The following is a 49,857-nucleotide window of genomic DNA, read 5'->3' as shown; positions in this document are numbered from 1 at the left end:
TCCTGAGCCAGGATCAAACTCTCCATAAAAGAAATTTGATTAGCTCAAATTGTTTTGCTGGCATCATGTTTGATGTCCAAAATTTTGTTTCGTTCACCAACTCAAGGTTAGTTACTAAAAACTTTATTGATTACGTTTTGCTTGTTCAGTTTTCAAGGTTCATTTTTACCGTCGACCAGCGACAGGACTTTATTCTATCAAAATATCATTGTGTTTGTCAACAACTATTTTGAAATGTCTTTTCACTGTCAATGTGACAGGACTTTATTCTATCAAAATATCAATATATTTGTCAAACCTATTTTGAAATATTTTTTACTGTCGTAGTGACAGGAATAACAATATATCACGATTACTTCTCACTTGTCAACATGTTCAATCAATTTAGTTTTTTTCAATATAGTAGATTTTACGACAGCTAAATAAAACTATCGAATAGAGCTTTTATGGATATAGTAGATCAAAATAAAAAAACGATTCCTTTCATTTAAAGGGACACATCGTAAGGTTACTATATTTATGTCTAAATAAATAATTACCTATTAGACGGAAACGAATATTTTTCAGCATATTTGTTTCCGTTCTGTGTATGTTGATTTGTACAAGATTGGATTCTGCCACATCCATAGGAGAAATGCGATTTAAAGGTTTTCTCAGAAACATCCTTTATTATCAATTATACCTCGGCATAATTGCGTCCGGAGCTTTAACTTCTTTCAACGAGTGTTTGGATACTCGCTGAAAGAAGTTAAAAGCCGCTGATATGTACATTAGCGGATCCCCTTTGTTATTCACTACATAAATGCTCCATAAGTGTTGCGTAATCCAAATTGCCGTATTGTATCACTTGCCCATTCTTTTCTACTACCGGAATCAATAACATATATTTTTCATGTATGCTCTCATCTTCTTCAATATCAATGATTTCAATATCGAAATGTATATCCTCCTGTACAAGCTTTAATGTATGCAGTCCCTCTACACAAAGCCCACAGTTAGCTCTACTAAAAAATTTCACGTTCAAATTACAGCACCTCCATAAAGTAATTATAAAACGAAATAGCTATCTGGAAGCAAGATTCTGTCATCACCCTTTCACCTTATCGTTTAATTCAACAGATTCTTTTTTAACAACAGTGGTATTCTTGCCAATGATTACGGATGCCACAACAATGATGGCTATTACAATAGTAACTAAAGTAATTGGTTCATTGAGAAATAATGCTGCAAAAATAATCATTAAAAATGGCTGTAAATATTGAATTTGACTTACTCTTGAAATGCCTCCCATAGCCATTCCACCATACCAGGCTACATATGCTAAAAATTGACTAACAATAGCAAGATACAGAAAGCTAATCCAAGCTTTTAAAGGAGCCTGCAACATCTCAGCTGATACATTTAGTAACACTGGAATAATAAGTAAAGGAGTAGCAATTATGATTGCCCACGCGATTACTTGCCAGCTTCCTAATTCTCGTGCTAGCACGCCTCCTTCTGCATAACTAAGTCCGAGTATGATAACAGCAGCCAATAAGGCTAAATCTGCAACATGTAACTGGCCCAGTCCAAGATACGTAGCGTAAATCACTACTGCCAACGCGCCAACTATACTTGATATCCAAAATTTAATGGACGGAATTTCTCCTCCCCTTATCATGGCAAACCCCGCTGTTGCTAAAGGTAAAAGGGCTAATTCCACAGCTCCATGAGAAACTGGCAAACTTGTCATAGCCCAAGAGGTGAGTAAGGGGAATCCTAAAACTGCGCCTAAAGAGACAATAATTAAACTCTTGAATTGACGAGCAGTGGGCAGTTTTTCTTTTTTCATAATCAATACAAGAGCAACTAAAATCGAAGCTACTACTGCTCTTCCTAAGCCAACAATTGTAGTCCCAAAATATTCTACCGCTACACTTGTTGCAGGTAATGTTAAGCTGAAACAGATGACGCCCACTAAGCCTAATAATAATCCCATTTTTTCCTTCTTATTGTCCTGCACCATTATCAACCCCTTATATTTTTATACAAATCTGTACCATTTGTGCTGGTACAATAAATATTAAGAGGAGCTACCGTAAAAATAAACAGAATTTTCAACCATCTGTCCTGGTACAGAATAAGGAGGGCTTTATATTGTATATAAAATATAATGAGATTATTGATGAAATTAAAGATCAGCTAACACAGGGATTACTTATAGCAGGTAGTAAACTTCCTTCAGTACGACAACTTTCCGAAAAATTCTCCTGCAGTAAAAACACCGTTATTAAAGCGTATGATGAGCTAGAAAAAGAGCACTTAATTTTTTCTGTCCCGAAAAGCGGCTATTATGTTGTCAATGAATTTCAAAATCCAGACAGCAAAAATGATATTATTGACTTTTTGTCTGCTGGTCCTGATAAAGACATCATGCCCTACATTGATTTTCAGCACTGTATCAATCAGGCCATTGATACTTATAAAGAAGAATTATTTACTTACACCGATCAACAAGGTCTCTACTCATTACGACTTCAATTGGTGAAGTATTTACAAAGCTTACAAGTATTTACCCAACCCGATAGATTATTTGTTGTATCAGGTTCTCAGCAAGCTCTAAATTTATTAGTTTCCATGCCATTTCCGAATGGGAAAAACAATATTTTAATTGAACAACCTACTTATTTTGGTTTTATAGAGTCTGCTAATTTGCAACAAGCGACTACGTTTGGAATTGATTTATCTATGGAGGGGATTGATTTTGATCGTCTAGAATATATTTTTCGAAATAACGATATTAAGTTTTTCTATATTGTTCCGAGGTTTCATAATCCACTTGGACATAGCTATACGAATAAAGAGAAAAAAAGAATTGTTGAATTAGCAGAAAAATACGATGTATATATAGTTGAGGATGACTTTTTAGGGGATTTGGATCCAAATACTAAATCAGATCCATTATTCGCGTACAATCCTTCTGGCAGAGTTATTTATATTAAAAGTTTTTCTAAAGTTTTTCTACCTGGTTTAAGAGTTGCGTCTTTAGTTCTTCCAAAATTAATGAGTAACAATTTTTTACGCTATAAATTTACTGCTGATTTTAATAGTTCTGTTCTTTCTCAAGGAGCATTAGAGATTTATTTAAAAAATGGAATGATGAATAGCCATGTTAAAAAAATAAAAGAGCTGTATTATAGGAAAATGAAACGTCTGCAGGAAGCTTGTGAGTTATTGCTACCAAATAATACGCTTTATACGAAGCCCTCTTCCGGATTCTATCTTACAATCGCTCTCCCTGAGAAAGTGACTACAAAGCAGACTGTCAATTTGTTAAAAGAACAAAATATTCTTGTAGATGATGCAACTAGAATGTTCCTACCCGAATATAAAAAAGAAAACCTGATTCGATTAAGCATTTCTCAAGTTAAGGAAAATCAAATTCATACTGGAGTAGAAAAACTTGCTCAATGTATCACATTTATTGATAGTAAGAAAAATGATATATATCGAAATAGTTTTCAGCTCTTATAATAGCTAAGTCCTGACTACACATTCGGAAGCGGCATAAACAATTTTTAGTATCAATCCTTTAATTAGAGCATCAAAACTAGAAAAAGACTGTGCAAGAAACTTACCTCCTACACAGTCTTCTTTCATATTATTTTTTTAGATGGCTATCTAAGAATTTTAGCATTGCATTGTAGAATTCGATTTTGTTTTCTTCCTTTTGAAAACCACGGCCTTTATTATCCTTCACCATGTATTCTACATCGACGTTCTACTTGACTGCTAGTTTCATTGGCAGCGCGTACTTTTCTGGTGAAAATCCCTTTTAAACCAGAAAAAAAGTGAACTACAATGAGTTCACTTTTGAATATAATATATTAAAATTTCCGACTTGCTCCACCACCAGCAGATGAACCTCCTCCGAATCCGCCAAAACCACCGCCTCTAGATCCGCCACTGCCAAAGCCGCCACCAAAACCACCTGGATAACCGCCACGTCGACCTGAACGAGGTCCTCCCCCTCTACCATTGGAAATAAATGTATAAATAACAAGTGCTATGATAACGATTAAAATAATCATCCACGTTGGCATTTCTTCATTGTCAGCTGTATTTTCAGGCATCTCTCCATCCCAATTGTACTCTTGCGCGACATTTTGAAATACTTCCGCGTACGTTGCTTTAAATGCCTTATCCATATCTCCAGCACTTGCATTTGGATAAAACGCCGAATCTAAAATGCGACCCAACTTGCCATCAGGTAATGCCCCTTCGAGACCTTGACCTACAGCAATAACAACATCATTATTGCCTTCCCCCTGCCCAAACGTTGCTAAAATTAACACACCATTATTTTTCTTGGCATCGCCAATACCCCAAGAGCGAATCATTTTTGTAGCATACATTTTTGGTTCTTGGCCACTAATATTATCTACTGTTACGACCATAATTTCAGCACCTGTACCTTTATCTAGCTGCTCTGAATAATGATTAAGCTCTTCCTTCACGGAGGCAGATAAAACATTGGCAAAATCATGAATATACGTATTTTTCATTGGCGCGGGCATTGCGGCATCTGCCGTTCTAATAAATAAGATAAATATGAAACCAACAATAGCAAGTTGGATCATCAACCGTTTCATCATTGTTTACCTGAACCGCTAAAATCTATAGACGGTGCCTTTTCAGAACCCGCAGCTGCTTTAAAGTATTCCTTCTGTTCGAAACCAAACATCCCCGCAATTAAATTGCCTGGAAAACGTTTGACTGTTTTATTAAAAGTCTGCACTTCATTGTTGTAGTCTTCCCGGGCAACAGCTAAACGGTTTTCTGTCCCCGCTAATTCATCCATTAATTGACGGAAATTTGCATCTGCCTTTAAATTTGGATAATTTTCTACGACTACTAGCAATCGACTAAGTGCTCCGTTTAATGCATCATTGGCAACCGCTTGCTCCTTTGGACTTTGTGCACTTCCCATTTGTGCGCGTGCCTCTGTAATGCTAGCGATAACTTCTTTTTCATGATTGGCATATCCTTTTACAGATTCTACTAGGGTCGGAATCAAATCGTAGCGACGTTGCAGCTGATTTTCAACCTGAGCCCATTTCGAATCAACGCTTTCCTCGGCCGTTACAAGACTATTGTATTTTGGAATAAATAGTAAGGCCAATACAACTAAAATAATAACGATAATCCCGATAGGTCCAAATAATCTTTTCAATTTAAAACCACCTTCGCCTTCTTTTAGCTATCACTTAAAATCAGAAATACTATTTATTTTGGTGATGAGCCTTTCTTTTCCTTACCACTAATGTGCAACAAAAAAACATCTCTATTCTACATATATGCAAATGCATTAATACCGTATGAAATTTATCTAACGTGCCATACTTAATACTGTAACAAACTATGATATTTAGGAGGCGCTTTTCTTGACACAATCGTTTCATAACGAATCATCAAGCCAAACATCAACCAACCAACAACAAAGCCTAAATCATGGTGGACATGAACAAATGGACTTGCATGAAACAATCGGTGCAATCATTGCTGGTATGAATCAATCCATTGTTTTACGTCCACATGTTAAGGACACAGAGTTGCTTAGCATTTTGGATAGCCAATATAATTTCACATTAGGTATGTATAACACTATTGTGGAATCTTATAACACAGGTCATGATCCGTCTGTTCCTACAGGTCGCTATCAAATGCAGACAGGAAATAATTTCAAATACGGAATAAACCCTGGCCAACCTAAAAAGCCTATGCAAAATGCAAGTGAACTCAACGATGAAGCTATTTCTGGCTTCTTACTTGGGGCTCAAAAAGGTGTAGCAAAAGGTATGACTGCAGCAGCAACAGAAACTACAAACCCAGTTGTCAGACGTGTTATTGCAGATAGTATTCCCAACTGTATTGAAATGGCATACGAATTATCTATTTACCAAAATATGCATGGCTACTATCAAGTACCTCAGTTTTCTCAACAAGATATGCATACAATGCTTAATGCATACGGCACTACAACAAACCCCCTTCATTAATTATAAAAAAACAAAAGCAGTCCCCTTTGTGGTGCATTATCACAGAGGGGCTGCTTTTGTTTAATGAGCTATAAAGCTTTTCGGGTTTTGCGGATTACCAAAGATATCTCTCGGCGGTCCTTCTTCGACCATATACCACCATCCACGAAAGACAACACGATCTACAACTTCACAGGCAAAGCCCATTTCATGTGTTACCACGATCATGGTTATACCTTCGTCTTCAAAAAACAGACTAAATAAATGAAAATATCACCAAACATTCATGTTTGATGCAAAAAAAAAAGAATCCCCTCAGATAGGATTCTTTCTTTCGACTAGTATAACTAGTCTTCACGTACAGTATGTTCACTAAAAAATAATTTGGAGTTGTTGCTTTTTTGAAGGTTTGAAAGGAACAAATGCGGGAATAATGCCTATTAGGCAACATTCCCATTATTTACCCTCTCTTTTCCCCACTAAGCAGGCTGCTAAACTACTTATTAGGAGAATTTGGGTTATAAAAGTATATCAAAATCAGTAAAATGGCGCCCTCGGAGGGAATCGAACCCCCAGTGCAAGAACCGGAATCTTACGTGTTATCCATTACACCACGAGGGCAATTGAACACAAAAAAAAGTACCCACTAGGCTTTACGAAAAGCAAGATGTAGATAATCCTCATTGGAAGCATACCTGACAAAATAGTGTACTGTACTTTAACTTATGACCTTATCAATTATACAAACGTATTGCTCATAATTCAACTATAGAATGTAAAACATTTAAACTTTTTTTATTTTCATTCAGTTAGTGTCAAAATACCTATTAATTGAAAATACAGCCTACAGCGTATGTCACGCATTAGAAAGGAATTTTTGTGCGGGCACAATTCAAAATCTTGACGCATTGTTTACCTGCGCGAAAGCGAAGCGACAGCAACAAATGTTTTCTGTGCGAAAGCGAAGCGACAGTAACAATTAAGCCAAGGCGAATTTTTTTAATTTATTTCACTTTAACAGGGTTAATATTTGACCTTCCCTGACTATAATGTGTATGATAAGTATACAGCTGAAATACAATGGAAGTTTTCAGCAAAAGTATTCGAATTTAGTTTTTTAAGGAGGATTTAACATGAATTTAATTCCTACAGTTATTGAACAAACAAGTCGTGGCGAACGTGCGTATGACATCTATTCACGACTACTAAAAGACCGTATTATCCTTTTAGGAAGTGCAATTGACGACAACGTTGCTAACTCAATTGTTGCTCAACTTCTATTCCTACAAGCAGAAGATCCAGATAAAGATATCTTTCTTTATATTAACTCACCAGGCGGATCAATCACTGCTGGTATGGCAATTTATGACACAATGCAAATTATCAAGCCACAAGTACAAACAATTTGTATTGGTATGGCAGCATCTATGGGCGCTTTCCTACTTGCTGCTGGTGAACCTGGTAAACGTTTCGCATTACCGAATGCTGAAGTAATGATTCACCAACCTCTTGGCGGTGCACAAGGTCAGGCAACTGAAATCGAAATCGCTGCAAAACGTATTTTATTCTTACGTGAAAAATTAAACGGTATTTTATCGGAGCGCACAGGTCAACCACTTGAAGTCATTGCAAGAGATACAGACCGCGATAACTTCATGACTGCAGAGCGTGCAAAAGAATACGGCTTAATCGACCAAATCATGGAACGTAAATAATAAATTAAAGGCATCCCAGATTTATTTCTGAGATGTCTTTTTTTGTTTGCTTTGATGGGCCTATCCACCATTTCAACTCTTCTATCCACAACTTTGACCTTTCTTTCCGTCGCTTCGACTTTTCTTTCCGTCGCTTCGACTTTTCTTTCCGTCACCTCGGCTTGTCTTTCCGTCGCTTCGGCTCTTCTTTCCGTCGCTTTGACTTTTCTTTCCGTCACGGCACTTTCTTTCCGTCGCTTCGGCTTTTCTTTCCGTCGCGGCACTTTCTTTCCGTCGCTTTGCCCTTTCTTTCCGTCGCTTCGGCTCTTCTTTCCGTCGCGGCACTTTCTTTCCGTCGCTTTGCCCTTTCTTTCCGTCGTTGCGGCTCTTCTTTCCGTCGCTTTGGCTCTTCTTTCCGTCACCTCGGCTTTTCTTTCCGTCGCTTTGACTCTTCTTTCCGTCGCTTTGCCCTTTCTTTCCGTCGCTTCGGCTTTTCTTTCCGTCGCTTTGCCCTTTCTTTCCGTCGTTGCGGCTCTTCTTTCCGTCGCTTCAGCCCTTCTGCTCCGCCCAGGCCTTCTCTTTCCATCACTTCAATCTTTCTATCATCCATCACCTCGACGATCGAAGTGCCATGGCATTGACCTTCATTTTAGATTGTACAAATATCCATCAAATGTGAGAGGACCTGTTTTTTCAATGCAAAAACAAAAAAACTGCCCAAGATGGAAGATTTCCCTCTTGGACAGTCTTTACGTTATACGTTTTTTAATCTTCTTTTTCGATTAGTGTTGCTAATGCTGTAACCGCTTGCTCAGCATCGTTACCTTCACCACTAAGGACAACCTCTGTTCCTTTTGCAATGGCTAAGCTCATAACACCCATAATGGATTTAGCATTTACTTTTTTCTCGTCTTTCTCAAGAAAGATATCTGCGCTAAAACGATTTGCTTCTTGTACAAATAGCGCTGCTTGTCTAGCTTGTAGTCCTAATTTTAATTTTACATGGACTCTTCTCTCGGTCATTCTCAAAACTCCCCTTTACTACCGTTCATCTTATTATTTTTATCTTACCTTACTTACGAGCAAAAGAACAATACGTACCTGAAAAGTATGAAAATTTAGCCACCAATTTTTTCGCCACTTCTTAATGCATCGGCAATTTCATCAATTTTCCGTAATCGATGATTAACACCTGATTTACTAACCGTTCCACTTGATACCATTTCACCAAGTTCTTTCAGCGTTACATCTTGATATTCTACTCGTAATCGCGCTATTTCACGAAGTTTTTCTGGTAATTGATCGAGACCTATTGAATTTTCAATAAATCGGATATTCTCTACCTGACGTAATGCGGCACCTATTGTTTTATTTAAGTTCGCTGTTTCACAGTTAACTATGCGATTAACACTATTTCTCATGTCTCGCAATATACGAACGTCTTCGAACTTCATCATGGCTTGATGAGCTCCAACAATATTAAGGAAATCAGAAATTTTTTCCGCTTCTTTTAAATAAGTAACAAAGCCTTTTTTTCGTTCAATTGTTTTTGCATTTAGCTCAAATTCATTCATCAAATCCATTAAAGCCTCGCCATGCTCTTTATATAATGAATAAATTTCTAAATGGTAGGCTGATGTTTCCGGATTGTTGACAGAGCCCCCAGCTAAAAATGCTCCTCGTAAATACGCTCTTTTTTGGCCACTCTTTTTAATGAGCTCCCGAGAAATAGTATGATTAAATTGAAAGTCGTCTGAGATGATTTCTAAGTCTATTAGTAGCTCTCGCGCACCTTCTCTTACACGGCAAATATATACGTTATTTTTTTTCAAACGCATTTTTTTTCTAACAAGTAACTCTACATTATATGGATACAGCTTTTTCATAATCGTATAAAGTCTTCTTGCGATTGCAGCGTTTTCAGTTTGTACGTCTAAGCTTAACTGTTTATTAGCAAAGGATAATGAACCATTCATACGAATTAGGGCAGATACTTCTGCTTTCATACAATGATTGTCCGCTTCTATTTGAGTTAATTCCTTTTTCGTTTCAGAAGCAAAAGACATATCACGCCCTCCTTTCAACCTTTTGTTCTATGTATATGTCCATCTTATCATATACAGTAAGTGCTTTATAATTCACGAATCTCTTGCTCATAGATATTTGCATAATCTACAAGCCAGTTTGCAACGTTTGCCGCATTATGACGAACCGTCCCATCTGGGCGAATCGTGGCAATATCTCGTTTAATAACTTCTAATCCCATACTTTCGAGCTTGGCAACGTCGAATGTTACTGGCTCAGCACATTCTTCCTTATAGAGCTCCTTTACAGGATGAGGAAGTTTTACATCATTTACTAAAATCGAATCAATGAAGGAGTCTCCAACATGCTCATATATAGCTTTAACGTGATCACCGGCTGTATAGGAAATGGTTTCACCTTTTTGAGTCATTAAATTACAAACATAAATTTTTCTTCCTTTAGCCTTTACAACAGCATCTCCTATTCCTTTTACAAGGAGGTTTGGAATAATGCTTGTATATAAACTTCCTGGACCAATTAAAATATAGTCAGCACGATGAATTGCTCGAATAGCCTCTGGTAACGGTTTCACGTTTTCTGGCACTAAAAAAACTCGACTAATTCGTTTTTTAGCCTTTGGAATTTTAGATTCACCTTCAATGATTGAACCATCCTCAAGCTCTGCATGTAAATTTATCTTTTTATTGGCTGCTGGTATGACGCGACCATGCACCTTTAAAACCTTTCCCATTTCACTAATAGCATGGTTAAAGTCACCAGTAATATCTGTTAAAGCCGTCAGCATTAAATTACCTAATGAATGACCACGTAAATCTTCCGATGCTAAAAATCGATATTGAAACATTTGCTCTACAAGCGGCTCAACATCCGATAACGCTGCGATAACATTACGGACATCCCCAGGTGGTGGAATATCATAGTCATCTCGTAAGCGTCCTGAAGAACCACCATCATCTGCTACTGTCACAATTGCTGTAATATCAAATGGGTGGTGCTTGAGCCCTCGTACTAAGGTAGAAAGCCCTGTACCACCACCTATTACAACAAGCTTTGTTCGCTTCTTTCCCATTCACTCAATCCTTTCTACGATTGATGTCGCGATGCGTAATAACGGTATTTTCCTTCCCAGCTAAATATGCCCCGAAATATTCCGCTAATGTTACCGAACGATGCTGTCCTCCAGTACATCCAAAAGCAATGACAAGTTGCGATTTGCCCTCTTGTCTATAGAGAGGAATCATAAATTCAAACAAATCCGTAAGTTTTTGAATGAGTGTTTGCGTATCCTCAAGTGCCAGCACATAAGAAGATACCTCGGTTTGTAAACCTGTTTTATGACGTAGCTCCTCTACATAATATGGATTTTTTAAAAAACGAACATCAAACACTAAGTCGGCATCAATCGGCATACCATGCTTAAATCCAAAAGACATGATATTTACTGAGAAAATATTATTAGCATCATTTGCAAATTCTTTTGCGATTTTTTCACGTAGCTCTTTAGGCTTCATATTAGATGTATTATAGACAAATTTAGCGCGACCCTTTACTTCCGATAAAAGCTTGCGTTCTTGTTTAATGCCATTTAATAGCAACCCATTTACAGCCAATGGATGGGCACGTCTTGTTTCCTTATAACGTCTAACTAAAGCCGCATCATCTGCATCTAAAAATAAAATTCGTGCAACTATATCGCCTTCTTTAAGTATATGGTCGAGGGCGCCAATAAGAGAATCAAAAAAGTCGCCGCCACGCATATCCATGACAGCTGCTATACGTGTAATATTTTTACCCGAATCCCTTAGTAGGGTTAAAAATGTTGTGAGTAACGCTGGTGGTAAATTATCAATACAGTAATACCCTAAATCTTCAAAGCTTTGAATAGCTACTGTTTTCCCAGCTCCAGACATTCCTGTAATAATAACCAATTCATGTGTACCTTTTGGGCCTTCAACCACCACTGTCATGCAGCTCCTTTATTGTTCTATTGATATTTGTATTTTCTCATGAAGTAATTCAAAATCAGTCGTATATTCAAATGTACCGTACTGAATGCCTGATTGTGAGATAGCAAATTGTAAGTTTGTTCGATCACCTTCAGCCATTGGCAAATGCTTCAAATCCTCTACTGGGTGCCATGCGAGTTTGCCTTCTCTAGTTTCTTTAAACGGTACGCCTTCTATATCCTTTGCAACAAATGTATAAAGCATCCATTCGTCCACTACCTTATTATTTTCTTTAATAATCATCGTATAAACACCCTTTAAATGAGCATTTATCGGTGTGACATTTGTTTCTTCTTTAAACTCACGTACAGCAGCCTCATAAATGGACTCACCGCTCTCCATTTTACCGCCGGGAGCTACGTACCAGCCACGTCTAGGCTTCTGAAGTAATAATGCTTGACCGTCTTTTACAGCTATTAAATTTGCAATTCTTTGCATAGGCACACCTCTAATCTCTTTTGCATTCTTCCTTTTATTATAGCAAGACCAAACAAGGTTTGTCCTCAATTCTAAACTTTAGGTGCATTGCAATTTTAACTTAACCGATACATGTGGGGAAACCTGTTATTAACCTCTACTCAAGCATATGAAACTCCGCCACAAAAAAATTCAAAATTTCCGTTTACAACAAAAATAGGTTGCTCCACCTTATTTGGCGGAAACAACCTACTAAACAAAATAAAAGGGGGATTGCTAATTACACTTTTTATATTACACCTTTTATATGTCATTCAAGTTACAACTATATTAAGACCGTATTAAAATTGTATTTTTTTCCTTAAAAACTAATCAAAGAGAATCATCACCATAATGTGGGGTTGATTTCCATTCCGGCTGGGCGCTTTCCTGGGGGCGTCCGATGAGCCGCTTCACTCGCGTTGCTCGCTCCAGGGTCTCATCTGTGACGCTAATCCCCGAGGAGTCGCCCAGTCTCCACTCCAATCAACTTATATAAATGACATACATTTCAATAAAATGTCATCCACAACTCTGGTGATGAGACTGCCCTTATCAATTATCCATTTTAAGCATTAATTTTTTCTAATAATTCTTCCACATAGTGCTGTACTGCTTGTGCTGCAATACTTCCGTCACCTGTTGCTGTAACGATTTGACGAAGTGATTTCTCACGTACATCTCCAGCTGCGAAGATACCTGGTACTGTTGTTTCCATATTATCATTTGTCAAAATATAACCAGCATCATTTAAAATACCTAGAGACTCAAATGGTTTTGTTAATGGTAGCATTCCAATGTAAATAAATACGCCATTAGTAGCAAAATCAGATTCTGTACCATCTACAGTTGATTGTAATGTTACACTTCCAACTTTACCATCAGCCTCATTAATTTCTTTGACTGTTGCATTCCAAACGAAATCAATTTTTTCGTTAGCAAAGGCACGATCTTGGAGAATTTTTTGTGCACGTAATTTATCACGACGGTGCACAATTGTTACTTTATCAGCAAAGCGAGTTAAATAAACACCTTCTTCAACAGCAGAATCCCCGCCACCTACGACAACAAGATTTTTTTGCTTGAAGAATGCACCATCACATACTGCACAATAGCTGACACCACGGCCACCAAGTTCTTTTTCGCCAGGCACGCCCATTTTTTTATACTCCGCACCTGTAGAAAGAATAATTGCTCGTGTTTTATATTCTTTAGTACCTGATTTTATTGTTTTATATTCTTCACCATCAATAATTTCAGTGACATCGCCATATGCATACTCTGCACCAAATTTCTTAGCATGATCGAACATTTTTGTAGACAGCTCAGGCCCCAAAATTGTATCAAATCCTGGATAGTTTTCTACTTCTTCTGTATTTGCCATTTGTCCGCCAGGGATCCCACGTTCAATCATTAAAGTTGAAAGGTTGGCACGTGATGTATAAACAGCCGCAGTCATACCAGCCGGACCTGCACCAATTATTACAACATCATAAATTTTTTCTTCTGACATAAATACTTCCCCCTAAACAAATACTTTTCTATCTTCATTCAGTAGGTGCCCAAACACCTGCTGAATGAAGATAATGCCTCGGACATAGCCAAGGCGAAATTGATAATAACTTTAGTATGTTCATCGTATGTGAAAGTAAAAAGTTATTCAACTATGTTGCTCACGGTCTAATTATGAGTGTCTGGTAAAAACTTTAAAATTTCATCAATATACTTCGATAAAGTTGACACGGATACTCCGTATTGCTGAGCTATCTCTTTTTTTGTCACCTTGAGCATCCGAGAAGAACGGAATAAATAGTCATTTGCTCCTGCAATAGCCGCTGGATTTGTGAATCGATAATTGTTTATCAATGCTTGCTCACAAAGCACAAACCACATTTGGAACATTGGTGCAATTAGTGTCGTAAGCTTCCCATACTGTTCAAGTAAAATTTCTGGCACACTTACTGCTCGTATAAAGCTAGCCTCTACTTTGTTTTTCATATCAAATTGATGTCCTAGTGCATAAGCTAGGAATAGCTTTTCATACGCATTACATTGTTCAACATCTATCCATTTGGGATGTGCGATGATTTCCTGTTTATGAGCTGTACAACTTAGTAAAAATAAACCAAATATGCGTTCACTTGTATAATCGCTCTCTAGCTTCTCCACAATATAATCACGGTCATGTTCTAATGCATCCAGTGAATACATGTTTTCTTCTTGACGCCAAGGTTCAAAGCCTTCTTTTTCAGGATCTAGCTCAAGTAGCTGCTCCCATGCACTCTTTGATATTTCTTCATGTCCTGAGAAATACGCTGCATGTGATAGCCAAAAGTAAAAGCCAGCATCACCTACATAGCCTCTTTTTTGCATGCTACGCAACCATTTAAATGCTAATTCATATTGTCCAACGAGCGCTAATGTTGCACCCAACTTATAACGATGTTCCCATAAGTATGGCTGAATTTTCACAAGTACTTCTAAAAGATCCTTTAAATCTTCTTCATTTTTTTCATAGTACGCAATAACCGTTAAATTACATAGTGCATGTAGATTCCCCTTATTATCGCGTAATACAGTATTTAGAAGCGCCTTCGCCTGTTCTGCTTCACCAACATAAAAATAAGCAAGGGCTAAGTTGTTATAAGCTGACCAAAAATCCGGTCTATCTTCAATTAACTCTTCTAGCATATTAATAGCTTCAGGGAAATCTCCCTTTTCCATACAACGCCTTGCTTGCTCCTGACGATATAAATCTTCAGTAGAACCTTCAAGCTCTTCAAAATCATCCTGCTCAAAATCAACAAAGTCTAATATTTCAGCAGCTTCATCAGCATAAGCACCCTCTGGATCGATTTGTAAATATTGCTCTGCAAAGCGTTTAGCATCATGTATAATACCGATACATCCGGAAACCTCTGCCATGTAAAAAATAATTTCTGGATTGTCTTTATCTATCTGATAGGCACGATGAAGAAGATCATACGCTTCCTCGAAACGTTGACCCTCTAACTCTACTATCGCTAATTGCAATAAAATCATTGGATCATCAGGACTTAAATCAACTGCTCGCTGTAAATATTTATAGGCTTTATTCATTTGTCCGCTATTCATTGCTTGAATTGATTTTTTATAATAATAGTCGCCTGTTGGAATGAACGACACTATATTCGTTTGATTCTCTTTTTGACGTTTCTTTTCCAATATATTTCCTCCGAAACAAGAAATAAGGAACGTATCATACGTTCCTTTACACAGTAACTTCTATTATACCATACAATAAGCAATATGCCGTTATTTCTCCTCGTGACGTTTTTCTAACACATGTAACACGTCATAAACACTTACTTTTTGCTCTTGTAGTAACACTAGTAGATGATACATTAAATCGGCAGCCTCCCATTTCACTTCTTCTGCATCCCGATTTTTTGCACCTATGACTACCTCAGTTGCTTCTTCTCCAACTTTTTTACAGATTTTGTCGATTCCTTTATCGAATAAATATGTAGTATACGCCCCTTCTGGCATTTCTTGCTCACGCTTCGCAATGATATTGACAAGTTTAGAAATTATCTCAACAGATCCAACCTTGGCATTTTGCTGAATAATCTCTGTAAAGCAAGAAGTTGTTCCATTATGACAAGCTGGGCCAGCAGGAATTACTTCTACGACTAATGCGTCACTGTCACAGTCCGCTTTGATTGACACAACTTTTTGTGTATGGCCGCTTGTTGCCCCTTTGTGCCAGAGCTCTTGGCGTGAACGAGAGAAGAACCATGTTTCTCCCGATTCAAGTGTTTTTTCTAGAGATTCTTTATTCATATACGCTACAGTTAGGACTTCTTTTGTATTCGCATCTTGTACAACCGCAGTGACAAGACCTTTTTCATCAAATTTAATGCTATCCATCATCTTACAGCCACTCCTTTTTCACGTAAGTACTCTTTTACTTGTGCTACGCTCGTTTCTTTGTAATGGAAGATAGATGCGGCAAGTGCTGCATCTGCATCGACATCTTCAGCTAATACCTCGTAAAAATGTTCGGCATCCCCTGCACCGCCACTTGCAATAACAGGAACTGTCACAGCCTCTCTCACAGCTTTTGTTAAGGCTAAATCAAAACCGGATTTCTCACCGTCCTGATTCATACTCGTTAATAAAATTTCACCAGCACCTAAACGAACCGCTTCCTTTGCCCACTCAGTTGCCTGCCATGTTGTTTTGTTTCGGCCTCCATGCGTATAAACCATCCATGTGGCATCTTCCTCACTAAAGCGGGCATCAATAGCTACAACAATACATTGTGCGCCAAAGAAGTCAGAACCTTCTTTAACCAGCTCCGGTCGCTCTATAGCAGAAGTATTTACCGACACTTTATCGGCACCCGCACGTAAAATGCGTTTCATATCATCTAATGTACGAATTCCACCACCTACCGTGAATGGAATCGCTAATGTAGCTGCAGTTTGCCGGACAACATCCACCATTGTTTCACGTCCCTCATGTGATGCCGAGATATCTAGAAACACAAGCTCGTCTGCCCCTTGCTCATCATAAAACTTAGCAAGCTCTACTGGGTCACCCGCATCACGTAATGACACAAACTGTACACCTTTTACAACACGTCCCTCTTTCACATCAAGACATGGAATAATGCGCTTTGTTAACATGATGCCACCCCCTTCAACCACTGCTCTAATAAATACACACCTAACTCACCTGACTTTTCGGGATGGAACTGCATGCCCGTAATAGAGCCATTTGCCACAATGCCAGGAACCTTAATACCATGGTACTCTGCATAAGCGACAAGCTCTGTTTCATCGATATCAGTTGCATAAAATGAGTGCACAAAATAAACATGCTTTGCCGTTACTTCACCATTTAACCAAGAAGGACGCTTTGTCACTGCGAGCTCATTCCATCCCATATGTGGCACTCGATACTTCTGCCCTGCATTGTCACCAGTAAATCGTTTAATGCTTCCTTTAAAAAAGCCCAAACCCTTCGTAGTGGTCACTTCTTCACTTTGCTCAAATAATAATTGCATTCCTAAACAAATTCCGAGAAGTGGTCGATTTTCAGCTTTCACCTTGTGTAAATATCGATCCAAATTCGTTTCAGCTAAACGTTTGATGGCATCCGGAAAGGCCCCAACACCAGGAAGTAACAGTGCATCTGTTGCATCTAGCACTTTTTCGTTAGACGTGACAACAACCTCACAGCCAAGTCGTTTTAAAGCTTGTTCAACACTAAATAAATTCCCCATTCCATAATCAATAACACCTATTTTCACGTTAACAGCCCCTTAGTCGATGGTACACCTTTAACACGTGGATCAATTTCCACTGCTGCGTCAATGGCACGTGCTAACGCTTTAAAAATAGCTTCGATAATATGATGTGTATTCTGTCCATAAGGTACAATGACATGTACATTCATCCGTGCCTCAAGTGCAAACTTCCACAAAAATTCATGTACTAATTCAGTATCGAAACTACCAACCTTTTCCTTTAACTGTGGCACACGATATTCTAAGTGCGGACGATTCGAGCAATCCACAACGACTTGTGCAAGCGCATCATCCATTGGCACGAATGCTGTCCCGTAACGCTTTATTCCTTTTTTATCACCGAGCGCTTCACGAATAGCTTGGCCTAATACAATTCCGAGGTCTTCTGTTGTATGATGATCGTCTATATATGTATCACCATTTGCTTCTATCGTCCCATCAAAAAGCCCATGTTTAATAAATAGGTCAAGCATGTGATCCATAAAGCCAACACCCGTTTTAATATTTGCCTTCCCTTCACCATCTAAATCGATGGCTACCGAAATTTGTGTTTCGTTTGTCGTACGTTCAACTTTTGCAAATCGTTTTTTTTCAGTCATAGTACTACTCCTTTTCCCATCCACGCGATTCGACTGCACGAGCATGGCCCTCTAAGCCTTCCATACGTGCTAGACGTGCAATTTTCGGTGCATTTTCTGCCCAAGTTTTTTCACTATAAAAGACGACGCTCGATTTTTTCACAAAATCATCAACGTTTAAGCCACTCGCAAAGCGTGCAGTGCTATTCGTTGGCAGCACATGGTTTGTCCCTGCAAAGTAATCACCAACTGGTTCAGAGCTATAACGACCGATGAAAATACCACCTGCATGTCGTACTTGTTCAGCTACAGCCTCAGCATTTTTTGTGACAATTTCTAAATGCTCAGGTGCAAGCGAATTAATAGCATCTATGGCATCCGCCATCGTTTCAGCCACATAAATGGCACCAAAGTTTTCTATCGATGCACGCGCTACCTCTTCACGCGGTAAAGTCGTTAATTGCTTCTCCACCTCATCAGCCACTTTTTTAGCCAATTGCTCAGAAGTCGTTACTAAAATGGCACAAGCCAATTTATCATGCTCAGCCTGTGATAAAAGATCGGCCGCGATTTCATCAGCAAATGCTGTGTCATCTGCTAACACGGCAATTTCACTTGGGCCTGCAATCATATCAATTGCTACCTCACCAAATACTTCACGTTTTGCTAATGCTACAAAAATATTTCCTGGACCTGTAATTTTATCAACTGGAGAAATGGTCTCTGTGCCATATGCAAGAGCCGCAATCGCCTGAGCTCCACCGATTTTATAGATTTCTTCTACCCCTAAAATATGCGCTGCAGCAAGTACACCTGGAGGTAATTTTCCATCGCGACCTGCTGGAGATGTCATAACAATGCGCTTGACACCAGCAACTTGTGCAGGAATAACGTTCATCAAGACCGAAGATGGATATGCTGCAGTACCACCAGGAACATACAGACCTACCGCATCGAGCGCAGTAATTCGCTGTCCAAGCCATGAACCATCTGTAAGCTCCAAGCGATAACCTGAACGCTTTTGCTGCTCGTGATAAAGGCGAATATTTTGAGCGGCTTCTGTTAAATCAGCATAAAGCTGTTGATCAATCGAATTTACGCCCTCTTCGATTTCTTCCTTCGTTACGCGTAAATGATCAGGGGCAAAGCCATCCCATTTTTCTGTATAAACACGTATGGCTGCGTCACCTTGTGCACGAACGTTTGCTAATACTTGACGCACAACCTTTAACTGCTCTTCATTTCCACCTTCAAGTGGTCTCTTTAAAGAAATACCTTTTTCAAGCTTTGTTATTTTCATAGGATTAATCTCCTTTAAATCATGGAATATGCCTCTTCCAGACAGTAGAAATTTTTATTTAACGCATTTTTTCAAACGTTTCACAAGATCGATAATACGATCGCTCTTCATGCGATAGCTTACGGGATTGGCAATTAATCGTGATGATACGTCTGTAATAAATTCATACTCCACTAAGCCATTTTCTTTCAGCGTCCGGCCTGTTGAAACAATATCGACAATTCGATCTGCTAAGTCAATCATGGGCGCCAATTCAATCGATCCATTTAGCTCAATAATTTCAACCTGCTCTCCAATACCCTTGTAATATTTCATTGCAATATTGGGGTATTTTGTCGCTATTCTCGGTGCAATTTCATTCATCGTCGTATTAGGTAAGCCTGCTGATGCGATATAACAAGTACTTATTTTTAAGTCCAGTAATTCATGCACTTCTCGTTGCTGTTCTAACAAAACATCTTTACCTGCAATACCAATATCCGCTACACCGTGCTCAACATAAACAGGAACATCCATTGGCTTTGCTAATATAAAACGAATTTTCTCTTCTGGAATTTCAAGCATTAATTTACGGGACATTTCAACTTCTTCTGGTAAATTAAAGCCAGCTTCTAAAAGCATCTGATATGCCTCGTCAAAAATGCGTCCCTTTGGCATAGCAATCGTTAATTCATTCACCGTCAACGTCCTCCTGTCCCACAACAACTACTTCTGTAAAGTGTGCTAAAAATGCTTCTTCTTCAACAAGGCTACTCCTTAACTGCAAGGTAGCCTGTTTACCAGCTGCCCGGAGCGTCTGTACCTTTGCAATCGCATCTTCAAATTGCGCTTCCTCAAACAACACGACTGTAGCTTCTTGTCGATCATCAGATTGCTCATCCAGTGTTTCTAATAAGCGATCAACGCGAATACTAAATCCTGTAGCGCCTACTTTTGAGCCAAATACCTCCAGCAATCCGTCATAACGTCCCCCATTGCCTAATGGAAAGCCACTGCCGGTAGCAAACACTTCGAATAACATGCCTGTGTAATAGCTCATATGACTAGAAAGTGTAAAATCAAAGGCTACATAATCCGCTAAGCCTGCAATTTCAAGTAGTTTAGCGAGCTGCTGCATATATTCTAATGCGTCATTTTTCCGTACATATTTTTCAATATCTTGAATTTCTTTTACATTCATAGCTTCTTCAATAAACTGCAGTAATGCATCGGATTTTGTTTTAGGTAAATCAAATGATTCTACTGCTTCTTCAAATCCTACATAATTGCGTTGCACGAGGAGTGCCCGCAGTATATTTTGTTGTTCAACGCTTTCTGTATAATCTTGTAAAATACAATTTAGTATACCTGCATGACCGATCGTCACTTTAAATTTTGTTAAGCCATATTGCTTTAATAACTCCATTGCCGTTACAATAACCTCAGCATCAGCAAATACAGAATTGTCTCCAATTAACTCGATCCCCATCTGATCGAATTCTGCTGGACGCCCACCTTCCGCTTCCTGTGCGCGAAAGACGCTAGCAAAATAAGCGAGACGTATTGGGATCATCTCTTTTAATAATTTTGACGTCGCTACACGTGCAATTGGTGTTGTCATATCAGGTCGTAATACTAACGTGTTGCCCTGGCTATCTACTAATTTAAATAAATGCGCATCGGCTATTGCAGATGCTTTACCGACTGTATCAAAATACTCTACTGCAGGCGTTTTAATAAATTCATAGCCTCTTCTGCATAAAAAATCTCGTCCGGTATTTCTAACAGTCTCTACCTTTTCAAATATTTGCGGAAATGTATCGCGCATTCCAAGTGGTTTCTCAAACATTTTAATCGACGACATTTTGACACTTCCTCACGTTTCACTTTAACTCACTAGAGTATTAGAGAATTAGATTATGAAAGAATTCTAACTTATTTCTTCTTGCTAGTCAATGCGATCTCCTCTAAATTATTGAACAATTTCAATACTTATTATTCTGTTAATTATACTTAAAAATAAAATAATTTAAACTTTATTCAACAGAGTAAGCTTTTTCCTCCTTAAACTAGTAAATCTTAGACAAAAACTGTGTGAATCTTTTTTACTCTTTGGAAGGTGGATGTCGATAAAATTCAGAAGTTAGGTGATAAATCGTGAAAGTTAGTAGATAAACTTCAGAAGTTGGGTGATAAATCGTGAAAGTTAGTAGATAAACTTCAGAAGTTGGGTGATAAATCGTGAAAGTTAGTAGATAAAACTAAAAAGTTGGATGACATTTTGTTAAAACGTATGTCATGTCAACCCCTCGTTTTGCCGGAGAGTCATACTTTAATTTTTTACAATTGTTATCAACAAAAAAACACTGTGCACAGTAAAGCATGCACAGTGTAGGTATTATTATTTTTTCGGCGTGCACCATTCCACTACTTCATTGCGTTTGCGCTCTGCCATTTGTTCAGCTGTATAAATAATTTGCATAGGATTACCGCCTGCTAAACAGCCAGCTGGCACATCCTTATGTACAAGGGTTGCAGCTGACACAATCGCACCGTCACCTATTGTTACACCTGGAAGTATCGTTGAATTAGCACCAACCATTACTTCATTGCCAATATGAACATCCCCCAGACGATATTCCTCTATTAAATATTCATGCGCCAAAATAGTCGTACTAAAGCCTATCACGGTATTGTCACCGATGTGAATACGTTCTGGAAACATTGTATCTGGCATGACCATTAAAGCTATGGAAGTTTGTTCACCAATCTCCATTTTTAAAAAAGTTCTATACAACCAGTTTTTCACACGTAAAAATGGTGTGAAGCGTCCAATTTGAATGACAATGAAACACTTCATCACCTTCCAAAAGGACACCGTATCATAAATATTCCAAAGCGAGTTTGCTCCTTCGACACGGTAGCGTTCTGTTTTACGTGCCATTTACTTACCCCACTTTCACAATTTCAAATAAATCCGTCATATGATGCAACATATATTCCGGTTTGAATTGTTGTAAGTATTCCTCACCTTTAAATGCCCATGCGACACCGGCCGCTCTAACTCCAGCGTTGTGCCCTGCCTCAATATCGTGGGAATTGTCACCAATCATAATAGCCTCTTCCTTGTTTACTCCAAGGCGTTCAAGCGCAAGCAAAACAGGCTCTGGATCAGGCTTTACATTTTTCACATCATCCGTGCCAATACGGGTATCAAATAAATGACTTGCTCCTAGTACAGATAGGCCACGGTCAATCATCCCATTACGCTTTGTAGACACAATCGCTAATTTAATACCCATATCCTTTAATTGCTCTAAAGTTGATACCACATCAGGATATTGACTGACAAGTTCATCGTGGTGCACTTCATTATATTCACGATATTTTGCAATCATCGCTTCCTCTTCACCAGGAGCAATGTCACTAAATGTCTGTTTTAAGGACGGTCCAAGGAATTTCAAGCAATCTTTTGGCGAATATTGCCCGGGAAATTGCTCATTTAAAACATGCATAAATGTTTGAATGATTAAATCATTTGTATTGAGTAATGTACCATCAAAATCAAATAGTAATGCCTTTATAGCCACTTTCCGAACCCCCTATTTGCTATCTAAATATTTCACTGCGGGTTTTACTTTTATGCGTCGGAAAATAATCGCACCAAGACCCACTACAATGCCTATTATTGAAACAACCTGAGCCGAGCGCAAATCCCCTACTAAATACAGGCTATCTGTACGCATGCCTTCTATATAGAAGCGACCGATTGAATACCAAACTAAATAGCTGAAGAATATTTCTCCACGATTTAAATTTACTTTGCGTAATACTAGTAAAATAATTAGCCCAATAAAGTTCCAGACGGATTCATATAAAAAAGTAGGATGTACATATGTTCCTAATTCTTCAATATACATTTGATTAATAATCCAATCTGGTAGCATTAGATTTTCTAAAAATTCATGTGATACTGGACCACCATAAGCCTCCTGGTTCATAAAATTTCCCCAACGTCCAATGATTTGTCCAATTAATATACTCGGTGCCGCAATATCTGCTACTTGTAAAAAGCTTATATTTCTTCTACGAGTAAATATGTAACCTGTCAAAAATGCCCCAATAAGTGCACCGTGAATAGCGATACCACCATTCCAAATTTCAATCATCTTCCCCGGGTTTTCACTATAATAATCCCAACGCATCGTTACATAGTAAATACGTGCGCATATGATGGATATAGGAACAGCCCATAGTAATAGATCCGCAAGAAAATCCTCCGGTAGGCCTCTCTTAACTGCTTCTCTTTGTCCTACAATATAAGCTAATATAATACCCGATACAATCAGTAGCCCATACCAACGAACAGGGATAGGTCCTAAATGGAAAGCAATCGGATTAATCTCTAGTAATAATAAATCCATCTTAAACTCCTCTCATCTTTTATATAGGCTATTGTATCCTATTAATGAACAATTAATCATCTAATTCATCCGCTGATGAGATGACCTCGTCTAATCGTCTAGAAAACTCTTCGGCTGCATTAACACCCATCTTTTTCAAACGATAATTCATTGCCGCTACTTCAATAATTACTGACACATTTCGTCCAGGTCTAACAGGAATCGTTAACTTCGTTAATTCCGTATCTATGATTTTCATTTTCTCTTCCTCTAAACCTAGACGATCATATACTTTTTCTGGATCCCATATTTCCAATTCGATAACTAATGTAATACGTTTATATGGACGTACCGCACTTGCTCCAAAGAGGGTCATAATATCGATAATACCAATGCCTCGAATTTCGAGTAAATGTTCTAAAAGTGGTGGTGGACTTCCAATTAAAAAATTCTCTGACTCCTGACGGATCTCTACACAATCATCAGCCACTAAACGGTGCCCCTTCTTGACAAGCTCAAGGGCTGTTTCACTTTTACCTACACCACTTTTTCCGATAATGAGTACACCGATGCCGTATATATCAACTAAAACTCCATGTGCAGCAGTCATCGGTGCTAAGCGACCTTCTAAATAGTTTGTTAGTCTACTCGAAAATTTCGTTGTTGTCATGTGTGTTTTAAATACAGGTACATGTTTTTCATTGGACGCCTGTATAAGTTCCCTCGGCACCTCTAAATCCCGGGAAATAATAATAGCTGGAGTATCTTGCGAACATAGTAGACGCATGCGCTCCAGTTTCACATTTGCAGGTAGCATTTCAAAAAATGAAAGTTCTGTTTTTCCAAGCAATTGTACTCGATTTGCAGGATAATGCGTAAAATAGCCCGCCATCTCGAGCCCAGGTCTTGAAATATCACTAGTAACAATCGTTCTTCCTATTCCTTCCTCACCAGCTAATAGTTCTAACTTAAATTTCTCCATAACGTCTCTTGTTAATACTACGACCAATGTTTAATAGCCTCCATTCAAAGGAATTGAATATGTTTATCCGCGTTAACAGTCAGTAAAATTCCCACTAGTCGTGACATTTAACTGGCTGTAAACACCCGATTGGTTCAACTAGCAATCAGTTTTACTGATTGCAGTTTCACTTTATTTTAGCATGTCTAAGTATAAAAGAAATATATTTACACTCTGTCTATCTGACTAAAAAATTCTGCAAAATATAAAAAACTAGCGGTTCTCCAGCCCGCTAGTTTCATGATCGTTTTATTTTTGAGTTGCCAACCATTTAGCAACGGCTTCTGCATCTGCGCCTTTAACAACATTTGGAGGCATTCCATTTTTACCATTTTTAATAACATCTAAAATTTCCGCCTCTGTTAAACGAGAGCCTATATCACTAATTTTTGGTGCATTTCCTTGGCCTTGTAGCTCACCGCCATGGCAAGAAATACAAGATTTCATAGCAATTGTTTCGCCATTTGGAGTAGTTGTTTTTGTACCTTCATTTGTTGCCGTTTTACCTCCACCACAAGCAGCTAAGAAAATTGCTGAACCAATCGCTAATGTTAACATTGCCTTTTTCATTAGGGCCCCTCCTCAAAGTAAATAAGTATCTTTCCCCGACATTATACCAAAATTATGCACGTTTGAAACCTTCTCCTAACACCTCATACGCATTAGAAACGATCACAAACGCTGATGGGTCAACGTTTTTAATGAGTTGTTTCAGCTTTGTGAATTCTGTTTGGTAAACAACAACCATCAGAACTGGTCGCTCTTCCCCTGTATAGCCACCTATTGCAGGCAACTTTGTTACGCCTCGATTGATCTCGGCATAAATGGCATCACGTACCTCATCTTGTTTCATCGTAATAATGTAAACCATTTTAGACTGACTAAAGCCGAGCTGAATAATATCAATCGTTTTCGTCGTGACATAAAGTCCAATCAGGGCATACAAACCTTTCTCTAAGTCAAAAACAATTGCTGCACTAATGGCGATAATCCCATCAATTAAAAGTACACTTGTACCAAGCGTTATTCCGGTATACTTCGTAATAATTTGCGCTAGTAAATCAGTGCCACCAGTAGAAGCATTCCCCTTAAAAACTAGTCCTATTCCTGAACCAACCACAATCCCCCCAAATAGTGCACCGAGTAAAGGATTATCTGTCCAAGGCCCCCAACTGTTCGTTCGTAATACAATGAACGGTAATGTCACTGTTCCAATAAACGATTTTATTCCAAACTTTTTTCCAAGTAATAATATACCTGCTATAAATAATGGAATATTAAATGCATATTGTATAAAACCAGGATTCCATCCAAATAAACCGTGTAAAATTGTACTAATCCCACTTACTCCGCCAGAAGCTACTTGATTTGGCAGTAAAAATACATTAAAGCCAATGGCAATAATTGCCGCTCCAACTATGACGTACACATATTCCACAATGCTTTCCCTTACATCATGAATTTGATTCATTTCCCCCACGCCCGCTTCAACTATCAGAATTTTTTAAATACGGAATGATTATAGCAAATAGTTTTCGCATTGAGAACTTCGTCTTGATGAAGGGAATATGTATTTTTATAATTTAGTTCATCACCATAGCGTGTGGTTGATCTCCGTTCCGACTGGGCGCTTTGTTGTTGCTGACGCTTCGCTTTCGCACTGAGCAAAGCTTCCTGGGGGCGTCGGGCTAACACGATGTTAGTCACGAAGGCGTTATCACAGGACGTGATGCTTTTAGCCTTCGTTCCTCTATTGCTGATCCCCTAGGAGTCGCCCAGTCTCCACTCCAATCAACTATATTAATGGCAAGCTTATTAATTTAATAAAAAAATAAGCTACCTTAAAAAGAATTTTAAGATAACTTATTTTCGACTTTTCACTAAAATATATACTTAACTGCAAATTCCACTACAGGACCTTTTTTTACAAGAACAGATTTTCGAATTAATCTTTGTTTTTATAAAGATTTTTCTGCCCACTCCATGGCTTCATTGTATAAAAGATCAATATTGGCTAAATCAATATTGAGCTGAGGAGCTAATTTTTCTAACGTAGACCAATCTAACTTGCCTAACGCAATACTGAATTCCAGATAAGGTGTCATTTCAGTTCGATTACCTAAAAGCGTTGCTATAATGTCTTCTGAAAAAGGTAGCTGCTGTAAAATAACATTCAGCGGTCTTTGCAACATAGTGTCTATTAATGAAAACATTCCAACTAAAAAATATTCAGAGAAGTTTTTCTTATAGGAAAGCTTGGCTAATTTCTCACAAACTTTTGCTCTAAATAAAGATGTACGCATGACTTCTTTAAAAATATCATTATCAGCATTCCTATCAATTTCTCGCATCGCCAATAAATAAATCCACTTTCGTAAATTTGGAACTCCGAGTAATATAATCGCTTGTTTTATCGAACGAACCTTGGATTTAGAACGCATCTCTGAATTATTCACCATATGCAATAATTTATACGTTAATGAAATATCACGCTCAATATTATCTGCTAATAACTGTATATTAGGTTCCTCTTCTTTTAACAGCGTAATAATATATAAATATTGAATCGCATTAGCAGGTATATCGGTTGCTGAAATTATTTGAGGTTGTTCAAAAAAATAGCCTTGAAACAATTCATAGCCAGAATTCTTCGCCACTTCAAATTGATTACGTGTCTCAACCTTCTCAGCAAGCAATTTTATGTGAGGGAAATTTTCTTTCACTTTATTTTCAATTTCCATTCGCTCAAGTAATGGTGACAATAAAAAGTCAACTTTTATATAATCGATATTAGGAAATAACTCATCATAAACTTGTACCTTATCATCTAAAATAAAATCATCTAATGCCATTTTAAATCCATATGATTTCAGCTCAATGACTTTCTCGACTAACTGAGGTGTGATAGGGACATCCTCTAAAATCTCAATAACAACTTGCGATGGATTTATGTATTCATTTAAAGGACTCATTAGCAAGTTTTCTGTAAAATTAACAAAACTAGGTTTTCCTTTTGCTACCTCTTCAATGCCAATTAAAAGAAATGAGTTTACTAGTACATCAATTGTGGCAGCATCTGAATCGACCATCGGAAAAGCATTCACGTTTTTGCTGCGATATAATAATTCATATGCAACGATTTGTTCCTGAAGGTTAAAAATTGGCTGTCTGCCGATAAATACTTCCATTTCGCTGTCCCCCATTTCTCCATTTTTTAGTAACATTATTATAGCATTTTTCAGTACTATCTGCTTATCATTCAAGTAACTGTCTAAAATTCGACTAACAATAATTAACATTATTACAATAAAGGAAATCTCCACATAGCGTGGTGGATTTTCGTTCCAGCTGAATATGTCCGATGAGCCAAAATGACGCTATCCCCAAGAAGTCGCCTTGTCTTACTCCAATCAACTTATCATCATTATATGTCATCCCCAACTTCGACGATGAGCTCCAAAAAATCGTTACCAAAACTCCAAATTACTCATATAAAATATTATTCCTTTTTTCCGGCATATCTTTTTCAAACTCACTTATTCCTTTCTCCAATATTCCCTTAGCATTTTTGTAAGATATTCTCTTTTAATATTGACATTTACCAATTTTCGATTTATAGTACATTACAACACTAACGCACTATGTTACATAGGAATGAGAGGGGGTTTTTCGATGCACGTTCATCTAGATGGTACAGCACCGATTTATATTCAAATTGCTGAATGGCTACAGCACGAGATCATTGCCGATCGATTACAGACAGACGAGAAGGTCTATTCACAATATCAGTTAGCTGAATTATTCAATATAAATCCTGCTACAGCCGGTAAAGGGTTGACAATTTTACTTGAAGAGCAACTTTTATATAAAAAACGGGGGTTAGGTATGTTTGTCGCTACGGATGCAAAAGAACGAATTTTGATGAAACGTCGAAACGAAACATTAACGAAAATGGCACAAGAGATCGTATTAGAGGCAAAACGTTTACATGTATCTGATGAAGAATTGCTAGTGCTTATAAGAAAAACACAGGAGGGATTGGAATGAATATTATTCAATGTGAGGAGTTATCTAAAAGCTTTGGACGTCATCATGCACTACAGCGCGTAACCTGCGCTATTGATGCAGAGAAAATTATCGGTATTATTGGTCGTAACGGTGCTGGTAAGTCGACATTACTTAATATTTTTGCAGGCTATATAAAGCCTACAACTGGATCATGCAAAGTGTTTAATGAAAATCCCTTTAATAATATTCGAACTGCTGCCAATATGATTTTTATCGATGATCGTTTAAGTTTCTCTGATTACTTATCGCTCGAAGATATTCTGAAGATGGGGGCTGATTTTTATCCTAATTGGCAAAATGAGTTAGCTTATCGCATGCTCGATTATGCAGGGATAGATCTCACAGCAAAGCATCAACAACTATCTAAGGGTCAATTAGCAACCTTTAACCTTGTTTACGGATTAGTAAGTCGCTGTGCAATTACCATTTTAGATGAACCGATGAATGGCATGGACGAAGTGATTCGAACAGATTTTTACAGAGCGATTTTAAAGGAATACCTTGCCTTTCCACGGACATTTTTAATTACTAGTCACCATTTGCAAGAGATGGAATCTATTTTAGAAGAAATTTTATTAATAGATGATGGTTCTGTCATTGCCCACGCGCCAATGGATGAATTTAAAGAACAGCTTATATCACTTAGCGGGCCAAGTGATGCACTTGCGGATCTGCTCTCTGAAACGGAAGTTTACGCTCAAAAGATTGTGGCAGGGATGACCTCAGCAATAGTAGATGCTAGTAAACTATTCGTCTCAGAAGAAATACTTCGGACAAAAGGCATCACGGTATCATCCCTTACCGCAAGTGAAGTGTGTAAATATTTAACAAGTGGAAAAGGAAGTGATATTGATGCAATCTTTGACTAATATTTCATTAAAAACAATTGTAAAAAAACAGGTGAAATGGAAAGCAAAATTATATATTTCTGCCCTTAGTTCCTTATTTATTGTACAAATCATTATTGGAATTTTAACATCTAGCTCAGGGAGTGGGTCTTCTGGTCACGGAGGAGGAAACTTAAATGTTCAGTTCTCTATTTACTCACTCGATATCTTTCTTATTGTTACAGCAATTTGGGCATTTATTGTAGCACATCTCTTTACGACAAAAGCGTATCGTATTGATGACTTATCCGTTATTTCTAGTCGAACATCTAGTGCCATTGCCAATATATTTGTCATGATTATTTACAGTTTTATTGCGGTCATCATTATGATTTCGACTTACTATTTACAAGTATTCGGAGTTTTATTAGTGGAAAAAAAATCTTTTGTAATAGAAAATCTATTTATTTCACCATCAATATTACTACTATGTTTCAGTAGCCTCTGTTTATTTGGCGCAATCGGCTTACTATTAGGTACCAGCTTCAAGGGGCCAGCAGTGTTCAAAATATTTGTATCTACTTTTATGCTGCTTGGCTTTATATTATTTTTTATGTCACCAGAGTCTATAAATCTTAGGTCATTAATAATGTTATCCAATCTTATGATTAGTGTTCTTAATTTGCTTATGGCTCTACTATGCTTTAGCCTCACTATTTGGATTGCTGATAAATCGGAGGTGACTCGCAAATGACGGCGACTACACTATTCTTTTTTACTACAATACTACTTGTAATTGCTATTTTTCTACTACTGAGTAAATTAATGAAAAAAGCTAAAAATATTTGGACCCCTAAGCGTATTATAATTGGCATTACTAGCTATACCGTACTTGGACTTACTGCCTTCATTTATATTAGCTTTTTTTCAGAATCAAAAATACCAATACTTTCTCCTTCTGAAATTAAACAACTTGAGAAAAAATTAGATCAAATACAAAAGTACGATCAAGAAGACGATTCTTCTTATTTATCAGAGGAGTACAAAAAGAAAACGTGGGAGCTAAGATATGAAGGAGATACATTACCTGTTGTTATAAATGAAGGTGACAGTGGTTCAAACATTAATATTCGAGTGCGTTATAATGACAATATCGAATCTGGAAAAGCTCTTGTTACCTATTATCAATTCCCTGTCATTATAGAAGGTATTGATCTTGATGACGAAGTACCGTTACCTAACGTATACGTGGCGGAAAACCAATTATTTATTGAATCTCTTTCTAGACAACAAGTAAGTTATTTTCGTATAAATGCAACATTAGGTATTTTAGATATGAATCGTGAGATAGAACGTGAACAACACGCAATGAACTATTCCTATTCAAATGTCATCGTTATCGACATTCCAAGAAGTACAGTTTTGGAAGATTCCCAAGGTCTTTTTTAGATAGCAAAAAAACAAGGACAGTCCTCAGTGATTTTTTATCACTTTTAGACTGTCCTTTTTTATTTTCTACTTGTTTTTGATTTAATAGCACCAATAACAGCCGGTACAACTGAAATCAAGATAATTAATATAAGAACCGTTGAGAAGTTATTTTTAATAATTGGAATATTACCAAAGAAATAACCTAGGAATGTACAGCTGAGTACCCATAACACCGCACCTACAACATTATACATAATGAAATAGCTATACTTCATCTTACTAGCCCCTGCAACAAAGGGTATGAATGTACGGATGAAAGGCATAAAACGTGCGATGACAATCGTTTTTCCACCGTGTTTATTAAAGAACTTTTCTGCTGCTTCCATACGTTCTTTTTTAACGACTCTACCAAGGAAGCTCTTTGGTGGAATGGATGTCCCTACTTTATGACCAATATGATAGTTCATCGTATCCCCTAAAATTGCAGCTGCTAAAAACACAGGAATTAATATCCACATGTTAAACGCGCCCATTGCTGCTGCCAATGTACCACTTGCAAAAAGCAATGAATCGCCTGGTAGGAATGGGAAAATTACGACACCTGTTTCAACAAAAACAATTGCAAATAGAACGAAATAACTCAAATTACCAAACTCACGAATGATCTCCTCTAAATGCACATCAATATGCATAATAAAACTAATTAACTCCTTGATGAGTTCTATCATTTTTCCGTATGCTCTCTTTCAATTTAATTTTCTAAAGGCTTTGACGAAGCTAGTCTAAAAAGGGTTCCATTCTTGTTTACTGTCTATAGTGTTACTTCTCCCTCACTATATGACAAGCCTTTAAAAAGTATGTAGATTTCACAAGTTTGATTTTATCACTTACAGACATACACACTCAACTATTTAAATAAGTGGCCATACTTTTTTACATTGCTGTAATATTGAATCATCACCAAAACGTGTGGTTGATTTCCGTTCCGACTGGGCGCTTTGTTGTTGCTGTCGCTACGCTTTCGCACAGATAAAACAATTGTCGCTGACGCTTCGCTTTCGCGCAGATAAAACATTTGTTGCTGACGCTTCGCTTTCGCACAGAGCAGAGCTTCCTGGGGGCGTCCGATGAGCCGCTTGGGGCAACAGGATGTTGGTCACGAAGGCGTTATCACAGGATGTGATGGTTTTAGCCTTCGTTCCTCTATTGCTAATCCCCAAGGAGTCGCCCAGTCGTAACGAAGTTCAACTTATTTACATAGTAGACGTTTTAACAAAAGTCATCCACTTGGTGATGAACTGTAATATTGACCTAAAGTGAAAATTCAATCCGTAGGTGTTCATCGTCCCTCACTAAAGGAACACAAGCAAAAATCTCACATTCTATGAAAACGTTTGGCCTAACACCCTGTCGCTTCGCTTCCACATAGAAAACAGTTGTTGCCTCGAACCAACCGAGCTTTTACTGGCAGTGGATCTCCAACTAATATTCATTGCTTCTCTTAAATCTTGAAATGTGAATCTACTGTTCATTTATGCGGGATAAAAAAAGCTACTATTTTCAATAGTAGCTTTTTGGCTTATACTTTTTCTTTTAATGAACGACGCAAAATTTTCCCTGTCGTATTTTTCGGTAATTCATCCAGAATCTCAATTACTTTAGGAACCTTGTATTTCACCATATGTTCTGCACAGTATGCGAGAAGATCTTCTGTTGAAGTTGCATCTGCATCTTTTAAGACAACATATGCATGAACTGCCTCACCTAAGTTAGGGTCTGGGAAACCTACAACTGCCGCTTCAACGATATTATTATGTGCAAACAGTACTTCTTCAACCTCTCTTGGGTATACATTAAATCCGCCTACAATAATCATATCTTTTTTACGGTCAACGATGTAGAAGTACCCTTCTTCGTCAACTTTAGCTAAATCCCCTGTGTATAACCAGCCATCACGTATAGCCATCGCTGTTTCTTCAGGTAATTTATAATAGCCCTTCATAACGTTAGGCCCTCGTACAATTAGCTCCCCTACTTCGCCAACCGGCACTTCTTGACCATTAACATCCACCACCTTATTTTCAACATTGGAAATGGATGTCCCAATAGAACCTGCCTTACGCTCACGATCCAATGGGTTAAAGCACGTTACTGGTGATGCTTCTGATAAGCCAAAGCCCTCTGAAACACGCACATTAAATTTCTTCTCGAAATTATGTAATAGTGCTACAGGTAAAGACGCGCCACCTGAAATCGCTAAACGTATTGTTGAGAAATCTTCAGGATTGCTTTCAGGTAATTGATACAAGAAGTTATACATAGTTGGCACACCCGCGAAGACTGTTGCCTTTTGTTCCTTCGTTAATTTAAAGATTTCAGTTGGACTAAAACGTGGTACAAGCAAAACCGTTGCTCCACTCAATAAAGGCGCATTGGCTACGACAGTTAACGCAAATACATGGAAAACTGGTAACGTAGCAATAATACGATCATCTGCTTTATAGCCTAAATAATGTGCTACATCTCGTGCATTTGAATAGATATTTTTATGAGTCAGCATTGCACCCTTTGGAGTACCTGTCGTTCCTGAAGTATATAAAATAATTGCATTATCATCGTCAGCTACTTCTACTGGTTGGCAAGAGTCCGATGCACTAGCAATTACTTGTGAAAATAAATGAATTTTCGCCTTTGCCTCATCGGATAAAGTCGTTACTTTTTCAGCAACATCCTCTGTTGTTTCACAAACAACAAATGTTTTTACTTTTGGAAATGCATGTACACCCATTTCTACTAACGGAAAAAGTGCATCAAGTGCAATAACAGCTTTTACATCACCATTATGCAAAATATACGAAATTTCATCCGGTGTATAGATTGGATTAATCGGAATTGCCGTTGCCCCTAAACGCATTGTTGCATATAACGCAATTAAATAATGTGGTGTATTGCCGAGTAAAAACGCCACATGGTCCCCTTTTTCTACCCCTAAATCTTGTAACCCCTTTGCAAAGCGACCAACTGTGTGTTCAAACTCACCGTACGTTGTATCTTTCCCCATAAAATGATACGCAATTTTTTCCGGTTGCTCTAATGCTTGTTGACGAACACTTGAAACTAAATTCAATTACACCATCCCCTTTATCGTATAAAATGAATCATTATTCAGTAATATTATATAAGAAATATATCTAAAAGACAACGAGACTTTTTATTTCATGTCGTAAATTACGTCAAATAATTCATTTTTTTCTCTCTCGTACGTCTTGTTTACGAACGAATATGCGAGATGTATCGCCAACGAATCAAGTAAAAATAGACTACTTGTATTAAAACAAAAAAGCTAAAAGATAAGACAACTTCTTTTACAATGGAAATATTAGCAATATCCTTTAAAATACCTTGAACCATCAGAAAAGCAAAGAGGCTATGCATCATTGCAACACCCCATGGCAAGAAAAATTGTGGGAATAAATGACGATTCACAAGCTTTTTGAGCTCCGTATCTGTTAAGCCCATTCGCTTTAAGACATCAAATTTACGCTTTTCTCTTTCAAGAGAAGTATGCAGTTTAAAGTAAACGAAGCTACCTGCTGCTAATAAAAAGACTGTTGCTACTAAGACCCCTACTAATGTGAATAAAGAATAAGTAGCTAATATATAAGAATAATTTAATCCTGCATTTTCAAAGAAAAATGGGCTAAATCTATTCTTCTTATAAAAATATTGAGATGCTTTTAACTCTTCTATGTCCTTGCCGATATCTTTCGTTTCCATCCACTGAGGGATATAGAAGGTAAATAAATGATAGATTGGCTGCTCAACGTTTTTATCGGTAATCGGCTTTATGAGCTTTACAAAATCCTCATCGCTAATCACTATAGAATTTACACTAACGATTGACCCTGGGAATACTATTTTAGGATATACGCTATCAATGGTGATCGGGATAGAATTTTCCTCTAATACTGTATGAACAACTTTATTTTTTAGTTTTTTTAGGGACTCTTCCGAATATGGAATAAACACTGCCTCTCCTGAAGCCATATCAAGTAATGGGTAACTATAGGAAGAAAGCAATACATTCATGTCTGATTCCCTAAAAACCTCAACCTCATTGTGCGTATATGAAGAGGTTTGCTTGATCACAACAAAGCGAGATAAATGATAGGACAAGCCCTTTTCCTCTAATTCCATTCGTAAAGAGGCGATATGATTTCTCTCATATGGATTGTCGACGTCTCCCTTATAGACAAGCCCTAGTGGATTTAAACGATCATATTGTATTGTATATGATGACATCGTTGCTAAAACACCGACCGATAAAAAGGCCATTGTTGACACCATCGTGACTACAAAAAACATTTTCACATTGTCCATCATAATATGACTTTGCTCAGCTAACGACAGAAGGCGATAGCGTTGCCAATGAAATTTTCGTTTCCCCCGTGCTTTATCTAAAAAGCAAGGTAAAGAATCACTGAAAAAATAATACGTTCCAAAGGTCGCTAAAAACGGAATTAATAATGTTAAACCAATGAAAGATGTTTTCGGTACGATAAATGCTAGTAAGTATGCTGATAAAATAGAGGCAATACCAAATACTGCGCGGGTTTTAGAATAGGTTGAAACACTATTTAAATACTCACTTCCCATAAGGAGATCACGCAATTTTCTTTCACGTGTAAAATACACACTAATAAAAGAAATAACCACAAAGGCACTTGTAAAGACACCAATTGTCAGTAAAAATGGCTGCCATGAAACATATAAGGGTAAATTATCTAAATGTAAAATTTCTCGGACTATCATGAAAAAGAATTTCGAAAATGAGAAACCAAATATAATCCCAACCATAATAGAGCCAGATCCAATAATCATTGTCTCCAAAAAGACAAGCTTATTCATCTGGCGTTTTTCCATTCCTAAATGTAATAAAATAGCAAACTCATGTGATCTAGCCTCTAAAAAGGCACTCATCGAATAATATAAAAAGAATAATGTGAAAAGGACGAGTACGATTTCTGCACCAACCATCCCAATTAACGATGCCTCTCCTAAAATCCCTTGTTCAATATCCGGATGAAACATGAGCATTGAATAGATAAAAAACACAGCCACAGAAAAAAAACTTGCCATGAAAAAGGCACCGTATATACGGCTATTCCGTACGACATTACGGTAAGCGAATTGTCGAAAGGTCACCTACTTGTCCTCCTCCTAGTAAGCTCAACACATTTAATATTCGCTGGAAAAACATTTGACGACGGTCATCTTTGTAAATTTCATTGAAAAATTCTCCATCTTTAATAAATAACACACGATCACAGTAGCTAGCTGCAATTGGATCATGTGTTACCATGACAATCGTTGTTCGTCTTTCCTGATTGATATTTGTTAAAAGTTCAAGTACATCACGCGAAGAATTCGAATCCAAATTTCCGGTCGGCTCATCTGCTAAAATGAGACTTGGATTATGGATAAGTGCCCGACCAATGGCTGTTCTTTGTGCTTGTCCACCTGATATTTCATTTGGGCGTTTATGCAAGAATGACGTTAAATCGAGCTTTTCCACAATGCTTGCAAGACGCTCCTCCATCACTTCTAATGGCTGCTGGTCTAATGTCAATGGCAGCACAATATTCTCTTCCACTGTTAACATATGCAAAAGATTAAAATCCTGAAAAATAAAACCAAGCTGTCTTCTTCTAAAGTAGGCTAACTCAGTTGCTTTCAGCATATGAGGGTTCATGCCATCTAAAATGATTTCTCCACTCGTAGGTTCATCAATCGTAGAAATAATATTTAATAATGTTGTTTTTCCACTTCCTGATGGACCCATGACTGCTAAAAACTCGCCTTCCTCCACCTCAAAGCTTAGTTGATTTAACGCACGATGGGTTACTTTTCCTTCATAGACCTTCGTCACGTCTTTTATTTGCAAAATAGGCATATCTTGTTCACCTTATTTCTTCATTAATTCCATAGATTCTGGTAAAAGCCACTGCAATACTACTTCAAAGCCAATTTGAAAATGCGGCCCCGTTAAAAATTCAGCTGACTCATTACCATCCTCCTCCACTAGACTAAAGCAATGCGAACCAACAATTGTATCCCAGGCATCCATTTCACCTTCAATTACTTCTCCACAAATCGTATAATGTCCACTGTACATCACTTGTTCCCCTTCTACAGGAAAAGCATTAAGTAAAGTTGGTTTATATAAGTCTAGCCCAAGCTTATTCGAAAAATGCATTACTTCTTCATTAAGAAAAAGACTAGCCTTACGGAAATTTTTGCAGGATAAACACTCACAAACTTCGTTATGTGATTCGTATAATGCCTCTGTTTTCTCAGTCTCTACATTTAAAATCCACTCTGCTAAACATACCTCTATCATTTCCGATCCCCCTAATTCGTAAATGTCACTGTAACAATTGTTCCTTTCTCTACCTCTGATGTAATGTTTAATTCGTGACCGAGTTTTCCACAGATTTCTTTCGCTAAATATAAGCCCATCCCTGTGGATTCCCCAGTTTTACGCCCATTCTCACCAGTAAAGAAGGCTTTAGTGACACGAGAAAGATCAGAAGTAGGAATACCAATACCTTCATCACAAATGGCTAATTGTACGTGGTCATCTTTTTTAATGGCAGATATCACTATTTTTTTATTTGCCTCAAACGTATATTTAACCGCATTAGTAACGAATTGTCCGATAATAAAGTGAAGCCATTTTGAATCACTTGCTACGATAATATCATCCTCTATATGAATTTCTGGGAAGACACGCTTCGTAATAAATAAACGTTTATTTTCATTTACAGTTGCCGTAACGATCGTTTTTAAAGCAACCTGTTCTACTTGCATATCATCTTCAAAATTTTCTAATCGGGCATTCACCAACACCATATCTAAGCCTCTACGCAAGCGATCAATTTCCTCCTGTACATTCTTTTTATCGAGAGGACGCTCATCCTGTAATAAAAGCTCAATAACAGCAATTGGTGTTTTCATCTGATGCACCCATTGATTCATAAACTGATCATGTCGTTTTTGGCCTGCATATAACGATTGAAGTTCATGCTTATATAGTCGATATAGTTCATGCATATATTTTTCAGCCTGTATCGCCTCAGGTGTTTTAGCATTTTTTTGTAACACATCCTCCATTGTTTTAGGAAGCTGCGATATTTTTATCAAATAACGTTGACGCATTAAATAACGGATAAGTAAAAACGAGGCCAACAACACTAAACTAATACAGAAGGAGTAAATAGCAGTATCAACATTTCGAAAGCCGTCCAGCCAATATAAGACCATAATAAAACCGACTAATAAGAATTGGAATACAATGAACGATGCGTAATCACGCAAAAATAATTTCCAGCCCACTATAACTCACCCGCACTTAAAATAAAGCGATAACCCGCTCCACGTACCGTTTCTATAGAAGACATAATTTGATAATCAGCTAGCTTTTTGCGCACTCGTGTCATATTGACGTTCAACGTATTCTCATCGACAAATGCCTGATCGTCCCAAAGCTCTTCTAACAGCTGCTCACGCGTCACTACTTTTGGAGCATTTCCCATTAACAGTTCTAAAATGATACATTCTTTTTTCTGAAGTGGGATCTCTAAATCATTTTTATGAAGCTCCATTCTTTCTAAATGAAGAACAAGCTGTCCTTGTTTAATTGTCCGTTCTTCTTGTCTTGTTGCATATTCACCATATGTACGACGCAAATGACTACGGATTTTAGCCAGCACAATCTCATAATTAAATGGCTTCGTAATGAAATCGTCGCCCCCATTTTCTAGCGCAAAAATTTGATCCATTTCCCCAGAACGAGCGGAAATAAAAATAATTGGACACGTTGTATGTTGACGTAGTTGGCGACACCAATAGTAGCCATCGTACGAAGGTAAATTTATATCAAGCAACACCATGTGTGGATTAAATGCTGTAAATTCTTCAATGAGATGATCAAATTCTTTGATCGTTTCAACTTCGTATTGATATTTTCTAAGCGTTTCTGCGAGCAATGATGCAATCTTTACATCATCTTCGACAATAAATATTCGATGCTTCTCCATACCAACACTCCTTTCTATCTTATATTGTATCAAAAAAAGGCCCGCCGACATAACTGTCAGCGAACCTTTTGTAGAAAAGTTAACACGATTCTATTTATTAGAAATCATTTGTAGTGCTTATCATCAAAGAGTGAGGTTGATTTCCGTTCCGGCTGACGCTTCGCTTTCGCGCAGAGCAGAGCTTCCTGGGGGCGTCCGATGAGCCGCTGATCCCCAAGGAGTCGCCTAGCCTCCACTCCAATCAACATATAAACATCGCATATGTTTAACAAATGTCATCCTCTTCTTTTAATATTGAACCCTCAATAAGGACATTTGCCAATTTATAGCTAAGCTTTTCTTAATAAATTAATTGTAAAAACTCTTCTGTCGCAATTCCACCAAAGTATGTTGGTATATCAATATCCGCTAACGCATTAGCAATTGCAGTTCGATCATAGTTTGTCCCAACTAATCGTTGTTCAACATCTGCCATGTCGCCCACACCGAAGAAATCACCAAAAATATGTGCTTCTTCGATAATTCCGTGATTCACCTCTAAGCGAATATCAATGCCTCCAGTTGGGAAGCGATGTGTTTTTTGAATATTAAAGCGTGGTGATTTCCCATAGTTCCATTCCCATGTTTGATAACGCTCTGCCGATAGCTTGTGGATATTTGCCCAGTCTTCCTCTGTTAGCTCGTAATAGCGAATATTTTCTTCACCACCGAAAATGGATTTTAAAATTTCTAGACGGAATTCTTCGACTGTCATCTTATCCTTTAAGAACTCAGAAATATTAGCTACTCTTGAACGAATCGATTTAATGCCCTTTGATTCAATTTTATCTTTTTTCACCTTTAATGCAGATACAACAGCATCAATTTCTGTATCAAACATTAACGTACCGTGGCTAAACATACGGCCCTTTGTAGAAAACTGCGCGTTCCCAGAAACCTTACGTCCTTCCGCTAAAATGTCATTGCGGCCTGAAAGCTCCGCATGAACACCCATTTTTGCAAGTGCATCGACAACAGGCTGTGTGAACTTTTTATAATTCATAAAGCTGTCGCCATCGTCTTTAGTGATAAAACTGTAGTTTAGGTTTCCTAAATCATGATACACTGCGCCGCCACCTGAAAGGCGACGTACAACGATTATGCCATTGTCCTCCACATAATCTGTATTAATCTCTTCGATAGTATTTTGATTTTTACCAATGATGATTGAAGGCTGATTTATGTAAAAAAGTAGCACTGGCTCCTTTTCAACATCCATCGTTTTCAATAAATACTCCTCAATGGCAAGGTTAATGCGTGGATCATGAATCCCTTTATTATCAACGAATATCATAAGTTACGTTTCCTCCTTCACAAAATATCCATATTTATTTTAACGTAAATTAGGCATTTTGTGTTGACGAAAAGCATCTGTTATAATACACTATAAAATATCAAAACAGTAATAGTACAGATGAACTTAAAGGAGGAGTCCACAATGTTAGAAAATGTAGTTGAATTTTTCAAGAACCTACCTGCAAAGCAATGTACAGAATGCGGTGAAAAAATTGAAGAACAAAGTGAATGCTACAGCAACACTTGTGAAAAATGTAACCACCTATAAGCATTTGCCTATTCTGTAATAGTCATATACGTGCCCCACACGTACTAATAATGACACCCTTCATCATATTTTGATGAACCCTTAATTAAATCTCTTACACTTAAAAAACAGCAGCTGATACGCTCATATCAGCTGCTGTTTTTTGTATGTTTTTTTTGCATATGAGCTTTTTTATTGAAGCCGAGTGGTTCTTCCTCGTACCTGATCAGTTTTCGAACCTACCCGATCACATTACCTCGCCACCTGATTAGTTTTCGAACCTACCCGAGTTGTTCTTCCCGCTACCGAGCATCTCTTCCCTTGCCAGACAATCATCCAACCGCAAAAAAACACCCACCAATATCGGTGGGTGTAAAAATTCCTTTTTTAGTTTTCTTCGGCTACTTTTGAGTAACGTTTTGTGTGTAGTAACATGAAATAACCGAAAGTAATAGCTAAGAATGCTACTAGGAAGCCTGCTAGAATTCCGTAGTTTTGCATTAAGTATGATGTATCACCAGTTGAAATACTAGCTTTAAATGCTGAAACAGTATAAGTCATTGGTAATAGTTTATTAAATACTTGTAATGGTGATGGGATTAACTCAAGTGGGAATGTACCCGCACTTGTTGTAAGTTGTAAAATTAATACAACAATCGCCATGAAGCGTCCTGGATCACCGAAAATAGATACTAACATTTGAATTAAAGCTAAGAAAACATAACTTGTTAATAATGCTGTTAGGAAGAAGTATCCAAAATTGTCTACTTCAAGGCCTAAGCTCCATTTTACAATAACCACTGTTAATATAGTTTGAATTAAGCCGACTATTGCTAAAACTGAGACTTTACTCACAAACCAAGTTGCTCCATTTTTTGGACGAATCGCTGGTTCCACAAGTGGGAAAACGATAGAGATTAATAACGCACCAACGAATAAACCAAGAGAAATAAAGTATGGTGAGAAACCTGTACCATAGTTAGGTACATGGTTTACAGATTCTTTATCAACCTCAACTGGGCTACCTACCATATCATATGTGTCTTTGCTTGCATGAACTTCTTTTGCTTTTTCACTTGCTTCACCTAGTTTGCTAGATAAAGTTGATGTACCATCTGCAAGTTCAGTTGAACCATCAGCAAGCGCTTTAGAACCTTCTGCTAATTCACCTGATTTAGAGGCAAGTGTTGATGTACCTTGATTCAATGTTGTTGAACCACTTGCTAGCTCATTTAAACCTGAAGCCAATGTTTTAGAACCTGTTACGGCTGTCTTAACACCAGCATTTAATTCACCTAATTTTTGAGAAAGTGTTGCATTACCAGCTTGAAGACCTTTTGCTCCTTCGATTAATGCACCACTTTTTGATGTTAACGCATTTGCACCCGCTAACACTTGTGATTGACCTGCTGCAATTTGCGATGCACCAGAACTTAATCCGTTAGCACCAGTTTGTAATTCTTTTGTACCAGCAGTTAAAGCACCTAATCCAGTATGCACGCTTGTACTTCCTGCTTGTAGCTCATTTAATGTTTGTTTTAATACTGCTGCTTGTTCTTCAGGCAATGAACCCATCATGCCTTCTAATTGTTTAGATAAAGCAGTGATGCCTTCTGCTACTTTTGCAGAACCCGCTGTTAATTGACCTGCTGCACCATTTAATTGACCTGCACTATTAGCAATTGAAGTTGCGCCTGCAGTAATTTGTTTTTGTTTATCGCTAATCGTAGCTAAACCTGTTTGAACTTGCGCTACACCCTGTGTATATTGTGACACACCTTGCGAAAGAGTTGTTGCTCCTGTTGCTGCTTGCTGTGCACCATTTTGTAACTGTACAGTACCGTCTTGTAATTTTACTAAGCCAGTAGTTAAGTCATTTGCACCTTTTGCAGCGTCTCCAGCACCTTTAGTAATTTTATCTGCACCACTTGATAATTCAACTGTACTTGATGCTAGTTGCTCAAGATAACCTTTTAAATCCTTTGTACCATCAGCTAAAGTTTTAGCACCTTCATCTAGCTTATTCGAGCCATCAGCAGCCTCTGTAAAGCCATCTCCAAGAGTTGTAATAGAATCAAATAACTTTTCAGCATAAGTTGCTGAAACTTGTGAATTTACTTCCGCACGTACACGGTCCATTGCTGTTTCACCAATTTGTGCACCAAGGAAGTTCATTCCTTCATTCGGAATATAATTCATAACTAGTTTAGAAGGTTTGTCATCTAATAAAGTAGTCGCGTGCTCAGAGAAATTTGTTGGAATTTCTAGAATCATATAGTAATCACGGCCATGTAAGCCTTTTTCAGCTTCTTCTTTGGAAACGTCAATAAACTTAAACTCGTTACTCTCGACAAGCTTATCGACTAAATCGTTCCCTAAATCTAATTTAACTCCTTCCATTTCAGCGCCCTTATCTTCATTGACAACAGCTACTGGCAAGTTCGGAAGGCCTTCATACGGATCCCAGAATGCCCATAAAAACATACCGGCATACATGACTGGGATAAATAATACAGCGATTATTGAAACAAGCATTTTTCTTGTTTTAAAGATTTTCAGCCACTCAGCTTTAATCATAAGTTTTCTTCACTCCTATAATATTTGACCGAAAATGTAAGTCGGTCATTTTTATTCAAAAAAAAAACTAAGTTTTCAGGGGGGTAAAACTGCTAGACTGTCATTGATTCACCTTTTAGCTCAGCTAAATTAAGTTAAAATTAGCCCACGGAAGATTGTTTCCTTGAAAAGATTTAGTATCTTTTCTTCTGGAATAATTTCGCCATGTAGCTCATGCCAATCAACAACAAATGCTAGATACGCCTTTAGCAACAAAAAGCTTACTAATTCTGCATCACAGTCTCTAATTTCTCCTTTTACGATACGTCTTTGAATTAATTCAGTAACGTAGGATAAAATTTCAGTCTCAATGCGAGCTAATGCTTGTTTAACTACTGGCGTTCGTAGTTCCTTTTCCTCCTCTAATAACTTCGCAAATAAAAGATGTTTTTCACGGAACTGTAGCATTTTCATTAAAGCATTGTGCGCATTGTCCATAAAGCTAGCTGATGCATCCAACACTGCATCCGCTTCTGCTTGCATTTCACGTACAAGTGACATAGCTATCTCTTGAAATAAAATTTCTTTATTCGCAAAGAATGTGTAAATCGTCCCTTTACCGACATTCGCAATTTTAGCTACTTGCTCCATTGTTGTCGCCTTGTAACCAAACAATGTAAAGGATTTTGTAGCTGCTTCAAGAATTTCCTGCCTACGATCCATTAGTAACATCCTTTCCTGTTCTATTATGTACATGCCTTTGTACACGAAAATGATAATGACCAGAAAACCGTTTCGGTCATCTGGTCATTATCATATTCCTATTTTAAAAATAATGCAAGCATTTAATTGTGATTTTTTTCACTTTTTTCATGATCACTATGCTCAGAAGTATCATTACCGTGATCCATCATGTTATGATCCATGCTGTTGTTATTTGCTTTTTCATCCTCTGGTAAAACTTTCGTCATATCCGGGCTGCCAGCTACGATTTGTTGCTTCGGCATATTATGAACATTATTGGCTGTCGTATGAGCATACATATAATATACTCCATCGTGGTCAAATGTAGTCGTCGCTTTATAAACGCCATCTTTCTCTAATTTACCGTCAACCATTTGCCCTTGATCACGTCTACCTGATTCCCATACCTCAAATTGTACAACTGCATCATCAATTTTTTTGCCACCTTGTTCAACCTGAGCAGCAAGTTCAATCGTTTCATTGATTGCTACTTCTTTTGGTGTTAAAATTTCAACCTCTGGAATTTGAGGCACTTCTGGCTCTTTCAAAGTTGTTTGCTCTTTCTTTTCTCCACATCCAACTAACAATACAGGTACTGCAACTAATGCCAATAACCATTTTTTCATGTTTTATTCCTCCATTAACGGTAATGTGATTTTTACAACTGTGCCTTTTTCAACTTCACTTTCAATCTCTATCTTGCCCTGTAACTGCTTCAACAATTGTTCAACAATCGACAAGCCTAGTCCACTGCCACCATCTGCTCGGCTCCGCGCTTTGTTAACACGATAAAAGCGCTCCGTTACATGCGATAAATCTTCTTGTGGGATACCCATGCCATAATCCTTAATGATAATTTGAGCACTACCATTGTCCTCAAAAGCAGTAATTTCAACCTTTGACTGCTCATACGAGTAATTAATGGCATTTTCAATAATATTAATAAAAATTTGTTTCAGCTTTACTTCATCAGCTTTGATGATTAATGCATCATCAGCATCTAAATGAAGTGCAATGCTCTTCTTCTCTGCCTGATGGGTTAATATTTTTTGAACCTCACGTAATGTTTCGGCGAGAGGGATTGGATATAAAGTAATTTCTGCTTGTTCATTTTCCATACGAGCAAGTTGAAGTAATTCATTCGTTAAACGTTCCATACGATTTGCCTCACGTACAATCAGCTGGATGGTTTCCTCTTTTTGACTTTCTGGAATAATGCCCTTTTGCATCGCTTCACTATATCCTTTTACATAGCTAATCGGTGTCCTTAGTTCATGCGAGACTGTTGCTAAAAATGTTTTTTGAGCCTCGTCCTCTTGTTGGATCACCTCTGCCATTTTATTGAAGGTGCTAGATAATCTTCCAATTTCATCTTTCGATTTAACTGGTACGCGTGTTCCATAGTTTCCGTATGACATTTGCTCAACAGCTCTTTGCAAATTACTTAGTGGTCGCATAATATGACGGATCCCTTTATAAATTAAATAGCTGATGACAATCAAAAATATAAAAGCACTGACAAATAAAAAAATAACTTCATTATTCGCTAACTCACTAATTTTTGCTAAAGGGAAGTAAATATAAATAATCCCTTCAAGCCTATTTTGGTCTACTAGCGGAAGTACTACAGAAATTAACTGTCTATCAAATCGAGGCTCATACCCAATTTTTTGTACATATTCACCTGCAAGTAATTGCTGTCGCTCTTCTGGACCAATTAATGTTTCGAAATCAATATCAAACGGCACACAGGCACTTAGTTCTCGCGGATTTCTTACGGCAAAAATATTCAAATTCGAATAATTAGTATAATGTTCAATATCTGCAATAAATTCATCCGTTACTTTACTACCGGTATACATCGTTTGTAGCTTTGTCCCTACTTCTACCATCATCTCTTCCGTGTCTTCTACATAAAGTCGTTCATATAAATAATCAGTCAGGACATACATGAAGACAACGGTAATAATTAAAAAAGCAAAGATTAATAGCCAAATGCGTGTTGAAATCTTTTTCATTCGCCAGGATCAAAGCGGTAGCCCACTCCCCAGACGGTTTGAATATGCCCCGCCGCTTCCTTTCCAAGCTTGATACGTAAGGTTTTTATATGAGTGTCAACGGTTCTTGTTCCCCCTATATAATCAATATCCCAAATACGTTCTAGTAATTGTTCCCTTGTATACGCATTTCCAGGGTTATTCATAAATAAATGTAATAGTTCAAATTCCTTTAACGTAAGCGGAACACTTTTCCCATCTACAGATACCTTACGTGCAGTCTCATCTATTTTGATAGGTCCAAACATCACATATTTTTGCTGTAATTCTTCCATATTAGTACCGCTTCTTCTTAACACAGCATGAATTCGCGCAACGAGCTCATCGTTTGTAAAGGGTTTTACAATATAATCATCTCCTCCAATTGTTAGGCCTTTAACTTTATCCTCATTGGCATCGCGTGCTGTCAGGAAAATAATTGGTATATTCGACATCGCACGTATACTTTGACAAACCGCAAAGCCATCTTCATGCGGCATCATCACATCAAGTAGAACTAAATCAATTTTTTCGCGTACAACAATATCATAGGCTTCGGTACCACTTGCTGCTGTTAAGGTCTCAAATTTAGAATTATTGAGCATCATTTCTATTAAATTACGCATATCTTGCTCATCATCAACAATTAATACAGTTGTCACATTTTTTCCTCCCTCACTAACAGTTGAAATGCACCTTTCCCCACATCAACTGTTTTTTTCACCTGACCTTCTTTTATGAAATACAAAGTATGGTCATCATAGCCAGCGACAACAATATAATCTTTAAACTGATTTACGACAAATGGATTAGCTCCTACCTCTTGCTGCCATTTCACATTCCCATCAAAGTCAGCAACATATAATTTATTATGGCCATGACTAACAACGAGGATAGCATCCTTTGTTTTGGTTAATCCAACAGGCATTAAAGGCATTTTGATCTCCCCTTTTTTGACTCCTGTCATAAGATCATATTTTTTAACAGAGCTATTCGGTTTACTTCCTTCTCCATGACCACCTATCCATAGTTCATTTGTCTCTTCGAGAATGGCTATTCCATGCGATGATTTTTGAATCGGCCACTCTTGCTCAACCTTTAGATTTTCTATATTTAACACCGATAATTTCGTATCTTTATAATTAATCACATATAGCTTATCTTTATAGGCTGCCATTGACATAGGATAATTACCTAGCTTCTGTGTTGCCAGTTCGTTGCCCTTCTCATCAAAGCTTGTCACTGTATTTGTTTTGCTATTCGCAATAAAAAACTGTTTTTTATTTTCAGCATAATACACATTCGTTGTACCAAGCTGTACTTTTTTGGAATAGAGCTTCTTTCCGGTTGATAATGTATAGACGTCTATTTCATCTAATTGATGACCGTACAATAACACACGATCATTATCAAGCAGTATTGCCCCTGAGTAAGCTTTTTCAAATAACCATGTTGCCATCACATTCCCTTGTCCATCTATAAAATCTAGCGAAGGCTCTTGTATATTTAAGGACGCAATAAAATTCTGATCGCGTTCAATAGGATCAAACGATTTCTCCGTACACCCTGCTAGCCATATAAGCTGTACTAAAGAAAAAATGAAGAATACCCATTTTTTCAACATCATCACCTCTGTTTCTTAACTATACTTCACAATTGTGAAATTCGCGTGAAACTTGAAAGGTAAATTTATGACAAAGAAAACCAGCAAATTTCACGATTATTACTATGTAATACTACATCTACGAGCATTTATCCAAACCAAAAAATATAGTAACTCATATACTACATAGATTACGGTAAGGAGGAATCCACTTTATGGTGTCCATTAGCTTATGTATGATAGTGAAAAATGAAGAAGATGTCATTGGTAGATGTCTAGCATCTGTAAAAGGAGTAGTCGATGAGATTAATATCATCGATACAGGCTCTACCGACAATACAAAGCAAATTGTTAAACAGTTTACAGATCGTATTTTTGATTTTGAATGGATTCAGCATTTTGCAGCTGCAAGAAATTTTTCCTTTCAGCAAGCAACAAAGGAGTACATTTTATGGCTAGATGCAGACGACGTATTATTAGAAGAGGATCAGGAAAAATTTAAAGCACTCAAAGAATCCTTGAACCCTGAAATAGATGCTGTTTCGATGAATTATAATTTAAGCTTTGATAATGAAGGAAACGTAAATTCTCTATTAAGGAGATATCGTTTAGTAAGAAGAGATAATCAATTCCAATGGATAGGTGCTGTACATGAATATTTAGAAGTCGGAGGGAAGCTTTTGGATAGTGAAATAGCTGTCAGTCATTTACCACTTAGCCATGATCATATGCGGAATATTAACATCTATAAGCAATTAGTGGAATCAGGAGAACCTCTCTCTCCACGAGATACATTTTATTACGCCAATGAATTACTAGATCATGAACAATATGAAGATGCACTATTTTACTATGAAACGTTTTTAACGTCTAAATTAGGCTGGGTAGAAGATAATATTCAAGCCTGTTTCAAATTAGCGGATTGTTATTCTTATATAAATGATACAGAAAACAAATTGACTTCCATTTTAAGAAGCTTTGAATATGATATTCCACGCCCAGAAGCGTGTTGTAGACTAGGTTTTCATTTCATGGAACAAGCCAAAAATTATGAAGCAATATTTTGGTATGAACAAGCGCTTCTCATCAAGCAAAATCCTAACACTCCTTTTCAAAATAAAACCTTTACGACATGGTTGCCCCACTTACAACTTTGTGTCCTCTTTGACCGGTTACAACAATATGAAACTGCCAACGCACATAATGAATTAGCCGGATCCTTTTTACCAAATGATAGAAAAATACTGCACAATAAAACATACTTCGATCGTATTTTAAATAAGGGTAATGAAGAATCTTAATTTTCTTCTATGTTAATGGATTAGTTAGTACATTGGAGCATTGGAGTAATTTTCAATTTCTAGTAATAGGTTTTAACTATACATTGAAGAAAAATACTTTTATCGCTATTGATGTTTTAGAATAACCAAGTAGTTAACTGTCTATTTCACTTTCTCTCTCTATGAATACGATATTTGAGAGAGGAGGTGAAACAATGCATTTTGGACAATTTAAAAATAGAATCTGCAGCAAATGTAATACATTCCCGTGTTGTTGTAATCCTTGTGCTCCAAGCTGTCCTGTTTGGCCTGTTAAACCTGGAAGAACTGGCCCAACAGGAAGTACTGGAGCGACTGGGGCTACCGGTTCTACTGGAGTTGCCGGTGTTACTGGCGCGACTGGCTCTACTGGCGCTACCGGCTCTACTGGGACTACCGGTTCTACTGGGGTTACTGGCGCTACCGGTTCTACTGGGGTGACTGGGGTGACTGGATCTACTGGGGTTACTGGCTCTACTGGGGTTACTGGCTCTACTGGGGTTACTGGAGCTACTGGGGTTACTGGATCTACTGGCGTGACTGGCGCTACCGGCTCTACTGGGACTACCGGTTCTACTGGGGTGACTGGCGTTACCGGCTCTACTGGCGCGACTGGCGCTACCGGTTCTACTGGGGTTACTGGCGCTACCGGCTCTACTGGGGCGACTGGGGCGACTGGGGCTACCGGTTCTACTGGGGTTACTGGCGCTACCGGCTCTACTGGGACTACCGGTTCTACTGGGGTGACTGGCGTTACCGGCTCTACTGGGGCGACTGGGGCTACCGGTTCTACTGGGGT

At 37.7% G+C, this 49,857-nt stretch carries 49 protein-coding genes, 1 tRNA gene and 2 pseudogenes; 11 read left to right on the top strand and 41 right to left on the bottom strand.

Annotated elements, in window-relative coordinates:
* Positions 1-787 precede the first annotated feature (787 nt).
* Both ACFXN8_RS07585 and ACFXN8_RS07580 read right to left on the bottom strand, forming a co-directional pair.
* The gene (locus ACFXN8_RS07585) at positions 788-1,024 is read right to left on the bottom strand and encodes a glutaredoxin family protein (protein ID WP_386844057.1); all 237 of its coding nucleotides are present in this window, start codon (positions 1,022-1,024) and stop codon (positions 788-790) included.
* Between the two features lie 63 nt (positions 1,025-1,087).
* Positions 1,088-2,005: a DMT family transporter gene (locus tag ACFXN8_RS07580; protein ID WP_386844055.1), complete on the bottom strand. Its 918-nt coding sequence runs from the start codon at positions 2,003-2,005 to the stop codon at positions 1,088-1,090.
* A gap of 131 nt (positions 2,006-2,136) precedes the next feature.
* Between ACFXN8_RS07580 and ACFXN8_RS07575 the strand changes: the two genes are divergently transcribed.
* On the top strand, positions 2,137-3,513 hold the full coding sequence (locus ACFXN8_RS07575) for an aminotransferase-like domain-containing protein (protein ID WP_386844053.1): 1,377 nt from the start codon (positions 2,137-2,139) through the stop codon (positions 3,511-3,513).
* A 353-nt stretch (positions 3,514-3,866) separates the two neighbouring features.
* Here the strand turns inward: ACFXN8_RS07575 and ACFXN8_RS07570 are convergent, their stop codons facing one another.
* Positions 3,867-4,634: a TPM domain-containing protein gene (locus ACFXN8_RS07570; RefSeq protein WP_386844051.1), complete on the bottom strand. Its 768-nt coding sequence runs from the start codon at positions 4,632-4,634 to the stop codon at positions 3,867-3,869.
* Complete coding sequence (locus ACFXN8_RS07565; protein ID WP_386844049.1) at positions 4,631-5,212, bottom strand: LemA family protein; 582 nt, start codon at positions 5,210-5,212, stop codon at positions 4,631-4,633. The genes ACFXN8_RS07570 and ACFXN8_RS07565 overlap by 4 nt, the downstream gene beginning before the upstream one ends.
* A 211-nt stretch (positions 5,213-5,423) precedes the next feature.
* Here ACFXN8_RS07565 and ACFXN8_RS07560 point away from each other — a divergent pair, with 211 nt between their 5' ends.
* On the top strand, positions 5,424-6,038 hold the full coding sequence (locus ACFXN8_RS07560; protein ID WP_376079000.1) for a spore coat protein: 615 nt from the start codon (positions 5,424-5,426) through the stop codon (positions 6,036-6,038).
* A gap of 60 nt (positions 6,039-6,098) precedes the next feature.
* Here the strand turns inward: ACFXN8_RS07560 and ACFXN8_RS07555 are convergent.
* A pseudogene (locus ACFXN8_RS07555) lies at positions 6,099-6,257 on the bottom strand (peptide ABC transporter ATP-binding protein); the annotation flags it as partial.
* Between the two features lie 306 nt (positions 6,258-6,563).
* Positions 6,564-6,638 (bottom strand) — tRNA-Arg (locus ACFXN8_RS07550).
* A gap of 512 nt (positions 6,639-7,150) precedes the next feature.
* Here ACFXN8_RS07550 and clpP point away from each other — a divergent pair.
* Both clpP and ACFXN8_RS07540 read left to right on the top strand, forming a co-directional pair.
* Positions 7,151-7,732, top strand: coding sequence for an ATP-dependent Clp endopeptidase proteolytic subunit ClpP (gene clpP, locus ACFXN8_RS07545; RefSeq protein WP_132361998.1), 582 nt, complete (start codon positions 7,151-7,153; stop codon positions 7,730-7,732).
* Between the two features lie 32 nt (positions 7,733-7,764).
* Complete coding sequence (locus tag ACFXN8_RS07540; RefSeq protein WP_386844046.1) at positions 7,765-8,352, top strand: hypothetical protein; 588 nt, start codon at positions 7,765-7,767, stop codon at positions 8,350-8,352.
* A gap of 124 nt (positions 8,353-8,476) precedes the next feature.
* Here the strand turns inward: ACFXN8_RS07540 and ACFXN8_RS07535 are convergent, their stop codons facing one another.
* The 21 genes from ACFXN8_RS07535 to ACFXN8_RS07435 form a co-directional block, all read right to left on the bottom strand.
* The gene (locus ACFXN8_RS07535; RefSeq protein ID WP_376075386.1) at positions 8,477-8,734 is read right to left on the bottom strand and encodes an HPr family phosphocarrier protein; all 258 of its coding nucleotides are present in this window, start codon (positions 8,732-8,734) and stop codon (positions 8,477-8,479) included.
* A 95-nt stretch (positions 8,735-8,829) separates the two neighbouring features.
* Entirely contained in the window at positions 8,830-9,777 is a 948-nt protein-coding gene (whiA, locus tag ACFXN8_RS07530; protein ID WP_053485815.1) for a DNA-binding protein WhiA, read from the bottom strand.
* 65 nt (positions 9,778-9,842) lie between these two features.
* The gene (locus ACFXN8_RS07525; RefSeq protein WP_386844044.1) at positions 9,843-10,826 is read right to left on the bottom strand and encodes a gluconeogenesis factor YvcK family protein; all 984 of its coding nucleotides are present in this window, start codon (positions 10,824-10,826) and stop codon (positions 9,843-9,845) included.
* A gap of 4 nt (positions 10,827-10,830) precedes the next feature.
* Positions 10,831-11,724 (bottom strand): RNase adapter RapZ, encoded by an 894-nt coding sequence (gene rapZ, locus ACFXN8_RS07520; protein ID WP_376075390.1) that lies wholly within the window; start codon positions 11,722-11,724, stop codon positions 10,831-10,833.
* Positions 11,725-11,733: 9 nt separating this feature from the next.
* Positions 11,734-12,201: an 8-oxo-dGTP diphosphatase gene (locus tag ACFXN8_RS07515; protein ID WP_376075391.1), complete on the bottom strand. Its 468-nt coding sequence runs from the start codon at positions 12,199-12,201 to the stop codon at positions 11,734-11,736.
* Between the two features lie 586 nt (positions 12,202-12,787).
* Positions 12,788-13,732 carry a thioredoxin-disulfide reductase gene (gene trxB / locus ACFXN8_RS07510; RefSeq protein WP_386844041.1) on the bottom strand — a complete coding sequence of 315 codons (945 nt, stop codon included), beginning with the start codon at positions 13,730-13,732 and terminating at the stop codon, positions 12,788-12,790.
* 167 nt (positions 13,733-13,899) lie between these two features.
* Positions 13,900-15,423, bottom strand: coding sequence for a tetratricopeptide repeat protein (locus tag ACFXN8_RS07505; protein WP_386844039.1), 1,524 nt, complete (start codon positions 15,421-15,423; stop codon positions 13,900-13,902).
* A gap of 90 nt (positions 15,424-15,513) precedes the next feature.
* Positions 15,514-16,131: a bifunctional phosphoribosyl-AMP cyclohydrolase/phosphoribosyl-ATP diphosphatase HisIE gene (gene hisIE, locus ACFXN8_RS07500; RefSeq protein ID WP_376075397.1), complete on the bottom strand. Its 618-nt coding sequence runs from the start codon at positions 16,129-16,131 to the stop codon at positions 15,514-15,516.
* Positions 16,128-16,889, bottom strand: coding sequence for an imidazole glycerol phosphate synthase subunit HisF (gene hisF, locus ACFXN8_RS07495; RefSeq protein ID WP_386844037.1), 762 nt, complete (start codon positions 16,887-16,889; stop codon positions 16,128-16,130). The genes hisIE and hisF overlap by 4 nt, the downstream gene beginning before the upstream one ends.
* The gene (gene hisH, locus ACFXN8_RS07490) at positions 16,883-17,515 is read right to left on the bottom strand and encodes an imidazole glycerol phosphate synthase subunit HisH (protein WP_386844035.1); all 633 of its coding nucleotides are present in this window, start codon (positions 17,513-17,515) and stop codon (positions 16,883-16,885) included. The genes hisF and hisH overlap by 7 nt, the downstream gene beginning before the upstream one ends.
* Positions 17,512-18,111: an imidazoleglycerol-phosphate dehydratase HisB gene (gene hisB / locus ACFXN8_RS07485; protein WP_386844033.1), complete on the bottom strand. Its 600-nt coding sequence runs from the start codon at positions 18,109-18,111 to the stop codon at positions 17,512-17,514. The genes hisH and hisB overlap by 4 nt, the downstream gene beginning before the upstream one ends.
* A 4-nt stretch (positions 18,112-18,115) precedes the next feature.
* Positions 18,116-19,390 (bottom strand): histidinol dehydrogenase, encoded by a 1,275-nt coding sequence (gene hisD / locus ACFXN8_RS07480; protein WP_386844031.1) that lies wholly within the window; start codon positions 19,388-19,390, stop codon positions 18,116-18,118.
* A 54-nt stretch (positions 19,391-19,444) separates the two neighbouring features.
* The gene (hisG, locus tag ACFXN8_RS07475) at positions 19,445-20,068 is read right to left on the bottom strand and encodes an ATP phosphoribosyltransferase (RefSeq protein WP_370083617.1); all 624 of its coding nucleotides are present in this window, start codon (positions 20,066-20,068) and stop codon (positions 19,445-19,447) included.
* The gene (locus ACFXN8_RS07470) at positions 20,061-21,233 is read right to left on the bottom strand and encodes an ATP phosphoribosyltransferase regulatory subunit (RefSeq protein WP_376075406.1); all 1,173 of its coding nucleotides are present in this window, start codon (positions 21,231-21,233) and stop codon (positions 20,061-20,063) included. Before ACFXN8_RS07470 ends, hisG begins: the two co-directional genes overlap by 8 nt.
* A 537-nt stretch (positions 21,234-21,770) precedes the next feature.
* Positions 21,771-22,313, bottom strand: coding sequence for an acyltransferase (locus ACFXN8_RS07465; protein ID WP_386844028.1), 543 nt, complete (start codon positions 22,311-22,313; stop codon positions 21,771-21,773).
* A 4-nt stretch (positions 22,314-22,317) separates the two neighbouring features.
* Positions 22,318-22,959, bottom strand: coding sequence for a pyrophosphatase PpaX (gene ppaX / locus ACFXN8_RS07460; RefSeq protein ID WP_376075409.1), 642 nt, complete (start codon positions 22,957-22,959; stop codon positions 22,318-22,320).
* Between the two features lie 12 nt (positions 22,960-22,971).
* Positions 22,972-23,793 carry a prolipoprotein diacylglyceryl transferase gene (gene lgt, locus ACFXN8_RS07455; RefSeq protein WP_386844026.1) on the bottom strand — a complete coding sequence of 274 codons (822 nt, stop codon included), beginning with the start codon at positions 23,791-23,793 and terminating at the stop codon, positions 22,972-22,974.
* Positions 23,794-23,845: 52 nt separating this feature from the next.
* Positions 23,846-24,781: an HPr(Ser) kinase/phosphatase gene (gene hprK, locus ACFXN8_RS07450; protein WP_376075411.1), complete on the bottom strand. Its 936-nt coding sequence runs from the start codon at positions 24,779-24,781 to the stop codon at positions 23,846-23,848.
* Between the two features lie 261 nt (positions 24,782-25,042).
* Positions 25,043-25,363 carry a cytochrome c551 gene (cccB, locus tag ACFXN8_RS07445; RefSeq protein ID WP_376075413.1) on the bottom strand — a complete coding sequence of 107 codons (321 nt, stop codon included), beginning with the start codon at positions 25,361-25,363 and terminating at the stop codon, positions 25,043-25,045.
* Between the two features lie 52 nt (positions 25,364-25,415).
* Entirely contained in the window at positions 25,416-26,264 is an 849-nt protein-coding gene (locus ACFXN8_RS07440; protein WP_386844023.1) for a YitT family protein, read from the bottom strand.
* 487 nt (positions 26,265-26,751) lie between these two features.
* Positions 26,752-27,981: an EAL and HDOD domain-containing protein gene (locus ACFXN8_RS07435; RefSeq protein WP_386844021.1), complete on the bottom strand. Its 1,230-nt coding sequence runs from the start codon at positions 27,979-27,981 to the stop codon at positions 26,752-26,754.
* Between the two features lie 484 nt (positions 27,982-28,465).
* Here ACFXN8_RS07435 and ACFXN8_RS07430 point away from each other — a divergent pair, with 484 nt between their 5' ends.
* Genes ACFXN8_RS07430 through ACFXN8_RS07415 form a run of 4 tightly spaced genes read left to right on the top strand, consistent with a single transcriptional unit; the run spans position 28,466 to position 31,137 of the window.
* Positions 28,466-28,840 carry a GntR family transcriptional regulator gene (locus ACFXN8_RS07430; protein ID WP_376075419.1) on the top strand — a complete coding sequence of 125 codons (375 nt, stop codon included), beginning with the start codon at positions 28,466-28,468 and terminating at the stop codon, positions 28,838-28,840.
* Entirely contained in the window at positions 28,837-29,730 is an 894-nt protein-coding gene (locus ACFXN8_RS07425) for an ATP-binding cassette domain-containing protein (protein WP_386844019.1), read from the top strand. Before ACFXN8_RS07430 ends, ACFXN8_RS07425 begins: the two co-directional genes overlap by 4 nt.
* Positions 29,714-30,442 (top strand): hypothetical protein, encoded by a 729-nt coding sequence (locus ACFXN8_RS07420; RefSeq protein WP_386844017.1) that lies wholly within the window; start codon positions 29,714-29,716, stop codon positions 30,440-30,442. The genes ACFXN8_RS07425 and ACFXN8_RS07420 overlap by 17 nt, the downstream gene beginning before the upstream one ends.
* On the top strand, positions 30,439-31,137 hold the full coding sequence (locus ACFXN8_RS07415) for a hypothetical protein (protein WP_386844015.1): 699 nt from the start codon (positions 30,439-30,441) through the stop codon (positions 31,135-31,137). Before ACFXN8_RS07420 ends, ACFXN8_RS07415 begins: the two co-directional genes overlap by 4 nt.
* Before the next feature lie 59 nt (positions 31,138-31,196).
* On the opposite strand, the gene ACFXN8_RS07410 is transcribed toward ACFXN8_RS07415, so the two are convergent.
* The 8 genes from ACFXN8_RS07410 to lplA all read right to left on the bottom strand — a co-directional run bounded on the left by ACFXN8_RS07410 (position 31,197) and on the right by lplA (position 40,551).
* Positions 31,197-31,844 (bottom strand): VTT domain-containing protein, encoded by a 648-nt coding sequence (locus ACFXN8_RS07410; protein ID WP_376075501.1) that lies wholly within the window; start codon positions 31,842-31,844, stop codon positions 31,197-31,199.
* A gap of 854 nt (positions 31,845-32,698) precedes the next feature.
* Positions 32,699-34,246, bottom strand: coding sequence for a fatty acid--CoA ligase family protein (locus ACFXN8_RS07405; RefSeq protein ID WP_386844013.1), 1,548 nt, complete (start codon positions 34,244-34,246; stop codon positions 32,699-32,701).
* 143 nt (positions 34,247-34,389) lie between these two features.
* On the bottom strand, positions 34,390-36,324 hold the full coding sequence (locus ACFXN8_RS07400) for an FtsX-like permease family protein (protein ID WP_386844011.1): 1,935 nt from the start codon (positions 36,322-36,324) through the stop codon (positions 34,390-34,392).
* The gene (locus ACFXN8_RS07395) at positions 36,296-37,072 is read right to left on the bottom strand and encodes an ABC transporter ATP-binding protein (RefSeq protein WP_376075428.1); all 777 of its coding nucleotides are present in this window, start codon (positions 37,070-37,072) and stop codon (positions 36,296-36,298) included. Before ACFXN8_RS07395 ends, ACFXN8_RS07400 begins: the two co-directional genes overlap by 29 nt.
* Before the next feature lie 12 nt (positions 37,073-37,084).
* Positions 37,085-37,519, bottom strand: coding sequence for a hypothetical protein (locus tag ACFXN8_RS07390; RefSeq protein WP_386844009.1), 435 nt, complete (start codon positions 37,517-37,519; stop codon positions 37,085-37,087).
* A gap of 11 nt (positions 37,520-37,530) precedes the next feature.
* Positions 37,531-38,514 (bottom strand): sensor histidine kinase, encoded by a 984-nt coding sequence (locus ACFXN8_RS07385; protein WP_376075432.1) that lies wholly within the window; start codon positions 38,512-38,514, stop codon positions 37,531-37,533.
* Entirely contained in the window at positions 38,514-39,218 is a 705-nt protein-coding gene (locus ACFXN8_RS07380) for a response regulator transcription factor (RefSeq protein WP_376075434.1), read from the bottom strand. Before ACFXN8_RS07380 ends, ACFXN8_RS07385 begins: the two co-directional genes overlap by 1 nt.
* Before the next feature lie 340 nt (positions 39,219-39,558).
* The gene (gene lplA / locus ACFXN8_RS07375) at positions 39,559-40,551 is read right to left on the bottom strand and encodes a lipoate--protein ligase (protein ID WP_386844006.1); all 993 of its coding nucleotides are present in this window, start codon (positions 40,549-40,551) and stop codon (positions 39,559-39,561) included.
* A gap of 144 nt (positions 40,552-40,695) precedes the next feature.
* On the opposite strand from lplA, the gene yhfH reads away from it, so the two are divergent.
* Positions 40,696-40,821: a protein YhfH gene (yhfH, locus tag ACFXN8_RS07370; protein ID WP_012292204.1), complete on the top strand. Its 126-nt coding sequence runs from the start codon at positions 40,696-40,698 to the stop codon at positions 40,819-40,821.
* A gap of 366 nt (positions 40,822-41,187) precedes the next feature.
* Here yhfH and ACFXN8_RS07365 read toward each other — a convergent pair whose 3' ends face one another.
* From ACFXN8_RS07365 to ACFXN8_RS07340, 6 genes are all read right to left on the bottom strand, one after another.
* Positions 41,188-43,377: a YhgE/Pip family protein gene (locus ACFXN8_RS07365; RefSeq protein WP_386844004.1), complete on the bottom strand. Its 2,190-nt coding sequence runs from the start codon at positions 43,375-43,377 to the stop codon at positions 41,188-41,190.
* A gap of 129 nt (positions 43,378-43,506) precedes the next feature.
* Entirely contained in the window at positions 43,507-44,079 is a 573-nt protein-coding gene (locus tag ACFXN8_RS07360; RefSeq protein ID WP_376075440.1) for a TetR/AcrR family transcriptional regulator, read from the bottom strand.
* Positions 44,080-44,201: 122 nt separating this feature from the next.
* The gene (locus ACFXN8_RS07355) at positions 44,202-44,726 is read right to left on the bottom strand and encodes a FixH family protein (protein ID WP_386844002.1); all 525 of its coding nucleotides are present in this window, start codon (positions 44,724-44,726) and stop codon (positions 44,202-44,204) included.
* 3 nt (positions 44,727-44,729) lie between these two features.
* Positions 44,730-46,118 (bottom strand): sensor histidine kinase, encoded by a 1,389-nt coding sequence (locus ACFXN8_RS07350; RefSeq protein ID WP_386844000.1) that lies wholly within the window; start codon positions 46,116-46,118, stop codon positions 44,730-44,732.
* The gene (locus ACFXN8_RS07345) at positions 46,115-46,798 is read right to left on the bottom strand and encodes a response regulator transcription factor (protein WP_376075445.1); all 684 of its coding nucleotides are present in this window, start codon (positions 46,796-46,798) and stop codon (positions 46,115-46,117) included. Before ACFXN8_RS07345 ends, ACFXN8_RS07350 begins: the two co-directional genes overlap by 4 nt.
* Positions 46,795-47,760 carry a YncE family protein gene (locus ACFXN8_RS07340; protein ID WP_386844071.1) on the bottom strand — a complete coding sequence of 322 codons (966 nt, stop codon included), beginning with the start codon at positions 47,758-47,760 and terminating at the stop codon, positions 46,795-46,797. The genes ACFXN8_RS07345 and ACFXN8_RS07340 overlap by 4 nt, the downstream gene beginning before the upstream one ends.
* A 194-nt stretch (positions 47,761-47,954) precedes the next feature.
* Here ACFXN8_RS07340 and ACFXN8_RS07335 point away from each other — a divergent pair, with 194 nt between their 5' ends.
* Together ACFXN8_RS07335 and ACFXN8_RS07330 are read left to right on the top strand one after the other, a co-directional pair.
* Positions 47,955-49,040 (top strand): glycosyltransferase, encoded by a 1,086-nt coding sequence (locus ACFXN8_RS07335; protein WP_386843997.1) that lies wholly within the window; start codon positions 47,955-47,957, stop codon positions 49,038-49,040.
* Positions 49,041-49,234: 194 nt separating this feature from the next.
* Positions 49,235-49,857, top strand: a pseudogene (locus ACFXN8_RS07330) (collagen-like protein); the annotation flags it as partial.

Source organism: Lysinibacillus sp. NPDC059133 (genome assembly GCF_042755925.1).
In the GTDB taxonomy this organism is placed as follows: domain Bacteria; phylum Bacillota; class Bacilli; order Bacillales_A; family Planococcaceae; genus Lysinibacillus.
The sequence above is the reverse complement of the archived record's forward strand: the minus strand, read 5'-3'. Positions and strand labels throughout refer to the sequence as shown.

What these genes read in the sequence shown, in the direction of transcription:
- ACFXN8_RS07335 (WP_386843997.1), top strand. Translation starts at nt 47,955, where the DNA reads ATGGTGTCCATTAGCTTATGTATGATAGTGAAAAATGAAGAAGATGTC.
- ACFXN8_RS07525 (WP_386844044.1), bottom strand. Translation starts at nt 10,826, where the DNA reads ATGGGAAAGAAGCGAACAAAGCTTGTTGTAATAGGTGGTGGTACAGGG.
- ACFXN8_RS07535 (WP_376075386.1), bottom strand. Translation starts at nt 8,734, where the DNA reads ATGACCGAGAGAAGAGTCCATGTAAAATTAAAATTAGGACTACAAGCT.
- lgt (WP_386844026.1), bottom strand. Translation starts at nt 23,793, where the DNA reads ATGGATTTATTATTACTAGAGATTAATCCGATTGCTTTCCATTTAGGA.
- lplA (WP_386844006.1), bottom strand. Translation starts at nt 40,551, where the DNA reads ATGATATTCGTTGATAATAAAGGGATTCATGATCCACGCATTAACCTT.
- ACFXN8_RS07355 (WP_386844002.1), bottom strand. Translation starts at nt 44,726, where the DNA reads ATGAAAAAATGGTTATTGGCATTAGTTGCAGTACCTGTATTGTTAGTT.
- ACFXN8_RS07465 (WP_386844028.1), bottom strand. Translation starts at nt 22,313, where the DNA reads ATGGCACGTAAAACAGAACGCTACCGTGTCGAAGGAGCAAACTCGCTT.
- ACFXN8_RS07430 (WP_376075419.1), top strand. Translation starts at nt 28,466, where the DNA reads ATGCACGTTCATCTAGATGGTACAGCACCGATTTATATTCAAATTGCT.
- ACFXN8_RS07570 (WP_386844051.1), bottom strand. Translation starts at nt 4,634, where the DNA reads ATGATGAAACGGTTGATGATCCAACTTGCTATTGTTGGTTTCATATTT.
- ACFXN8_RS07435 (WP_386844021.1), bottom strand. Translation starts at nt 27,981, where the DNA reads ATGGAAGTATTTATCGGCAGACAGCCAATTTTTAACCTTCAGGAACAA.
- ACFXN8_RS07470 (WP_376075406.1), bottom strand. Translation starts at nt 21,233, where the DNA reads ATGTCGTCGATTAAAATGTTTGAGAAACCACTTGGAATGCGCGATACA.
- whiA (WP_053485815.1), bottom strand. Translation starts at nt 9,777, where the DNA reads ATGTCTTTTGCTTCTGAAACGAAAAAGGAATTAACTCAAATAGAAGCG.
- ACFXN8_RS07440 (WP_386844023.1), bottom strand. Translation starts at nt 26,264, where the DNA reads ATGAATCAAATTCATGATGTAAGGGAAAGCATTGTGGAATATGTGTAC.
- ACFXN8_RS07580 (WP_386844055.1), bottom strand. Translation starts at nt 2,005, where the DNA reads ATGGTGCAGGACAATAAGAAGGAAAAAATGGGATTATTATTAGGCTTA.
- ACFXN8_RS07350 (WP_386844000.1), bottom strand. Translation starts at nt 46,118, where the DNA reads ATGAAAAAGATTTCAACACGCATTTGGCTATTAATCTTTGCTTTTTTA.
- ACFXN8_RS07515 (WP_376075391.1), bottom strand. Translation starts at nt 12,201, where the DNA reads ATGCAAAGAATTGCAAATTTAATAGCTGTAAAAGACGGTCAAGCATTA.
- rapZ (WP_376075390.1), bottom strand. Translation starts at nt 11,724, where the DNA reads ATGACAGTGGTGGTTGAAGGCCCAAAAGGTACACATGAATTGGTTATT.
- ACFXN8_RS07380 (WP_376075434.1), bottom strand. Translation starts at nt 39,218, where the DNA reads ATGGAGAAGCATCGAATATTTATTGTCGAAGATGATGTAAAGATTGCA.
- ACFXN8_RS07390 (WP_386844009.1), bottom strand. Translation starts at nt 37,519, where the DNA reads ATGATAGAGGTATGTTTAGCAGAGTGGATTTTAAATGTAGAGACTGAG.
- cccB (WP_376075413.1), bottom strand. Translation starts at nt 25,363, where the DNA reads ATGAAAAAGGCAATGTTAACATTAGCGATTGGTTCAGCAATTTTCTTA.
- hisIE (WP_376075397.1), bottom strand. Translation starts at nt 16,131, where the DNA reads ATGATGGATAGCATTAAATTTGATGAAAAAGGTCTTGTCACTGCGGTT.
- ACFXN8_RS07420 (WP_386844017.1), top strand. Translation starts at nt 29,714, where the DNA reads ATGCAATCTTTGACTAATATTTCATTAAAAACAATTGTAAAAAAACAG.
- trxB (WP_386844041.1), bottom strand. Translation starts at nt 13,732, where the DNA reads ATGTCAGAAGAAAAAATTTATGATGTTGTAATAATTGGTGCAGGTCCG.
- ACFXN8_RS07425 (WP_386844019.1), top strand. Translation starts at nt 28,837, where the DNA reads ATGAATATTATTCAATGTGAGGAGTTATCTAAAAGCTTTGGACGTCAT.
- ACFXN8_RS07540 (WP_386844046.1), top strand. Translation starts at nt 7,765, where the DNA reads ATGTCTTTTTTTGTTTGCTTTGATGGGCCTATCCACCATTTCAACTCT.
- yhfH (WP_012292204.1), top strand. Translation starts at nt 40,696, where the DNA reads ATGTTAGAAAATGTAGTTGAATTTTTCAAGAACCTACCTGCAAAGCAA.
- ACFXN8_RS07360 (WP_376075440.1), bottom strand. Translation starts at nt 44,079, where the DNA reads ATGGATCGTAGGCAGGAAATTCTTGAAGCAGCTACAAAATCCTTTACA.
- ACFXN8_RS07340 (WP_386844071.1), bottom strand. Translation starts at nt 47,760, where the DNA reads ATGTTGAAAAAATGGGTATTCTTCATTTTTTCTTTAGTACAGCTTATA.
- ACFXN8_RS07365 (WP_386844004.1), bottom strand. Translation starts at nt 43,377, where the DNA reads ATGATTAAAGCTGAGTGGCTGAAAATCTTTAAAACAAGAAAAATGCTT.
- ACFXN8_RS07415 (WP_386844015.1), top strand. Translation starts at nt 30,439, where the DNA reads ATGACGGCGACTACACTATTCTTTTTTACTACAATACTACTTGTAATT.
- hisD (WP_386844031.1), bottom strand. Translation starts at nt 19,390, where the DNA reads ATGAAAATAACAAAGCTTGAAAAAGGTATTTCTTTAAAGAGACCACTT.
- ACFXN8_RS07395 (WP_376075428.1), bottom strand. Translation starts at nt 37,072, where the DNA reads ATGCCTATTTTGCAAATAAAAGACGTGACGAAGGTCTATGAAGGAAAA.
- hisB (WP_386844033.1), bottom strand. Translation starts at nt 18,111, where the DNA reads ATGACTGAAAAAAAACGATTTGCAAAAGTTGAACGTACGACAAACGAA.
- clpP (WP_132361998.1), top strand. Translation starts at nt 7,151, where the DNA reads ATGAATTTAATTCCTACAGTTATTGAACAAACAAGTCGTGGCGAACGT.
- hisF (WP_386844037.1), bottom strand. Translation starts at nt 16,889, where the DNA reads ATGTTAACAAAGCGCATTATTCCATGTCTTGATGTGAAAGAGGGACGT.